The following is a 57,671-nucleotide window of genomic DNA, read 5'->3' as shown; positions in this document are numbered from 1 at the left end:
TGCTCAAACGGATGCCTAGCCTGCCAACGGGAATGCCCATTTTAGCGTGTTCAGACCCTACTCTTAAATCACAGGCAAGCGCAAGTTCCAAACCCGCCCCCATCGCAGGTCCATTGATGACGCCGATCGTCGGGATCGGTAATTTTTCAAAAGCTGAAATCGCTTTCTCCATTAAAAGAAAGCTTGCCTCCGCTTCTTCAATGGACATTTGGTGGAACTCTTTAATATCTGACCCGGCCGTAAACTGTTCCCCGCTTCCGCGAAGAAGCACGACCTTGTTTTTTGGATTATCCAAAATTTTCGGCGCGATTTCAGAAAGCTGGGTCCACATATTGGCTGTTAATGCATTTTTTGATTTCGGTCGATTGATACTTACAATTGCAAGGCCTGCTGTTTCTTGATACGTGATTTTTGCTTCTTCCATTTCCATGCGATGGATCCGTATTCTCATTCTTCATTCCCTTCCTTCTGCTTCTTCTTAAGTTGCCCACTTTAAAATTATGCAACACTCATGCCAACTTTAGTTTTCCTTTTTCAATTAAGAGAAAACTTGCTTGAATTTTAACAGATTCAACGTATTTTGTTCTACGTATATAGAATCAAAACAACGATGATGATTGTTTCTCTAAGAAACAAAATTGTTTCCTTTAGAAACAACTGTTTCTTTTAGAAACATCGATTTCAGAGGACATTATACTTTTTTAACTTTGCATAAAAAGCTTTCCTGCTGATGCCTAAAATTTTAATCGCTTCTGAACGGGTCCGGGTCTTTTTGACAACTTCCATGATTGCCTCGCGTTCCGTTTGTTCAAGTAATTCCTGAAGTCCCTTATCCAAATTGAAACGGGAAGTTGGCTCAAAATTCACAAAGAAATTTTCTTTTTCATTGAATCTTTTTCTCTCTCGAATGCGGGAAGGAATATCCTCTACTTTGAAATAAGAGTCAGTACATACGGCTATCATTTGTTCAATCACATTCGTTAATTCTCGGACATTGCCCGGCCAATCATACCTTTTTAACACGTCAATGACATCGTCATCAATCGCAACATGCTTCATATACTTGACAGAAAGATCCTTTAAAATGTTGTCAATTAAAAACGGAATGTCCGCTTTTCTTTCCCGCAAAGGCGGGATTTCTATCGGGACAACATTAATTCGGTAAAATAAATCTTCGCGAAAATTTCCTCTCTTTATCTCTTCATTTAAGTTTCGGTGTGTTGCACAAATAATACGGACATCAAGAGGCAAAGGCTGTGTTCCGCCTACTTTAAGGTATTCTCTCTCTTGAATGACACGCAATAGCTTCGCTTGCGCATTAAGCGACATTTCCCCGATTTCATCTAAAAATAATGTTCCGCCATGAGCTGCTTCGAGCAAGCCTTTTTTTCCTCCTTTTCTGGAACCTGTAAATGCTCCTTCCACATGCCCAAACAATTCACTTTCAAATAATGAATCAGGAACAGAGGCAATATTTATGGCGACAAAAGGCTTTTCATGGCGTTTGCTTGCTTCATGGATTGCTCTTGCAAATACTTCTTTCCCAACCCCGCTTTCCCCGGTAAGCAAGATCGTTGCAGTCGTTTCAGCCACTTTTTGTGACAATGAAACAGCCGTTTTCATTTTTGGAACCTCGCTTTTCAGGAGGAAAAAGTTCTTTTGATTAAGCTGCTTCCTAAGCTCATTGCTATATTCAATGTATTTATCTAATTCTTTTTCAAGCTTTGTTACTTCGCTTATATCTTTCATTATTGTGACGACGCCAATCATTTCTCCATTGTCAATAAGGGGTGTCATATTTCCACAAACATGCTTCCCTAATGAATGCACATAACTATAGTCATTCAGCAACGGTTTTCCACTTCTTATTACTTCCAAAATTCTTGAGGTTTCCTCAATTTGATCTAATTTTTTACCCTCTATTTTTTCTTTCGGTACAGCAAAATTTTCTGTATAGGCCTTGTTCACATAGATAACCGTGCAATCTTTGGAAACGACAATTACAGCATCATGCAACGACTCTAAGATCGCGAGCAAATGGTTTTCCAGCTTCATCGATTTCACCCCTTTATACAAAAATACCTTGTCTTTAAGCGACAAGGCATTAGGTTTAATCAACCAGTTCAAGCGTTATGAAGTAAGCACATAAAATAAGTCCAATAATAAACCCCGCAATTTCAAACATGCTGTATCCTCCTTATTTATAAAACTCGTATGTAAATTACCCCTATTGTACCACAATAATCATTTTACAAAAATGTATAAGATTCTTTTAAATGTCCAAGCTGTTTTTTAGGCAATGTAAAAAAATGGATAGGAGCGTCGATTCATGAAAAAAATTTTACCGAACGTAGCTATTGCCCTCTTTATTTGCTTCATTGCAGCCTGCAGCCAAGCGCCTGATCGCCAAAATGCAAAGCAAAACAATGAACCTGAGGCAATCGAAACGAGCAGCAAAACAGAATCACTATCAATAAAGGTAACGATGATCAATCAACAAAATGAAAAAATTGGCCATGCCATACTTAAAGAAAATCAAAATGGTGTTAACATTTCAATTGAAGCCGTCAAACTTCCTCCCGGAAAACATGGTTTTCATATCCATGAAACGGGAGAATGCACTCCGAAAGATTTTCAATCAGCAGGCGCCCATTTCAATCCTGCAGGAAAAGAACATGGCTTCCTTAATCCGAACGGGCCCCATGCCGGCGATTTGCCAAACATTGTCGTTACAAAAAACGGGACAGTCTTTGATGAGGTGACTACAAAACTTGTTACACTAAAAAAAGGTGAAAAAAATTCACTTCTTAAGCAGGGCGGCACCGCTCTTATGATTCATTCGGGCTTCGATGACTACATCTCTGATCCCGCCGGCAACGCTGGGGATAGGATTGCATGTGGTGTAATAAATGATTAAGTTCTAGTATGCGCCCTTAAACAAGATCTTACAAAATGCAGGCTTGAAAACGTTCCAAATGATAACCGTTCAAGCCTTGCTTTTTTTGGAAAAAGCTGTTTCGCAATCATTCGTTCACTATATCCTTGCTTATAAAGTTGTACAGCTTGAAACTGCATTTCTTGTAAATATTCCAATTTTTCAATTAAGCTATTACGCCCATTTCTTATTATACCTTGATGCGCACAAAAAACAGTGTCAAAGTCAAGTTGAATGACACGATTTAGTGAGGAAATATAGTGAGCGATGGATTCTGTACGAAGGCTAACTTTAGGATGAGGCGTTATATATAAATCACCCGTAAAAAGCCATCCTTTGTTTGGTTCATATAAGCAAATATGATCGCGCGTATGGCCAGGCGTTTCAATTGGAATAAACGTATGGTGTTCAAGTTCAATCTTATCAGGATATTGTTCCGCCTCACGTGAGAAACGATCGGAAAACAATCGATCGCTTACATGAAAACGCCGGGCAGGGGTTTTGTTAATATAAATCGGTACGTCAAGATTTTTTGAAATCCAGGACGCCATCCCACTATGATCTTTGTGCAAATGTGTAATCGCGACTTTTTCAATATTCAATCTTTGAAACAAACGGGATAATCGCTTTCGTTTGAAACGCGGGCCTGTATCGATTAATAAACCATCAACAAAGTAAATAAAAATTGACATCGACGGTAAAAAACAATGTATCGGAAGTTTGATTACTTCTACTTGCTGAGCGAAATCTTCTTTCAAACCGGCTCCACTCCATCCCTCTGCTGCCTTCTTTCATAAATCATATCGGCAATTGAGCAGGTAATCAAGATAGACGATGCTTGTTTGAAAAATTGTAACAAAAAAATGAGCCCCCATTCAGGGGCTTTGAAAATCCATCATTAAGCTTCCAGCAATTTAACACTTTCTCGATTAAACGCTTCAAGATCACCTGGATGCCTGCTCGTTACGAGTTGATTTTGGCATACAACAACTTCTTTGTCATGCAAATTTGCGCCGGCATTTTTTAAATCAACGTGAATGGATTTGTATCCTGTTACATCACGGCCTTTTAATGTTTCAGCCGTAATTAATAGCTGAGGGCCATGACAGATCGCGAAAACAGGTTTCTTTTCATCCATAAACGATTTGGCAAATTGAACAAACCGATCGTCAGCTCTTAGCAAATCCGGGGAAAAGCCTCCCGGAATAAATAAAGCGTCAAAATCGGATGGTTTCACATCATCAATCGATGCATCGACAGTTACTGTTGCCTCGCCTTGTTTTCCTTTGATTGTCTTTCCTTTTTCTTTTTCAATAACAGTAAGCGAATGACCGGCATTTTCAAATGCTTTTGCCGGATCCGTGTACTCAGAATCCTCAAATTCATTTGTTAAAAGGACAGCAATATTTTTGCCCATGGAACATACCTCCTCTACATCATGATCTATTCCCATTCTCGTTCAAATTAAACATACATTCAAAAAAAGCCTCCCTGAACAGAGAGGCTGAAACGATTTTATTTAGTTCACTGCCGTTTTTCTAAGTGCATTTTTTAAAACTTTTCCTGTTGCATTGCGCGGCAACAACTCAACGATTTCAATCACTTTTGGCATTTTGAAACGGGCGATTTTTCCTTCGCAAAATTTTTCTAAATCATCTACGGTTATTGGTTCGCTATCATTTTTTAATGAAATCACCGCTTTCACCGATTCACCCCATCTTTCATCGGGTACTCCAATAATCGCCACTTCTTTTATATTTGGATGCCGATAAAGAACTTGCTCAATTTCTACAGGGTAAACGTTTTCTCCCCCTGTAATAATCATATCTTTCTTGCGGTCAATGATATATAGGAAGCCTTCCTCATCTTGCTTTGCAAGATCTCCTGTGTAAAACCAGCCATCTTTGATTGATTCCTTCGTTTTTTCTGGCTGATTCCAGTAGCCGACGGTAATGTTTGGCCCTTTTACAAGCAATTCCCCAACTTCCCCGATGGGAACTTCCTGATCATTCGGATCAACGATTTTAACGTACGTATGAACTGGAGGTTTACCGACTGATCCATTTTTTCGTATGCTGTTTTCCGCATCAAGCAATGAAACAAACGGCGCCGTTTCTGTTAGCCCAAAGCCTTCGTAAAAAGGAATGCCTTTCTGTTGGAAAAATTCGATAACCGTAATCGGACAAGGAGCACCGCCTGACACATTGAACCGTACTGAACTTAAATCGTACGAATCAAAATTAGGAACTTGCGTAAGTGCCTGCCACATTGCGGGAACTAAAAATAAGCTTGTTATTCTCTCTTTTTCAATCAACTCCAAAGTAGCCTGCGGATCAAACTTATCGTCCAATACTACAGTTGCGCCAATATACAGAAGCGGTGTCGTAAAGACACTCATTCCACCTATATGAAACATTGGCGCCACTGTAAGTGTAATTTCATCACTTCGAACAGGCAGATAGTTAATCGCATTAATCGCATTCCATTGTGTATTGCCGTGCGATAGCATGGCACCTTTTGGTTTTCCAGTTGTTCCTGATGTGTACATCATCAGATGAACATCATCTAATCCGATCTCAAACCCAGGTTCATGATCATCAGATTTCGCAAGTATATCCTCATATAAAAAGTCATCTTCATGGGGATTTGCACCAACGTGAATAAATACATTAAGTAATGTTTCTCTTTCACGCAATTGGTCGACAAGCGGACGCGTTTTCTCATCATAAATAAAATGATGGGCACTTGAATCACGAATAATGTACTCCACTTCATCAATGCTCAAGCGAAAATTAATCGGAACAAAGATGGCACCAATTTTTGCACAAGCAAACATCGACTCCAGCATTTCATGTGAATTGAACAATAGGCCGTCTACCCGGTCGCCTTTACAGACACCGAGCTTTAATAAACCATTTGCCAAACGGTTAACCCTTTCATTGAATTCACGATACGAAAACCTTTTATCTTTAAAAACGAGCGCCGTTTTATCTGAAAAACGGTCACTATGTTTTACTAGCCAAGAACCAATGCCTTTAACCATCGATAACCCCTCCTATTTTATAAATGAATTTCCCTCTTTTGTTTTTACTCAATTTTTTACTTGCGTATAATGATCCTTATACTGATTCCGCAAAATATGTTTTTGAATTTTCCCGGTAGTTGTCATGGGCAATTCTTCAAGGATGATCACCGATTTTGGAACTTGGAAAGAACCTAAATGCTTTTTGCTATGTTCAATGATCTCTTCTTCATTAATCGATTCACCAGGTTGGGGGACGACGAATGCTGTTACAGCTTCACTCCAATGCTCATGCGGAAGTCCGACGGCAACAGCGTTCGCAACTTTTCCATGTGATAGAATGGCTTCTTCCACTTTTATTGAAGCAACATTTTCACCGCCTGTTTTGATGACATCTTTTTTACGGTCTACGAAGACGAGCTGCCCATCCGGATCCCAATAACCAAGATCACCGGTATGATGCCAGCCATATTCCCGGCTTTCGTTTGTCGCTTCCTCATTCATGAAATAACCACTCATTACATTAGGACCGCGGTGAACAATTTCTCCAATTTGTCCATTAGGCACTATATTCCCTTCATCATCAAGAATAACGGTGTCATTGATTAAGCTTGACACTCCCCAATATGATCCGAATCGCTGCAGCTGTTGATCGGGTTTAAACATCATAGTTGCCGGATACATTTCCGTCTGTCCCGTCCCAAGTGAAAAGTCAGCGTTCAGTTCGTTGATACAGCGTTCCAATGTTGGACGATCCATTGGAGCCATCGCATACGTACATTTTTGAAGAGAAGAAAGATCGTATTTTGAGCGATTTGGATGATCAAGGAGCATTCGATACATCATTGGCAAGCCAAACATGTTTGTAATTTTTTCATCATTGATCGTTTTCATTAGCAGTTCAGGTTCAAACCCTTTAATGATGACTGTTTTTGCCCCAATATTTAATGCTGAAGTTGTAAACGTGTGTTGTGCACAATGGAAATAGGGCATCATCATTAACACAACGTCTGTTGGTTTCGATTCATATTCAATAATATTGCCTAAACTTGCGATATAGACGGCAACATGGCTAATCATTACGCCTTTCGGGTTGCCTGTCGTTCCACTTGTGTACATAATTTGCGCGATGTCCCGATCTTCAATATAGACAGACGGTTCAATTTTCTCTTGCCCTTTAATAACCGACCAAAAAGTATTTCCGCTCTCTCCGACATCACTTCCGATAAATAGAAAATTCGTGCAAAATTCAGATAACTCATTGATGATTCCTTTCACAAGTCCCGCATCTCCGATAAGTAACTTAGGATCAATTTGATTTAATATATAGCGCTTTTCATCAAGGGAAATGCCCGGATTAAGCGGCACCCAAACAAGCCCAGCTTTGGCGATTCCAAATGACAAGATGACGTATTCAAGAGAATTAGTAGAAATCGTAGCTATTCGATCTCCCTTTTTCAAACCGCTGCTCATCAAATAATTGGCAAATTGATTGCTTATTTCGTCTAGTTCTTTAAATGTCAGTTGCTTATCTTGTTCAACAAGCGCAATTTTATTTGGATATCGTCCCGCACTTCGTCTAAGAATGTCTCCAATCGCAATTCGATTGATTACTGAAATTTCATTCATCTCTGAACCTCCTAAGTTAATTTAAAGTATTTTCATAATATCTGGCAGCCCTTATTTATTTTGTGCTTCGGTTCTATTTAGCGAGTTTTACTCCCAATCGTTCGATTGCAATCTCACGAAGTGCTTGTTTATTATATTTTCCTGTTGGTGTAATCGGCCATTCTGTCTTCTCGATGGTTACAACATATTTAGGTATTTTAAATCCGGAGATTTTACCTTTGCAAAAGAACTTAATATCTTCAATTGTTAGATTGCTCCCTGTATGTGGCTCGACGATAGCTGTTACAGCTTCTCCCCATTTCGGATCGGGGACACCTACCACTTGAACCGTTTTGAGAAGCGGGTGACTCTCCAAAAACATTTCTACTTCTCTTTCAGAAACATTCTCGCCTCCCGTTTTGATCATCTGTTTATAACGGCCACGATAATACACGTACCCTTTTTCATCTAACCAACCATAATCACCTGTTCGAAAATAGCCTTCTTCGTCAAAACTTGCCGCTGTTTCTTTTGGCATTTTGTAATAACCTAGGAATAACGTCCAGCCTTTAAGGCATATTTCACCAGGTGTGTTGGCAGGGAGCGGAGTGCCAGTTTCAGGATTGATAATTTTTATTTGTACACCGGGAAAAGGTTTGCCGTTGCTATATTTTCGTATCGTTTCATCCGTTTCACCGGGAGGCATAACAACTCCTGTTCCCTCTGTAAAACCGTAATGATGGACAAGTGAACGATTACGCAATCCCAGTTTTTTAACTTTGTCGTACCATTCAGGTCCGCATGCGAGAGTAACCTTTCGAACGGAGCTTAAAGCGGATTCTTTAAAATTAGGATGACTTGATAATGTTGTAAAATGAGTTTCAAAGCCTCCTATCTTTGTCACTTTTTCTTGTTCGATTATTTTTAATGCTTCGCCCGGTTCGAAATACTCCATTAATGCGATGCTCGTTCCAAATAAAGCGCTGCCTAATGTTGCGTAGATGCAGCCTCCAACATGATAAAAAGGTTGGTAACCTAAAACAATATCGTCTGAATTCGTATCGCCATTCATATAGTAAGCAATCCCTACATTACTTCCATGGGATCGTAATACTGGTTTCGGAAATGCCGTACTCCCGGATGTGAAAAGTATATAAGAAGGATCTTCTGGTTTAACATTTTCAATAAGTCTGTTTATTTCTGTATGGCTATAATTCACTCCTGAACCGATAACATCGCTAAAGTTAAAGCAGCCAGCATATTCTTTTTTGTCTTCGCTTAGCGAAATGACTGTTTTTAATGAAGGACAATTCTTTGATTCTAGGAATCCGGGTGTTGAATCGTCTATTTCAGGTATGACTTCTTTGATTAAGTCGATATAATGAATCCCTCGAAATTTGTCCGTCATGATTAAGGCTTTTGCATCGGAATGGCGTAAAACATAACGTAATTCTTCGTATATAAAGGTTACATTGATAGGAACGATTACAGCCCCGAGCGTTGTAATGGCGTAGGAAATGTAAAACCATTCAGGACATCCCCCAAGCAAAGTCGCTACATGGCCGCCTTTCTTTATTCCTAGATTTTGAAGTCCTTTCGCCAAACTGCAAATTTTATGATATTGTTCACGATAAGTAATCGCCTGTCCTTTGAATTTAATTGCAACTTTATCGGGCCACTTATGTGCAGCTTCTTTTATTACTTGAGGAATCGTTTTCGTTCTAAAACGTTCACTCTCACTCATTGATTTTCCCTACTTTCTGTTAGGAATTTGTGAGTTCATTACCACCTACTCTCTTTTACTAGGCAAAGTTACAACGACTGACCCCGGGCCAACAGAAACCCCCTTTGAATTCTCACACCACATTTCTAACTCTACTAGTGCCTCACTCCCTTTAAGCCATTTACGTTTGACGACACCCTTTGTAATGACGGTATCACCGACTGTATTGAAAATTTTCATCCGGAAGCCTTTTAAACTTTTGAATGTACCCGCAAGCCCGATGTATTCCCGAACTGTTCTTTCCCACATTCCCTGCAAGAAAAAATTATTTGCATACATTTCGGGCGCGCCAGTTGCCTTGGCATATTCGGTATTATGATGAATTGAATTGAAATCCCGATTAGCGCCAGCTTCCATTACTAGCCTGTAAACACTTAACGGAAATTCGATTGCAGGGACTTCATCTCCTTCAGACACATCTTCCCAGCAGCGTTGCTCTAATGCCATGTTATCTCTCTCCTTCATCTTGAGAATGTGGATTGTAGTTGTAAGTACCTATTCGTATTTTTGCGACCAGTTCTGAATTTTGGTTACGGACTTCTGATTCCCATACCATAAAAGCGCCACGTCCCACTTGCGTTTCTTTTGGCACACACGAAAGCAGTACGTTTCCAACTCTGCATAGACGGTCACCAACAACAATCGGCTTAACATAATCGATTTCAATATCAGTTGCAAAAAATCCAGTTGTTTCCGGTGCAAGGTCCGTTTTGACAGCTGCTGTTGGGTTTTGGGCAGGCTGCGCATTTCTTTCTGCACTCGTGAAAGTCTTCGTACCAGGACTCCAATGGGGTGGAAGCGTCCAAGTAAACAGACTGCTATAAGGTGCGATTATGTCGGGATAACCATATTCATTAGCAACCGATTTATCGTAATGAAGGGGGCAATCAAATTCCAATGGCTCTAAAAAACGGCGAATTGCCCCTTTTTCAACTTCGTCAGCTCCCCATCGCTCCTCTCCATTACTAAAGTCAGTGCCAATTGCATCGATCATAGGCTGCCATGCTTTTTTCCAATCTTCCATTTTTCTATCACCCTTATCCTTCTACAAATAAAATATTTTGCGAATTGTTCCCTGAGTTCAATATTTTTCCGGTTGCATTTTGCGATAAAATTTCTAATATTTCGGTAAACTCCGGCGTTTTGAAGCGTGCTATTTTTTACCAGCCATGAACCAACCCCGTTTTCCACCGAAATCAACCTATTTTTCTTCTGTTTACCTGGAAGTCCCTTCTTTCATTTCTTCAAATTCTTTCCTAAGTAAGGATTTTTGGATTTTTCCAGCCGGCGTGAGTGGTACGTCCTCTTTGAATATAAATTGTTTTGGGATTTTGTAATCGGCTAAATGTTGTTTGCAATAGTTTGTAAGTTCCTCATCTGTTGGCTGTTCACCGGGCGTTGGAACGATATAATATCGGCCAACTTCGCCATAAAATTCATCAGGCACTCCGAAGCCTGCGGCCATTAAAACCTTTGGATGTTTTGAAAGAATGTTTTCAATTTCGACCGGGTAAATATTATATCCGCCTTGGATATACATTTCTTTTTTTCGGCCTTTATAATACAAATATCCTTCCGAATCGGTGTAAACCAAGTCCCCTGTATAAAGCCAATTCTCTTCTCCAAATGTTTCTTTTGTTTCTTTTTCCATTCCGTAATACCCTTTTGCGACACAGGCTCCTTTAATAGCCAGCTCCCCTACTTCTCCGATTGGAACGGTCTTTCGTTCTTTATTGACAACTTTCGCTTCAAAATCTCCAATTGGCACACCGATGCTTTTTTGTACTTTTGAAAGATCATCGGTAAGGCGGGATAAGACGCAAGCGCCAGAAGATTCACTCAATCCATAAAGGTTTACCAATTGGCCATTCGGAATTTCTTTATTAATTCGTTGGCAAAGTTCTGGTTCAACATTTGAACCGCCTGCGACACACAATCTTAATGATGTTAAATCGGTTGTTTTTCTTTTTTCGCTGTTTAGCAGCATGACATACATTGTCGGTACGCCCCCAAAGATCGTTGCCCGATGCTTTTCAATTGCCTCTAACACATCAGACGGGTTAAACATCGGTATTAATACAACACTGCTTTGGCTTAGAAGAGCGACCATAATCGAACATGTTATACCGCCTACATGGTTTAATGGAAGATTTCCAATTGAGAGATCACTAGATTTTATTTCAAAATGACCAACGTGAGCTTTAGCAGAGGCTAAAATGCTCCGGTTTGTAATTAAGGTGCCTTTAGGCCGCCCTGTCGTACCTGACGTGTAAATAATAACAGCCGTATCCTCTTCTACAACTTTGTCTTTTGCTTCATTTAACTGTTCAATATCAATTTCCTGTACCATTAAATCCGAAAAATGAAGGCTTCCTTCGAATCCTTCGCCTGTAAATATAAATTTCCTAACTGTCGGAATATTTCCACGGAAATGATCGAAGAAATCTGAATAATTAAAGTCTGCTAAAGAACTGATTGAGACAAGCGCTTTTACATTCGCGTTATTAATCATATATTCAAACTCTGATTCACGATAACGGACATTAAGGGCAACAACCCCTGCCCCAATTTTGGCAGCTGCGAAAAATGTGTAAAGCCATTCAAATTGATTCAGGGCAATGATGCCAATGTTGTCGCCTCTTTTTATTCCTTCCTTCAAAAAAGCATATGCCAACCGATCTGTCCGTTCGTCCAACTCCTTAAATGTAAGCTGTTTATCACCTTCATATAAAAATACTTTATCAGGTGTTTTAGAAACCGCATTGCTCAAAGCTGATTGGATCGTCCATTTTTCCACTTTTGGCCCCTCCTTGGTTATTAAAAAATGGAAAACCTAGTTGACAATGCCAAGCTGTTTCACAAGAATCTCGTTCATAATTTGTGTCGTTCCTCCGCCAATTGATTGAATTCTCGCATCTCTCCAGTATCGCTGAATTGGATATTCCATCATGTAGCCTGCTCCACCATGAATTTGCAAGCCTTCATCTGTTACCCGGTTGACCATTTCGCATGCATAGACTTTCGCCATCGTTGTTTCTTTTACAGCGTTTTCTCCTTTTTGGTAGAGGTAGAGTGCACGGTATGTCATGTTTTTCGCTTTTTCTATATCAAGGGCCATATCTACTAATTTATGGCGAATGACTTGAAATTCAGAGATTGGTTGACCAAATTGTTTTCGTGTTTTCGCATAATTTATCGTTTCTTCGAATGCTTTTTCCGCCAAACCAATCGACCCTAGTGCCATTGAAATCCGTTCCCATTGGAAGTTGCTCATAATATATTTAAAACCTTTATTTTCTTCCCCAATTAAGTTTTCCTTTGGAACTTTCACGTCGTCAAAAAATAATAATCCCGTATCAGATGAACGCCAGCCCAATTTTTTTAAATTTTTTCCAACTGTAAAGCCCTCAAGATCCTTATCCACGATGAAAAGGCTTACATTCCTGTGCACGGGTTCATCTCTTGTTTTGGCTGCAACGACAACATAATCAGAATTGACACCGTTTGTAATAAAGGTTTTGGAACCATTTAAAATATAGTAATCTCCTTCTTTTCTGGCTGTCGTTTGAATGGAAGAGACATCTGATCCTGCATTTGGTTCTGTAATTCCAAGAGCTGCTACTTTTTCGCCTTTTATCCCTGGAACTAAGTATTTTTCCTTCTGCTCTTCATTTCCAAAGTTCAAAATATTTGTCATTGCAATTCCAGTATGGGCTCCAATCGAAGAGCCAACACCGCTTGCCCCGCATTTTGCCATTTCTTCACTGAATACTGCCGCAGAAATTAAATCCATCTCACTGCCGCCGTATTTCTTCGGGTAGCGTATACCGAGATAACCTAATTCACCAAAACGCTTATATAAGCTCCTTGGCACCTCACCATCCCGCTCCCATTTTTCAACATGGGGAGAAACTTCTTTTTCAATAAATCTCCTAACTGTTTTCCGAAACATTTCATGTTCTTCTGTAAAAATCCAGTGCCCCATACGATGAGCCTCCGTTTTCATTTTTCGCCTCATATTCCCAACTCTTTCGCTATGATTTCTTTCATGATCTCGTCTGTTCCGCCGCCAATTCGTGCAAGTCGGCTATCCCGCCATGCACGTTGGACAGGATATTCCATCATGTATCCGTTGCCCCCGTGTATTTGTAAACAACGATCCGCTACCCAATGGCCCATTTGTGCTGCCGCCAACTTGGCCATTGAAATCTCTTTGCTCGGCACTTCTCCAGTTGCAAAACGATGTGCTGTAGCGTATACCAATTCACGGCATACTTCAATTTCTGTTGCCATTTCGGCAAACAAATGCGAAATAACTTGAAAGTTTGCAATCGGCTGGTTAAATTGTTTGCGAGTCTTCGCATAGTTAAGTGTCTCTTCGTAAGTATGTTGGGCAGCTCCAATTGCACCAGCAGCGCCTATTAGTCTTTCACCTTGCAACTGCCACATAATTTGATAGAATCCTTTTCCCTCTTCGCCAAGCAAATTCTCCTCAGGTACTCGAACATTATCAAAAATTAATTCTGCCGTATCCGAAGATCGCATACCGACTTTGTCTAATTTTCTGCCAACCGAAAAACCTTCCCTGTCCGATTCAACAAGAAACAGACTAATCCCCTTATAGCCGGGAGCATTAGATGTTCGGACAACTAACGTTACAAAGTCACAACGCGGCCCATTTGTAATAAACGTTTTCGTACCGTTGATGACCCAATGATCTCCATCTTTCACCGCCCTTGTTTCGATGGATTGAACATCAGAACCGTGGTTTGGCTCAGTTATTCCGATTGCCGCTATCTTTTCGCCTCTTAAAGCTGGTTTTAAAAATCGTTCATGCTGCTCTTTCGTTCCGAACTTATAAATTGGAGGGGTCGCCATATCGGTTTGGACCGCAACTGCCATTGGCACGCCGCCGCAGCCGCATTTATTCATTTCCTCCGCAAACACGAGGTTCATAAAATAGTCTCCGCCCTGGCCTCCAACTTCTTCAGGATATCGGAGACCCAGAAAACCAAGGTCCCCCATTCTTTTAAACAATTCCCGCGGAAATTCCCCTGCTTCCTCCCACTCTTCCACGAAAGGAGTAATTTCATTTTTAACGAATCGTTGAACCGTTTTACGCAATTGTTCATGTTCTTCATTAAAATAAGGTTCATACGTCATCCTATCACCTGCATTCATAATTCATATTTGATTGGAAATTAAATAGACTCTTGCTTCGTGTACAATTCAGTATGTTCTTTTCGCAAAAGGTGTTTTTGAATTTTACCAGTCCCTGTTCTTGGGAAGTCTTCCATAAACACAATTTTCTTCGGTACTTTAAATCCAGCTAACGACTCTTTGCAGTAGGAAATGATCTCTTCCTCATTAACCGATTCGTTCGGCTTTACGATAACGAAGGCTGTAACCGCTTCCCCCCAATAAGGGTGCGGCAGGCCAACAACAGCCGCATCTTGAACGGAATCGTGTCCTAAGAGTGTCCGCTCTACTTCAATGGAAGCAACATTTTCCCCGCCTGTTTTAATCATGTCTTTCTTTCGATCGGTAAACCAAACAACGCCTTCTTCATCCATCCAAGCCATATCTCCGCTGTGAAACCAACCATGCTTAAATACTCGATCTGTTTCTTCTGGCAGATTTAAGTAGCCTGTCATCGCATGCGGTCCACGGTAAACAATCTCTCCGATCTGTCCCCTTGGGAGGATATTTCCGTCTTCGTCCATGATTTCAATGTGAACGCTAGGAGTAGCCGGTCCCCACGAAGCAGCTTTTTCGAATTTATGTTCTTTTCTTTGGAACGTTGTCGGCGGGGTAAACTCCGTCTGTCCAGAGCCTAGTGTTACATCAGCATTAGGGTATAGTTTTTCTAACTTTTTGAGGCTTGACATTGGCATTGGCGCCATTGCATAAGTAGCCTTTTCTAAAGAAGAAAAATCCCTTTGCCACACATCAGGCAATGCGAGTAAAGCATGGTGCATCATCGGTAACAATCCAGTGCTCGTCACTTTCTCTCGTTCAATCAAATCAGCAATATGTTTGGCATCGAACCCATTTGAAATATCTGTAATAACCATCGTTCCACATACGATAAAATTTGGAATAGCCCCCGCATTTAACATGGCTCAGTGGAAAAGTGGCAACACAGCAAGCAAAACACTTTCATGGTGAGATTTGTTTTGAACAGCTGCAGACAGAGCAGTAATATTTACTGCAACGTGACTTGTTAATACACCTTTTGGATTTGAGGTCGTTCCGCTTGTATATAAAAGTTGTACGTTGTCGCGATCGTGAACAATACGTTCGACCTCGGAATCACTTCCTTGATCGAGAAATTCTTCAAATGTCGTAGCAGGTTTTCCTGTTTCAGCTATTTTTTCTTTTCCGAGGCGTGACCAAACAATTTGCTGCAAGTCTTTTGAACGTGAAATAACTTCGGTCATCCCATCCTGATATTTACCATGTGCAATAAGTACTTTTGCTTTTGAATCTTTTAAACAATAAGCAATTTCATTCGGCTTCAACCCTAAATTCACAGGCATTGCAACGAGTCCCGCTTTCGCACATGCAAAATAACAAACAAGCATTTCCCAAGCATTCGGAAACATGATTGCAACACAATCTTGATGTTCTAAACCTAATTGAAGCAACGCATGGCCACAGCGGTTCACCAACTTGTTAAACTCGCGGAATGTTATAATCACATCTCCATCTTTCATTGCTATTTTATTTGGAAAATGATTCTCCGCCCTCGTCGCAATATCTCCAATGCACACGCGTTGAATGAGATTTCTTTCCAGCTCTGAAACTGACATCACGTACACCTCCTAAAAATCAAACAGGAACAACACCAATTTTTCTCCATGGACGTTCCACTTGCTTTCCTCGTGTCCTTTCTAAAGCTGAGGCCAAAATTCGGCGTGTATCGGCAGGGTTAATCACATCATCTACATCTGCGGCGCCTGCGACAAGATCAACAGAAATGCGGTCTTTGTATTCTTGAATCAACTCTTGCCTTCTTGCCTCTGGTTCTTCCGCGTTGGCAATTTCCTTACGATAAACAATGTTTACCGCTCCTTCAGCACCCATTAAGCTGATTTGAGCATGAGGGTACGCCAAGAATAAATCAGGTTCATAGGCTCTTCCATTCATCACATAATACCCTGCTCCGAAAGCTTTTCGGACGACAATCGTAAACTTTGGAACGGTTGCAGATGCTGTTGCATGTAAAAATTTAGCGCCATGCCTAATGATTCCAGCCTTTTCAACGGCAGAGCCAATCATAAATGCAGGTGTATCAACTAAATATAAAATGGGTACGTTAAAGGCGTTGCAAATATTAATAAAGCGTGCAGCCTTATCAGAAGCGTTAACGTCAATCGTTCCGCCCAGCCATTTCGGTTGGTTTGCAACAATCCCAATCGAATGGCCGCCAATACGTGCAAAACCTGTCACCATATTACGCGCCCACCTCGGTTTGATTTCAAAAAACTTTCCGTCATCGACAATTTCTTCAATTAATTTAATGATGTCAAAAGGTGTATTCATCGCTGTCGGAATTAACTCATTAAGTTTGTCACATGAACGGTCAATAGGATCAGAGGTCTTGATAACAGGGGGAAGGTCTTGATTGTTTTGCGGTAAATAACTCAAATACTCACGTACCTTCTCGATACATGCCGCATCGTCTTGCACTTCAAGGTCTCCGACTCCAGAAATTTCACAGTGAATTTTACTCCCTCCAAGTTCTTGTTCAGAAATGTCTTCACCAATTGCCGCCTTTACGAGAGGAGGTCCGCCGAGACCCAAAAAGCTCGTGCCTTTTACCATCGGAGTGAAATCTGCCAAAGCGGGTACGTAGGCAGTCCCTGCAAAGCCCGGGCCCATTACCGCACATACTTGCGGGACGACGCCAGACATAATCACTTGTTCGAAAAATAATCCACCAGTTGCCGCGAAACTTGATCCAGCTGAATTTTGTATTCGTGCACCAGCCGAATCGATCAGCCATATAATTGGGATGCGGTGTTTCAGCGCCCATTCCCGCATACGGGTTACTTTTTTCTCGCCGCTTGGACCCATTGAACCTGCGATAACTGTAAAATCATATGCTGCGACACATGCACCCCGGCCATTTATTTTTCCGTAGCCTGCAATCATGCCGTCAGCCGGCGTTTTTTTCGGATCTGAGCCAAGCTGATAGGCCAACGTGCCCATTTCTTCAAACGTACCTTCATCGAATAATAATTCTACCCGTTCTCTTGCTGTCAATTTTCCTTTTTCATGTTGGCGTTTTACCGCTTTTTCACCCCCCATTTCTTCCCGAATCTTCTGTTTCCGTCTTTCCATTTCTTCAATTATCTCTTGCAATGTCATTTGAACTTGTTCTTTAATATTTTTCATAATGTTCAACTCCTCCATGATGTGGCAATATATTATAATGATTTCGAGTATTCAGCATCTTTTCTTGCTGGGCCAGTCTCAAGAAATTTTGAGATCATGCCATGCAATTGTTCTGTCGTTCCTCCAATAATCGACATTCCCCGGGCGTCACGCCAATACCTTTGGACTGGCGTTTCCATCATATAACCCATGCCACCGTGAATTTGTACGGCTGAATCGGCCACTTGCTTAACCATTTCACCAGCAAATGCTTTCGCCATCGCAGATTCAACGGCAGCATCTTCGCCTTCATTAAGCAAATATAATGCCCGATATGTTAAATTTCTTGATTTTTCAAGCTCTACAGCCATATCAGCCATTTTGTGCTGCAAAACCTGGAAGTGGTTGATTGTTTTGCCAAATTGCTTTCGTTCTTTGCTGTAGCGAATTGTATCTTCTAACGATTTTTCCGCCACCCCTATGCTAAGCAGCGCTTGAATGACTTGGAACCATTGCGTGCTTTTTTCCAAATAGCTGTTTGCCTCATTCACTTCACCAACGACTGCATCTTTCGATACTTTCACATTGTTAAAGGATAAGTCTACGGTTTCGGAAGCACGCCAGCCCAATTTTTTAATTTTTCGGTCTATTGTTACATGACTAGACTCTCTGTCAATGATGAATAAGCTAGTTCCATCTAAACCTTTTGAAGGATCGGTGATCGCCGTCACACAAATAAAATCCGAACTTCCGCCATTTATTACAAATTTTTTCTTTCCGTTTAAAAGATAATCGTCTCCGTCCTGAACAGCTCTTAGTTCGGTATCTTTCAATTCCTTCGAACCAACCGCTAGTTCATGCAAGGCAAGTGTAGCAATCTTTTCCCCGCTTATGGCTTTACTCAAATCGTTCCTTTTTTGTTCTTCACTTCCAAAGGAAGAAAGGAGAGCCAACGACATGAGATGATAGCTAATAGATGCGGCTATGCCACCGGTGCCATATTTTCCCAACTCTTCTAAAAAAACAGCTTCTGTTACTAAATCGGCATGATTGCCTCCGTATTCCTCTGGCGAACTTATTCCGATATAACCCATTTTCGATAACTGCTCATAAAAGGAGCCAGGAATCCTTCCAGCTTTTTCCCATTCCTCAACATAAGGAGACAATTCTTTTTCTAAGTATTTTTGAACGCTTTTTCGAAACATTTTATGCTCTTCTGTAAAAATCCAATGAGACATTATGCAGGACCTCCGGCTTGAATTTTTTAATAAATTAGTCTAAATTTGCTCTTTCGCAAATTTAAACCAATCCGGCTTCTGACCTCTGACTTCCTGAGAAAGAACGTGTTAACGTATTTTCTTATCTATATAACTCCTATTCCTTTTGAAATAATTCCTTTCATAATTTCATCTGTTCCGGCGCCGATTCTTGATAGCCGTGAGTCACGCCATGCACGCTCAACCCCATAATCCATATCGATGCCATTCTCGCCAAATATTTGAATAGCAAAGTCGGCAACTTTATGGCCTAGCTGGGATGCGGCTAATTTAGCCATTGAAATTTCAAGCGCAGGGGCTTCCCTTCTCCAAAATCGATAAGCGGTAGCATAGACTAATTGCCTTACTGCTTCAATTTCTGTTGCGATTTCCGCAAGCTTTTGCAATGTGACATAGTACTGAGGTGTTTCCGGAGAATATGTATCTTTAAAATACTGATAGGCTCTTTCAAACGTATATTGTGCGCCTCCAACGCCCCCGGCTGCACTAATGATTCGTTCGCCTTGCAATTCCCACATAATGTGGTAAAAGCCTTTGCCCTCTTCACCGAGGAGATTTTCTTTAGGCACCCTAACATCTTCGAAAACTAATTCCGCTGTATCGGATGACCGCATTCCGACTTTGTCGAGCTTTTTGGCTACTGTAATGCCGGGGCGGTCCATCTCAACTAAAAATAAACTAATCCCTTTATACCCTGGAGCATCAGATGTCCTTGTTACCAATGTGATAAAATCCGCCCGCGGCCCATTCGTAATATATAATTTACTTCCATTGATAACCCACTCATCGCCGTCTCTTACAGCTCGCGTCTCTATGCTTTGTACGTCAGAACCATGGTTCGGTTCAGTAATCCCTAAGCAGGCAAGCTTATCGCCGCGAATCGCAGGTATTAAAAATCGTTCAATTTGATCTTCAGTACCGAATTCAAGAATCGGCGGAGTTGCCATATCAGTTTGAACCGCGATTCCCATGCCAAATCCTCCCGTTCCGCAGCGCGCCTTTTCCTCCGCCATCACGACACTCATAAAATAATCTCCGCCGCGCCCGCCGATCTCTTTAGGATAGCTGAGCCCAAGATAGCCCAACTCTCCCATTCTTTTTAAAATGGAACGCGGAAAATAGCCTTGTTCTTCCCATTCGTCAGCGAAAGGCCTTACTTCCGTTTCAAAAAAATTCCGAATTTCTTCTCTGAATCGATCGTGTTCTTCCGTGAAATATGGAGCATATGGCATGATATCTTCCACCTCTTTTTAGTTTTTAGCTAAATCTTCTAGTAATTCCTCTTCAACTTCGATGTACATTCTTTGTAAATTTGAACTAAAGGTTTTTCCGAGGCCATCTACCCTTAATGAGGAAGAGCCTCCACCATTTAACGCTTCTTTACAAAGGAAGTTCAACGCAAGAAGATTAGGAGCCTCATAGCGTATCACGTCACCTTCCACAAACTCTGCAAAATGTTCTTTCACCTTTTCTGCAGTCACTTCACGTTTAAAAACGTTGTAAATCTCTTCATTTGGAGCAAACAAAGCAACGTTTACAGAATTCCCTTTGTCTCCGCTGCGGGCTTGAGACAATTCACTTAGTTGAACTTTCCGCAATTTTCTCAACCTCCTTTACTTGGACCTTTACTTCATCTTCAATAAATTCCCTCGGAACGAGACTTGCCCACATACCAAGCAATGTTCGTGGCCTAACGCCATTTAAGCCGCCGCCATATGGAGGGCCGTTCAAGCCTAAAGGCACAACAAGCCTGCGGAATTTTTCGGCGTCCTGATATGATTTTGTTCGAACTGCCATTCGCATGAATACTTCATTTAGGCCATCCTCTTCTGTAGGAGGGGCTGCAGTCGGGCCGTGCAAAGCGTTATGGCCAATGTAGTCGACCATGATTTCTTCGATTTTTATGCCTCTTTGTTCAATTTGCTTACGGATAATACTTTCAGCTTTTTTAACTTTTTTTACGGCGTCAGGCCAGGAATAGCCGATAATCACTTGCCCCCTATAGCCATTCGGGTAGCCCATAACAACTTTTAACGTATCTGGTCTTGGGCTGCCTGTTGTCCCTGTGATGAAAATACGGTTCTTTCCGATTTCTTCAAGTTTCGCGGTCGTGAAATTGGCTACAACATCTGGTGTGATATAAGCTGCCGGATCATGAATTTCGTAAAGCATCTGTTCTTTAATTGTGTCGAAGTTTACCATTCCGCCGCTTGTCTCGGTTTTCGTTAAGATAAAGTCACCGTTCTCCTTTACTTCAGCGATTGGATAGCCGATTCGATCCATATCTTCAACATCCCACCAATTTCCGCTGAAGTTTCCTCCAGTTGACTGTGCCGAGCATTCCATAAGATGGCCCATTAAAATTCCTTGGGCTAACCTGTCCCAGTCATCTTCTTTCCATCCAAATTCATAAACTAACGGTGCTAAAAATTGAGCAGTATCTGTCGTTCTTCCTGTCACAACGATATCGGCTCCTTGATGAAGGGCTTCAACAATTGGCTTCACACCCAAGTAGGCATTCGCAAACAAAAGTTTGTCTTGTACCGTTTCGAACGAATCTCCTGTTTCCATATCCTTAAACGATACGCCTTTATCCCGCAATTCAGAAATTCGCTCAAGAATATTATCCCCCGTGACAACCGCTATCTTTAAACCGGTTATCCCAAGTTCTTTTGCCACACGCACGACCTCTTCATAGGCCCCTTCAGGATTAATCCCCCCTGCGTTCGTAAGCAATTTGATTCCTTTTTCTTTAACATAAGGCAATAACGCTTTCATTGATGTGGTAATATCTTTCGTATAACCCTTTGTCGGATCTTTCAATTTGTCTTTTACTAGAATCGACATCGTCAGTTCCGCAAGACAATCAAAGCTTATGTAATCAACGTTCCCATTTTTAGCAATGTCAACTGCCGGTTCTATCGTATCTCCATAGAAGCCTTGGGCAGCCCCAATTCGAACAGTTTTCATCATAGAACATCTCCTTTGCTTTGTAGAATTTATCACGCCGCAACCGTCCGTAAACCCCCGCTGATGGAAGTCTCGCTTTATTCAAGTGTTAAAATAACATCCCCTTCTTGTACAAAGTCACCTTCAGCAACGGAAACGGCTTTCACTACACCGTCTCCTTCCGACTCAATCGAGATCTCCATTTTCATTGATTCCAGGATTGCGACTTCTTCCCCTTCTGTCACTTCGTCTCCTTCTTTTACAAGCATTTTCCACATATTTCCGCCCATCGGACATATGATCTGCATGTTCATTCTCCCTTCCAATTTGGTGCACGTTTTTCTAGAAAAGCGGATGCACCCTCTTTTAAGTCTTCGCTTCGGAACGAAACGATTCTTAACGTCGAAAGGTAATCAAAAGATTTCATGAAATCCATTTGCTGTGTGTTATAAAATGCATCCAAAGCCAATTCGACGGCAAGCGGACTATGTGATGCAATCGTTTTCGCAACCTTACGTGCTTCCTCCATTAAGTTTTCCGGCTCTACTACTCTATGAACAAGATTGATTTCTTTTGCCTGATCGGCGGAAAGTATTTCAGCAGTCAACATCATTTCCATTACTTTTCGTTCACCAACTGCCCTACGAACCCACGGCAAAATCACATACGGCACCATGCCTAATTTTAATTCTGTTAAACCAAGTTTTGCCTTGCTGGAGGCGATCGCAATATGGCACATCGCCACCAAGCCTGTTCCGCCGCCTAAAGCGGGACCATTGACAGCAGCAATCAATGGTTTTTTTATGGTTGCACCAAGCTTGAATAGCTCAGTGCTTTTTCTTCCTTCCTTATGAAGCTGTGGAACAGGAGTTTCAAAGCTTTTCTTAAATCCATTTAAATTTCCGCCTGCAGAAAATGCCTTCCCTGCGCCGGTCAGAATGATTGCCTTTATTTCTTTGTCTTCGTCCGCTCGTTTCATTGCTTCAACCAGTTCTGCTGTTGAATCACCGGAAAGCGGATTTCTTAAGTCAGGTTGATTTAATGTGATTGTTGCAATATTTTCTTCCACGTCATATAAAATTGTCTCGTATGCCAATGACATCACCTCTTTTTATTTCATCATGATGTTTTTACAATTTCATTTAAATGCAATTCTCATGCCAGCATAAACTCATCATATTTAGTAGGAAATTGAATGAGTATATACAAACAAACCTGTGAACAACTGTCTATTAAAATGCACAATTGTCTTGAAGTTTATACAGAATTTTTTTATAATTCATAATAGAAAGGAAGTGTGTTTATGAAAGTACGCCACCTTTTAACATCCAATTTTGTAAAAGTGACGAGAACAACAACAGCCCGCGAAGTACTTGAGAAGTTTCTTGAGCTTCGCCAAGATCTAGCGTGCGTTATTGAAGGCGGGAAACTAATAGGAATCGTTACGAAATACTCAATTTATCGATTATTATTAAAAGAACAGTCTCTGGATTCCTCAATCGAATCTGTGATTAAGCATGATGTTGTCGTTCTTCATGAAGAAACCAGTTTAACAGAAGCAAAAGATACGCTTTTGAGAAAACAAGTCGGGCATGCGGTCGTTATGAATGAAAAAAATACAGTTATTGGAGTCATGGCCAAATCCGATTTAATCACAGGCCTCATTACCGGTTCGCATAACCTTGGCATCCGCCTTAAATCACTCATGAATAATCTTCAAGAATGCGTCATTTCGGTCGACGAGCATTTACACATTACCTCTATGAATGAAGCAGCGCTGCAATTATTTCAAATAAAGGAAAAACATATGTTAAGCAAGCCCATTGAAGATGCATTTCCTGAGTTGACAGATGATTTACGGAAAGTGATACATACTGGAAGTGTCATTGATGTTAAACGCTTCAATCTGAATAAAACGACCGTATTTTCATCATTCGTTCCGATTAAAGAATGGGGAAAGACGACCGGAGCAATGGCTGTGCTGAAAGACGTCACTGATTTTGAAAAAGTAGCAAACGAACTTGAATCTACGAAACGGATTGAAAAAATACTCGACAGTGCTTTAGAGCTCGCCTACGATGCTGTCGTCATTACAGACAATGACGGGAACATCACAAAAGCAAATCTTGGATTTCTAAATTTATTCAGTATTGAAACCATTGAACATATTCTCGAAAAACCAATCAAAAAAATCGCCCCTGATCTTCCCATTTCAAAAAACGATGCGACCGGCCATCAACCAGAGGCTAAGCTTATCCAAATAAATGGACAGAAAGCAATTTTCAACCAGATGCCAATTATTCAAAGCAACAAAAGGATTGGATACATCTATAAGATTATTTATCAAAAGCTCGACATATGGAAAGATTTATTCCAGCATATGGATAAATTAGAGAACGAACTGACGTATTACCGGGGGGAATTAAGCAGAATTTCCAACAGAAACGACCCGTTTGCTTCTCTTATTTCTAAAAATAAAAAAATGGAACAATTAAAAAAGGAATCTTACATTGCTGCGAAAAGCTTTTCAAATTTACTAATTACGGGAGAAAGCGGGACAGGAAAAGAATTGTTGGCTGATGGCATCCATCGCTCGTCAAACCGGACAGGTTCATTTGTTAAAATAAATTGTGCGGCAATTCCAGAAAACCTGCTCGAATCTGAATTCTTTGGTTATGCAGACGGAGCTTTTACCGGATCCCGAAAAGGCGGGAAACCCGGAAAATTCGAACTTGCCAATGAAGGAACGTTATTTTTGGATGAAATCGGAGATATGCCCCAATCTCTTCAAGCAAAATTATTGCGCGTCCTTCAAGAGAAGGAGTTCGAACGCTTGGGAGATACACAAACAAAAAAAGTAGATGTAAGAATCATCGCTGCAACAAATAAAGATCTCTTCCAGCTTGTGAAAGAAGGATTATTCAGGGAAGACCTGTATTACCGCATACACGTTATTAATTTAAACATCCCTCCACTGAGAGAACGGCTTGACGACATCCCGATACTTGCCGATCATTTAATCAAAAAGTTCAAAACAAAGAAAAACAAAGATGTCATAGGCCTTACCGCCGAAGCAATCGAAAAACTGCAAACGTACGATTGGCCTGGCAACGTGCGCCAATTAGAAAATATATTGGAGCGCGCCTATCACTTTACTGATTCGAAATGGATTGAACCAGAATTTATTCATTTCGACCAAGATCACAAAACTAGTTTATTATTACCGCATTCACCACGATATAGACCCGCAGAAAAAATAAATCGGCAGGAATTGCTTGAAGAAACAGAGAAAAAAGCAATCTTCAAAGCGCTTGAACAAGCACATGGAAACAGGACAAAAGCTGCTAAATTTCTTGGCATCAGCCGGTCAAGCCTTTACCAAAAAATAAATAAATACGACATTCAGAAAGAAATCAAATTTTACTAACATTGAAAAAGCTATTAAAGACAGCCCCGCTGTCTTTAATAGCTTTGTTTTTCTGAAATATCGTCCGCATGCTGGATTAAACTTTTAATCCTTACATTAAAATTCGCAAATCGTTCATCCTGTGTCTGCCCCATTTTGTAACGGTAGTAAATTTGCTGAAGAACCCCTGCTAATTTGAAGTATGCAAAAACGATGTAATAATGCATATCATCAACATCCCGACCCGTTTCTTTTGCATACAATTCAATCATTTCCCTTCTGGAAAGAAACCCTGGCTGGTAGGTTACTGTTGGCAACACGGGACGCATAAACTCAGGATCATCCGCCTGCACCCAATAGCCCAGCGTTACTCCCAAATCAAACAACGGGTCGGCAACCGTAGCCATTTCCCAGTCAAAAACAGCCTTAACCTCTTTAAAATCATAGGACAACAGCATATTATTCAACTTATAATCATTATGGATGACGCTTGTATATTTAGACTTCGGCATATGATCAACAAGCCATTTGGCGATTCGATCAAAAGCAGGATAATCATCCGTCTTTGCCCGCAAATAACGTTTCGTCCAGCCATGAACCTGCCTTTCCAAAAAACCTTCAGGATGGCCAAATGATTCCAAACCCGCTTTTTTATAATCAACATCATGCAATTTGATTAATGTTTTTATGAAAGCCAAAGAAATATCTCTGCGGGTTTGTTCAGTCACTTCAACATCTTCTGGAAAACGATCGTTAAGCACGATGCCATGCTTTCGCTCCATCACATAAAAAGGAGCACCGATGATTGACTCATCTTCAGAAAAAAGATAAGGCTTTGGTACAATATTAAATTCTGGATACAGCTTTGTTAATAGATCAGATTCCCTTTTCATATCATGCGCCTTAGGCGGCAGCGGACCGAATGGCGGCCTTCTTAACACAGCTTCCCAATCGCCAAATCGTATAAGATAAGTTAAATTAGAAGAGCCTGAAGGAAATTGTTTCACTTCCATTGGAGCATCTGGAATATCCAAATGCTTCCGCAAATAACTTTCTACTTTTTTCCTGTCGAAATCTTCTCCTTCTCGAACAGGGATAAGCCCTTCGTCTTTTTTTACAGTCAATTCGTTCCCTCCCGTTTCGTTCGTTCCCGTCTCGTTGTTACTTTTTAAAAATAAGCACAATTTATACATTTGATATAAAAGTTAAAAATCCTTTTTTACTGAGAAATTTTTAAGTGAAAATATTCACAGCCCCACTACGGGAGCTGTGCGAATAATTATTTATTTCGATAAGGCTTTAATTCAATTCTTGCAATGTCGCGGCGGTGAACTTCGTCCGGGCCGTCTACAAATCTGAGCGTTCTGGCGTTTGCCCAATGTTCTGCAAGAGGAAAGTCGTCTGAAACGCCTCCTGCTCCATGGACTTGGATTGCTCTGTCGATGACTTTGAGACAAACTTCAGGGACAGCGACTTTGATCATTGCGATTTCTTTTCTAGCTTCTTTGTTGCCAGCCGTATCCATCATATAGGCTGTTTTCAAAGTTAGAAGACGGGCTTGTTCAATTTCGATTCGGGAGTTTGCGATCCACTCTCGAATGACGCCTTGTTCTGATAGTTTTTTCCCGAATGTCACGCGTGATTCCGCCCGCTTGCACATGAGCTCAAGCGCTCTTTCTGCTGCGCCGATTGCCCTCATGCAATGGTGCACCCTTCCTGGCCCAAGCCTTCCCTGCGCAATTTCGAAGCCCCTTCCTTCGCCAAGCAATATATTTTCAGCGGGTACACGCACATCTTCCAAAATAATTTCTGCGTGTCCGGTTGGCGCATGATCATAACCGAAAACAGACAGTGTGCGCTTTACAGTTACTCCTGGCGTGTCTCTTGGTACGAGAATCATCGATTGCTGTTTATAGCGCTCCGCGTTTGGATCTGTTTTCCCCATGACAATGAATATTTTCGTCCGTGGATCGCCGCCATTCGTTGACCACCATTTTCGCCCGTTAATAACGTATTCATCTCCGTCACGCTCGATTCTGCATTCAATATTGGTTGCATCAGAAGAGGCAACTTCAGGTTCTGTCATGAGAAACGCCGAGCGTATTTCTCCATTCAGTAGTGGATTGAGCCATTTTTCTTTCTGATCTTCCGTGCCATATTTTAAAAACACTTCCATGTTTCCTGTATCAGGTGCGTTGCAGTTAAAAATCTCTGGGCCAATTAACGAACGGCCCATAATCTCGGCGAGCGGTGCGTATTCAAGATTTGTCAAGCCGTCTTCCACTTCATTTTTAGGCAAGAAGAGATTCCAGAGGCCTTCCTCTTTCGCTTTTGCTTTCAATTCTTCCAAGATTGCCGGAATTTTCCACCTGTTCCCGCCTTCATTTAGCTGGTCCTCATATGTTTTTTCATTTGGGTAAACATATTTTTCCATAAACGCATTTAATTTCTCTTGAAGTTGTCTTGTTTTTTCAGAGTAAGTAAAGTTCATTTTAATAGCTCCTTGTTAAATTAAAATTATTTTAGTTGCAGTTTTGAAAAGACTTCTTCATTATGTTCACCGAGTTTTGGCGCTTTTGTACGGATTTCTCCTGGAGTGTCTGATAGTTTAATAGGGAGGCCTATTTGCCTTGTATCTTCAAAATTTACAATCATGTCTCTTGCCTTAATTTGGGGATCATTGATCATTTCTTCTAATGTTAATACCGGGGAGACGCAAGCGTCGGCATTTTCGAAAATGTCCATCCATTCTTTTAATGACCTTTTATAAATAATCTGCTCAATCTCCTTTCTTAATTGCTCTTGAACTTGAATTGGCGATTCAAGCAATGGAATAAAATCAGGGCGCTCGATTCCTTCGCAAAAGACTTTCCAAAATTTTTCTTCAAGAGCGCCAACAGATAGATATCTCCCATCAGCCGTTTCATATACTCCGTAGCATGCTTTGCCGCCTGATAACGTTAGTTCGCCTTTTTGCTTTTCATTTCCTGCTAAAAACTCAGGTAAAATTGATTGAAGCCATGAAACAACGCCATCTGTCATTGAAATATCAACAAATTGCCCCTTTCCTGATTCGTTTCTCCCCATTAAAGCTGTTAAAATGCCTACCGCTCCCATAAGTGCTCCGCCGCCAATATCAGCTATTTGAGTTGCTGGAGGAATTGGCTTTTCACCTTTTCTGCCATTAAAATGCAGAAGTCCAGCATAACTTAAATAATTGATGTCATGGCCTGGCTTGTCTTGGTACGGGCCGTTCTGTCCATAACCTGTAATTGCGCAATACACGAGCTTCGGGTTAATTTCTTTTAAAATATCATAGCCGATTCCAAGCCTGTCCATTACGCCTGGCCGAAATGATTCAATCAGTACATCGGCGGTTTTGACCAATTCCTTGAAAAGATTGCGGTCTTTTTCATCTTTTAAATTCATTGCAACGCTTTTCTTATTCCGGTTTAACGATTCAAACATGGCGCTGTATTCGCCGGCTTTCGGTTCATTCCATCTAGCATAATCTCCCAGATTCGGTTCTTCTACTTTAATTACTTCAGCGCCAAAGTCAGCTAAAAGTTGGCTGCAATAAGGGCCCGGAAGAAGTCTTGTTAAATCCAACACACGAATGTTTTTTAAAGGTAAGCCCATATTCTTTCATCCCCTCTTCTTTGTTGTTTTTATTTTAAATTAATGAATCCCTCTTTCACTCTCTTCCCAGAATGGTTTCCGCAATGCTTTTTTATCTATTTTTCCGTAGGGGGTCAACGGTAATGAATTTATAAAATGAATCTCTTTTGGACATTTATAAGCGGCTAACTTTTCTTTGCAATATTTAATCAGTTCGTCTTTTGTAGCGGAAGATCCTTCTTTTGCTACGACAAAGGCAACAACCGCTTCCCCCCAATCATGATGCGGAACTCCTACGACTGCCACTTGGCTTACATCTTCGTGTTTCTGAATCACATTTTCTACTTCGGTTGAGTAAATATTTAATCCTCCGCTAATTATCATGTCATTTTTTCGATCGAGTAAATGGATGTAGCCATTCTCATCTTTCATGCCGATATCTCCGGTGTGAAGCCATCCGTCTTTTAGTGTTTCAGCCGTTTTCTTAGGCAAGTTTAAGTATTCTAACATGTTGTAAGGCGTTTTTGCGGTGATTTCACCTTGTACACCCGGCGGCACCTCATCGCCATTTTCATCGACAATTTTCACTTCGCTCATCATGACAGGCTTTCCACAGCTTCGAAGTCTTGAAGCGTTCTCAACCGAAACAAGGTGATCCGTTTTGTCAAGACGAGTTATAAAATTTGGCGCCTCTGACTGTCCGTATAGCTGGGTGAATACGGGACCGAATAATTTCAGCCCCTCTTTCAGCCTTTCTTCTGTAATAGGGGCAGCTCCGTATAAAATTGTCCGAAGAGAAGACAAATCTCTATTTTCATCATTTAATTCGTCCATCACCCTGTAGATCATCGTAGGAACCATAAACATAAAGGTCACCTTATCGTGTTCAATCCGGTTAAGAACAAGAGCGGGATCAAATTTTCTTTCAATAAAGAATGTGGCTCCTTTAAGCAAGCCGGCTTGTAATATCATGCCGGCGCTGTGGGGCAAAGGAGACATGATAAGAATTCGCTCATCCCCTTGGATTTCCGCTTCAATGATATGGGAAAAATTATTGATCGACATATTTTTTTGAGAATGGACAACGCCTTTCGGCAACCCAGTTGTTCCCCCCGTATAAATAATCAGGGCGCGATCTTCAGGCTTCACGTCATTGTTAAGCGGATCTTCCGGTTGATTCCCCTGAACCTCTGCCCAAGAAAGCATTCCTTCGTGAGGAACAGCAGAAACGGCTACAATTGTCTTTAATTCCGGAAGCTCTTCTCTTATTTTCTGAATGAGTGGTATGAAATGTTCATCAACGATAAGCACTTTTGCTTTAGAGTCTTTTAATATATGCCTAATTTCTGTTTCCCCTAGCATGTCGTTTAAAGGGACTTTAGCTGCTCCGCAAAAAATGATTCCAAAGTCACTTGCGACATATTCATAACAGTTAGACATTAAGAGCGCCACAGAATCATTTCTTTTGACTCCCTTTTCTTTTAATGCATGAGCGACCCGATTCGCGGACTTATACAACATCTCATAAGTATAGGCTTGATTATTAATTGTTACAGCTGTTCTTTCTCTATATTTAAAAAACGCCTTTTGAAATAACCCGCTCAATGTGTATAAGGAACGATTCATTTCAACCTCCTTATTGTGTACGATTGTTTTTCTCACTTCAGTTTCGCGTTTTCCTGCTCAACGAGCCGCCTTTTCATCAGTTTTCCAGTCGGAGTTTTTGGGATTTCTTCTACAAATTCAACCTCCCTGATTCGTTTATAGGAAGCTAGTTGGCTTTCGGAAAATTTTTTAATTTCTTTCGTAGTGACGGTACTATCTTCTTTTAATACAATAAAAGCTTTCGGAATTTCTCCTAATCTTTCATCCTCTATACCGATAACAGCAGCTTCAAGAACAGCCGGATGCTGGTAAAGGACATTCTCCAGTTCTTTAGGGTAGATGTTATAGCCGCCTGATATGATCATTTCTTTCAGGCGATCGAGCAAATAAACGTAACCGTCTTCATCCATTTTTCCGATATCCCCTGTATAAAGCCAACCATTCTTTACGGTATTTTTCGTCGCTTCTTCGTTCTTCCAGTAGCCCTTCATGACGCAATGTCCACGCGCAATAATTTCCCCAGGCTTTCCAGGAGGCTGCTCATTGCCTTTTTCATCGACAATTTTCACCTCAATATGCGGAAGAGGGAGACCCACGCTTTCAAATCGTCTTTCTTTGGAGATTTGATCCACAGTAATAACCGGAGAGCTTTCTGTTTGTCCATAGGCTTGAATTGTAAATGTCTGGAAACGCTCTTCAAATTTCCTTCTCACTTCAAGAGGCATGTGTGCACCGCTTGTAATGCAAATTTGCAAAGAAGACATGTCATATTTTTCTTCTTCAGGCAATGTTAAAAACATGTAATACATCGCCGGTACACCAATGAAAAAATTGATTTTTTCCTGATGTATTTTTGAAGCCACTTCCTGGGCATTGAATCTTTCAAACAAGTAAAACTTGCCGCCCTTCATAAAAATTAAAATGAGCCCGGCCATTAACACAAGTAAATGTGACAATGGCGTAACAATACATCCGTAATGCCTATCCGTTAATCCAATGCTGTCTGCATAAAACTCTGCGTTCAAGCTTACATTAAAATGCGATAGCTCTACACCTTTTGGCTGTCCCGTTGTACCGGACGTGTATAAGACACAGGCCCCATGATCAGGTGAAAGTTCACAGGCTATTTTATGATTGCTGGCAACTTTCAATTCCTTTTTTAACGAGATAAGGTTCGCATTATCCGAAAACAAATCCTCATTGACCGCGATTTTTTCCAATTTTTGAAGCTCTTCAAGCATTTCGAAAGCAAATTCCAACTTGCCATTATCAGTGACAAGCAGTTTAGCATCTGAATTTTTCAATATATAGAGTGCTTCCGCCTTCTTGAATAAATAATTTATCGGAACAGCTAGTGCGCCAATTTTTAAAATCGCATAGAAAGCGTAAATAAATTCCATTCCATTTGGAAGCCAAATACTGATACAATCGCCCTTTTTAATGCCATATTTTTCAAATAGATTTGCATACCGATTCGTTTCTTGATTAATCTGTTTGTATGTATATGAATGGTTTTTAAAAAGGATAGCTGGTTCATCAGGCTTAATCGCTGCATTTCTCTCTAAAGCATAGGCCAGGTTCATTTAACCTCCCCTTTCTAAAACGCTTTTTACTGTGCAAGCCACCCGCCGTCAATAAACAATGTTTGGCCGGTAATATAAGAAGCTTCATCGGAGCATAAGTAAAGGACACCTGAAGCAACTTCCTTCGTTGATCCTAATCTCCGCATCGGAATTTTGTTCCTAATATGACTGCCAGCTTTCTCATTATCCAGCAATTCTGCATTAATTTCCGTTTTTACATAACCAGGACCAACAGCATTCACTTGAATACCAAAGCGCGACCATTCTAACGCAAGCGCTTTTGTCAACTGGATAACTCCGCCTTTGCTTGCAATGTATGGGGCAGCCAGTTCTTCACCAACAGCCCCCAAAACCGAAGCAATATTAACGATTTTCCCGCCGCCAGTTTCCTTCATTAGCTTGGCAGCGGCCTGACTTGCAAAAAATAGTCCTTTTAAATTCGTGTTAAGTACGTTATCCCAATCTTCTTCTAGAATATCGAAGGCTCTTTTTAAAACAGTCGTTCCTGCGTTGTTAATTAAAAGATCAAGCTTGGAAAAGCGTTCTACTATTTCAGCAAAAAAAGCGTTAATACGTTTCAAATCTCCCATATCTGCTTGTATGGCAGTGGCTGTTCCGCCGAATGATTCAATTTTCTGCTTTACTCCATTAAGTTTTTCAAGATTTCTGCTCGTTACAATAACTTGGGCACCTGCGGAAGCCAATGTCAATGCAATTTCCTTTCCGATTCCGCGGCTCGCTCCTGTTACGACTGCGGTTTTTCCTTTAAGAGAAAACATATTACCCTCCTAAATACAACCGGCGGACATCGTCATTGTTCTTTAAATCTTTTGATTTTCCGCTTAATGCAATCCTACCGTTTTCAAGTACGTACGCATAATCAGAAATCTCCAAAGCCATATGTGCGTTTTGTTCAACAAGCAAAATGGAAGTTCCGTCTTTATTAATGCTTTTAATAATTTCAAAAATTTCTTTTACTAAAAGGGGAGCAATTCCAAGCGATGGTTCATCAAGCAGCAGGACTTTCGGCTTGCCCATTAATGATCTGCCAATTGCAAGCATTTGCTGCTCTCCGCCGCTTAACGTACCTGCCTTTTGGCTCGTTCTTTCTTTTAATCTTGGAAAATAGGCAAATACTTTTTCCATATCGCTTTTCACCTGTTTATCCTTGCGGCTATACGCACCGATGAGTAAATTTTCTTCGACTGTAAGCAGCGGGAAAACTCTTCTATTTTCAGGACAATGGATGATGCCGCTTTTTACGACTTGGCTCGTCGACTTTTTCATCATCGACTCCCCAGCCATTTCATACTTTCCTTTTCTAGGCTGTATGAGCCTTGATATTGTATTTAACGTCGTTGTTTTACCTGCACCATTTGCCCCAAGCAACGAGACGATTGCCCCTTCGGGCACTTTTAAAGTAACCCCCTTCAACGCGTGGACATGGCCATAATATGCATGGATATCAGTTAACTGGAGCAACGTCGTCGACCTCCCCTAAGTAAGCTTCGATAACAACTGGGTTTCTTTGGATTTCTTGAGGAACGCCTTCAGCGATTTTCTGGCCGAAGTTCATGACAGTCACATAATCAGAAACCTTCATAACAAGTGACATATCGTGTTCAATTACAAGTACGGTAAAGCCCATCTCGTCTCTCAAGCGCAAAATAAGATCGCTAATTTTCTCAGTTTCCACTGGGTTCATTCCTGCTACTGGCTCATCTAATAAAATTAATTTTGTATCAGACATCATCGCCCTGCCGATATCGACCATTTTTTGGTAACCGAAAGGCAGATTGTTTACTTTTTCATCTGCAAGCTCTTTAATATCGAGCAGTTCCATGACCTCGTTCGCTCTTGCGACTGCTTCACGTTCTGATTTTTTTATCGCAGGAAAATTCAGCGCGATTGAAAAAATATTTTTGTTTAATGTTGGATGAAGACCTGTCAGCAAATTATCAAGCACCGTCATATTCGCAAATAATTCCACATTCTGAAAACTGCGTGCAATCCCTTCCTTGATGACATGATGAGGTTTAAATTGCAGCAGATTTTTCCCATTAAATTCAATTTCACCGCTAACAGGGGTGTAAAAGCGGCTAATGCAGTTAAAAACCGTTGTTTTGCCTGCGCCATTTGGACCGATGATTGAAAAAATTTTTCCAGCTGGAACATCAAAAGAAAGTTTATTGATAGCAGTTAAACCGGCAAATTGAACAGTAACGTTTTTAAAGGTTAACATTCTTAGCTGCACCTCCATCCCCATCTGGCAAAGGAATTTGATCATTTTCTTCTATTATTTTTACAGGTTGTTTTTTCTTCTTAAACCGATCAACGACAGAAATTAAGCCAGCTGGACGGAACAAAATAATGAGCACAATGGCCGTTCCAATCGCAATGTTTGTTAAGCCAACGAAAGAGCTTGTCAGTTCGGGCAGAATGGTAAAGATAATTGCTCCAATCACTGCACCAGGCAGCGACGCCAATCCTCCTACAACAATCATTCCTAAGAGTAAAAATGACGTAACAACCGTGAAATCATTCGGGCTGACAAATCCGATCCAGTACGCATAAAGCCCGCCTGCTAACCCGGTAAAAAAGGCGCTGACGGTAAACATCATCGTTTTATAAAAAGAGATATTAATTCCTGTCGCCTGTGCCGCTACTTCACTTTCGCGAATCGCAAGAAATGCCCTTCCCAACCGGCTTTTCAAAATGTTATACAAGAGCCATGTAATAAGAATGGCTGACAAAACAATCGCGTAAAAAAATTGCAGATCGCTTGAAAGCCAGGAAGGACGAAATAATCCTAAACCTGAATAGCCTCCTGTCAGACTGTCCCAATTGAGAGCGATTTGCGGAATGGAAAGCCCGAAACCAAGTGTCGCCACAGCGAGAAAATGCCCGCTTAAACGCACCGCCGGAAGGCCGATAACGAGGCCAATCAATCCAGTAATTACGCCAGAAAGAGGAAGTGCAAGCAAGAATGGCAAGCCCAACTTTGAAGCGAGAATCGCTGCTGAATAGCCCCCGATCGCTAAAAACCCTGCATGCCCAACTGAAATCTGTCCTCCATATCCAACCAATAAATTTAAAGACATTGCCGAAATGGCGTAAATCGTTATCATGACAAAAAGCGTCATTAAGTACCCGGACTGTCCCACGACAAATGGATATACAAGCATAAAAAGAACGAGCAAGGCCAGCCAAACTTTTTTATTTCCAATTAAATTATTCATTGTCCATCACACCTTTTTGACTAGTTTAGCCCCACCAAAGATTCCTTGAGGACGAATGTATAACACAATAATGATGAGCAAAAATGTAAAGACGATCTTCATTTCTGGTGAAATATAATAGCTAACCACATTTTCAAAAGCCCCAATGATAAGGCCTCCAATGACCGCACCAGGCAAACTCACAAAACCGCCAAGCACCGCTCCAGCAAAAGCAATAATCATAATTTCCGTCATCATGTTTGGGCTTAAAAACGTAATCGGCGCTGTCATAACTCCGGCAATTCCTCCAAGCACTGTTCCAATCGCCCAAGTCCCCATAAAGACACCTGATACTTTAATCCCCATTAATTCCGATGTCATAATATCTTGAGAAGCTGCCTGCATCGCAAGCCCGATTTTTGTGTAGCGGAATAAAAGGAAAAACAACAGCATTAACAGAACCGTGATCCCCACAATAAACAGTTCGTTTTTCGTTATATACACTCCGCCAACTTTAAACGGATCACCGCCAATCGCTTCGGGAAATGAAGATGGCTGATATCCCCAAATCAAGCCGGCAAGCCCGTTAAATACCATAAATAAGCCTAAGGTTAGTACAATTTGATTTAAATGTGGGGACGATTGCACTCGCTTCATAAAAACAAAATAAACAACAAGTCCAAATATCGCGGCAAACACAAACGCAAATACAAGGGAGACTCCGTATGAAAAACCATACTTTGTCAGAAAGACAAAACTAACAAATGTCGTTACCATTGCCATTTCACCATGGGCGAAATTGACAATCTCAGTCGTTTTAAAAATGAGAACTAATCCTAATGCAACAAGGGCATAAATACACCCAAAAATTAAACCGCTTACAATGATTTGCATCGAATGTTCACCTTCCTTCTTTTATAAAAGAGATGGGCAGACAATGACAAAACGATCTGCCCACTATTTTTATTATTCGTTGTATTTAATTTCACCACTTGAAGGGTCAATTGTGATTGGTTCAGTAATCGGTACAATTTTTCCGTCTTTTGCTTCTGTCATAAACATTGATGTCAATCCATAATGATTGTCTTCAGAAAATGTAACCCCTGCATATAATGAGCCATCCCAGTTATCAAACGTATAGAACGCGTTTAAGAAATTTTCCCATGTTAAGTCGCCTTCCGTTCTTTTAATCGCTTCTACTAACACTTGAGCAACTGCCCAGCCATTTTCAGAGAAGCTTGTCGCAGGATCATTTGGATAATTTTTGCTAAATCGTTCTACAAATAATTTGACATCTTCATCATTTGTAGACGTTTCAGGCATAGGGAATATTCCTCCGCTATATGTGCCTTCCCAAACTTCTTTACCAGCAAGTTCAAATAAGTTTGTATCATTTGCCCCAACAGTCGAAACGATATAATCCGGCTGATCCAATCCAATCTTATGCATTGCTTTTTTCAAATTTGCGGCCGGGTTAGGAGTGGCGAAATTCAAAACCGCGTCAGGATTTGCATTTTCCAACTTCTTCGCTTGAGAACTAAAATCCGTATCAGTTGCTAGAAATGTCACCTCAGTAACAATTTCGGCATCAGGATAATTTCCAATTGCTTCTTTCGCTGATTCAAAAAACTCTTTTCCAAAATCGTCATTTTGATAAGCAAGTGCAATTTTTTTTGCCCCAAGTTTCGTTACGGCATAATCTAAAAATATTTTCGCTTCAGCCTGGTAATTGAACACGGCTGATCCCATATAGGAATCAATTGGTGGATCCACAAATTCTTTTGCTCCTGAGTTTACGAGGACCATCGGTACACCTTTTTGAACGTAATAGTCTTTTGCAGCTGTGTTACAAGGCGTACAAATATTTCCAAGGACTGCAAACACTTTATCTTCGTCCACCAACTTTTTCGCTAATTGCACAGTTTTCGCAGGCTGGTATTGATCATCATAAGCGATCAATTTTAGTTTGCGGCCATTCACCCCACCGTTTTCGTTCACATATTCGAAGTGTGTTTCAATTCCCTTTCTAACTAGGTCATAGATAGCTGTTGGTCCTGTTTGCGGACCTAGATGGCCAATCAATATTTCTTCATCTGTTACTCCTTGTGCGGTTTTTTCGTTCTTCTCGTCTGTTTCGGTATTATTGCCGCCTGTAGTCTTGTCACTACAGGCGGCTAAAACTATACTCATTGCCATTGCTGCGAGGAGAACCAAATAGGTTTTACTTAATTTCACTGAAACGCCTCCCAACGACACCGAAATTTAAAAGATTATGAATATATTTTATTCCGAGTATTTAATTTCACCAGTTGCTGGATCAAATGTCGCTGGTTTCGTAATCGGCTCAATATGTCCATCTTTCGCTTGGGTTAAGAATGTAGATGTTAAGCCGTAATGGTTTTCAGGTGAGAAAGAAACTCCCGCGTATAATGAACCATCCCAGTTATCGAAAGAATTAAATGATTCAAGGAAGTTATCCCAAGTTAGATCGTCCCCTGTTTTTTCTAGAGCTTCTACAAAGACTTGACCCGCTGCCCATCCTACCATAGAAAATCCTTCGGTCGGATCATTTGGATAATCCTTTTTGAATCGGTCTACAAATAGCTGAACATCCTCATCATCTTTGGCAAATTCAGGCTTAGGCAACGTAGCGGCACTGTACGTACCTTCCCAAACTTCCTTTCCAGCCAGTTCAAATAAATTGTTATCGTCGGCACCAACGGAGGATACGAAATAATTGATATCTTTTACACCAATTTTATGCAAAGCTTTTTTCATGTTTGCCGCTGGATTAGGAACCGAAATCATAAAGACTGTATCAGGTTTTGCCTGGTCAATTTTCTGGGCTTGTGAGCTTAAATCCGTATCTGTAGATAGGAATGGTGTTTCTACTACGATTTCTACCCCATCATAATCTTTAACACCTTCTTTAACTGCTTCATAACCTTCTTTCCCATAGTCATCGTTCTGGTAAGCCAATGCAATTTTCTTTGCGCCAAGTTCTTTGACCGCATAATCTAGCATGATTTTTGTTTCAACACGGTAGTTCATAATGCTTGAGCCCATATAATTTTTTAAAGGCGGATCGACAAACTCTTTCGCTCCAGTGCTAATCATGATCATAGGAATGCCCTTTTCAATGTAATAGTCCTTTGCCGCTGTGTTACAAGGCGTACAAACATTTCCGAGCATTGCAAAAACTTTATCTTCATCAACTAGTTTCTTTGCCTGTTGAACCGTTTTTGCAGGTTGGTATTGGTCGTCATAAGCAATAAATTTTATTTGCCTTCCATTGACCCCTCCATTTTCGTTGACATATTTAAAGTAAGAATCTGCTCCTTTTCGAATTAAATCATAGATTGCGGTAGGGCCTGTCTGAGGTCCAAGATGCCCTACTTTAATTTCATCATCTGTCACACCTTGAGCAACTTCTGAAGCCTTTTTATCTCCATCTTCCTTCTTATCTGCCCCGTTGCCGCCTGAATTTGATTTTTCTCCTCCGCAAGCAACTAACCCAATTGCCAAAAGTAAACCGGCAACGAAAAATACGAATCGTTTTCCAAGTTTCATTGAAAATCCTCCTCTGTGTATTTTTTAATTGACCCCAAAATTTCCAGCAATTATCTTTTGATTATCAATCACCCCCTTTAAAGAAAGCGTTTTCGAAAGAATGAAGATATTGAAGCTCATTGATTTGTAAGAATGTTTTTTAATACTTTTCCCCCGGGATTTCTTGGCAACTCTGAAATAAAATCAATTTCTTTAGGGATTTTATAACGTGCAAGGCGTTCAGAGAGAAAAGACTTAAGCTCTTCAGCGCTTACTTCTGTTCCTTCCTTTTTTACGATAAATGCTTTCACTTGTTCCCCGTACACCGGATCAGGTACACCGACGACGGCTGCTTCAAGAACGGATGGGTGGTTGTATAGCGCATTCTCAACCTCGACAGAAAATATCTTCTCCCCTCCTCTGTTAATCATGTCTTTTTTTCGATCCATAATGTAGACGAATCCTTCTTCGTCCATCCGGGCCATGTCACCCGAAATCCAATATCCATCTATGAACGCCGTTCGGTTCGCTTCATCATTATCCCAATAGCCCTCTACAACCATCGGGCCTTTAATTAATAACTCTCCTACTTCATTCGGTCCACATTCTTCCAAATCTTCATTTACAATTTTTAAATCTGCAACAGGGACCGGCAAACCGACTGACTCTATTTTTGAATCCGGATAAGAAGCGGGCATAATTGTTGTCGGAGACGACGTTTCTGTAGCTCCGTAAGCATTTTGCAAGCTGGCGTTAGAAAAAGACTTTCTTAGCTGATAGATTGTTTCATAGGACATCGGCGCTCCGCCATAAGCAATCGTTTTAACGGATGAAAAGTCGTACTGTCTAAATAACTTGTGTGACATCATCATGATATAAATAGTTGGAACGTTAAAAAGGAATGTCACTTTTTCTTCTGCCGCGGTTTGAATATAAGATTCCGTTTGATAACGCGGCATGATAACTGATGTTCCTCCGACAAGAACAATGTGCAGCATTTGTCCTATTAATCCTGTTACGTGAAATAATGGAACGGCTATTAACGTTTTTGTTTCTTCGTTGGTTCCAAGTATTTTTTCATAATTCATCGCACTGTGAATGACACCGATATGACTGCCAATCGCTCCTTTCGGGGTGCCGGTTGTTCCCGATGTGTAAACGATAAAAAGCGGATCTGTTTCATCTACTTGAACACTATTTTTGAATGGGGTGCTCTTTTCTAAAACTGAGAAAGGAAGGTATTTGGTATCTTTTGAATCCTCATGATTTACGAAAAACACCTGCTTTAAATCTGGTAGTTTCGCTTTTGAAAAAATACTATCCACCTTTCCTTTGAAATCGCTTTCACTAACGAGTAATTTTGTGCCTGAATGGAGAAGCATAAATGTCAATTCTTTTTCTTTCAGCTTCGTATTCAGCGGAACAACAATCGCCCCCAATTGTGCGCTTGCGAAAACCATTAAGAAAAACTCTATACAATTATTGAGAAGTAAAGCGATTCGATCGCCTTTTTTCAAATGAAATTGTGTTTGTAAATTAGCTGAAATGGTATCGATTCTCTCTTTTGCTTCTTTATAAGTCATTCGAATTTTATCTGATACGACTGCTTCTTTATCTGGAAATTTAGCAGCAGAATTGTTTAACATTTCAGTTATTGTTTTTGGCCTATCTGCGAACACTTTCACTTCGCGGCCAAAAACTATTTGTTTTTTTACCAAACGCTCTCCCCTCACTCCAACGTTATTTTGCTGTCCAGCCTCCATCGACATTTAATACCTGTCCTGTTACATAATTAGATGCCTCTGACGCAAAAAAGACAACAGGGCCTGCCAAATCTTCCAAATTCCCTACCCGTTTTAGCATTGTATTATTAACGATTTCACTGTAGCGGCTTTCATCTGCAAGCCATTCTTCTGTCATAGGTGTTTTAATGTAAGCCGGTCCAATGGCATTGACTGTAATGCCATGAGGCGCCAGTTCATCTGCCCAGACTTTTGTTAATTGGTTGATTCCGCCTTTGCTTGCTGCATAACTCGTTTGCATCGAAAATCCAATTGAACCCAAAATCGAGGAAATGTTAATGATTTTTCCTGATTTTTGTTTAATCATTTGTTTCGCGGCTGCTTGTCCCATAAGAAAGATCCCTTTTAGATTTGTTGTAATCACTTGATCCCAGTCTGCTTCTTCCACCTCAACGAGTGGTTTTCGAATATTCATGCCAGCATTATTTACGAGAATATCAAGCTTGCCGTATTCCTTTACGATATTTTGGACAAGCTCTTCCACTTGTTCCTTTTTTGTTACGTCAACTTGAAAGATTTTCACATCAATTTGCCGACCTTCAAGCTGCTCTTTCGCTTTCTCTAAATCTTGTAATCCTCTACTCGCAATGACAACCTTGGCACCGTATTCTCCTAATGCCACGGCCATGCCAAACCCAATTCCTTTGCTCCCGCCCGTAATTAGGGCAACCTTTTCATTTAAAGCGAAGGTTGGAAAATTCAAAAAAACACCCCCCGGCCATCTTTATTTATGTTCGGTAATATAATAATGCAAAAATCATACCAAAAGATTTATTTAGTAAAAATCGTTGATATTTAGTGAAAATTCAATTGTTTTTATGAATTATAACACATTTACTTAAATGAAAAGCCCCTTTTTTGATTATTTTTAGAATCATTTGATTCCTTTTTGAATCAAATGATAATTTTTAATCTCTGCATCTTTTTAACAAGCGTGGATTGACTGATCCCTAGTTTTGCGGCTGCCTTCCGTGTCGTTTTGTGTTCAAGCATCGCTTCAATAATCGCTTTTCTTTCTACTTCTTCTATCAATTCTTTTAACGTTTTTTCTTTTATTCTATTTTCACTATGTAAATTGAAAATACCCGGTAAGTCGTTTACAGTAATTTCTTCACTATCTGAAGTGACAACGAGCCTTTCAATCAAATTTTCCATTTCCCGAATATTGCCAGGCCACTCGTATGCTTCAAAACGATGAATGACATCGATATGAAAATGCTTGTTCATATCGTATTTTTCGTTTGTTTTATTTAAAAAATAAAAAGCGAGCGGTGGAATGTCCGCCTTTCTTTCACGAAGTGGCGGGATCTTAATCGGTACGATATTTAAACGGTAAAACAAGTCTTTTCGAAACTCTCCCTTTTCAACTAATTCTTCTAAATTTCTGTTTGAAGCGGATATGATTCTTACATTAACTTTTATTGTTTTTGTTCCACCGATTCTCATGACTTCATATTCTTGCAAAACTCTAAGTAATTTTACTTGTAAATCAAGGGGCATTTCACCAATTTCATCAAGAAAAAGTGTTCCTCCTTCCGCTTGTTCGAAGTAGCCGGGTTTGCCTTGCCGATCCGCTCCAGTAAAGGCACCTTTTTCATAACCAAACAACTCGGATTCTAACAACTTTTCTGGGATAGCAGCACAATTCACTTTAATATAAGGTTTATCAGATCGTTTGCTGTTCAAATGGATCATATTGGCAAAGATTTCTTTTCCAACCCCTGATTCACCTTGAAGCAAAACGGTTGAATCGACTTGAGAAACTTTCTTTGCCAAATGCAGCACTTGCATCATTTCTTTGCTTTGCGCGATGACGCCGTCAAGCAATAACCTAGCTCCTTCTTTTTGTTTAAAATCCTCAATTTCATCCAAATATTTTTTGGTTAGAACCTTCGTTTCGTACAGCTCTGACTTTAATCTGTTAAGATCAGAAATATCACGCAAATTTGAAACGACGTGGGTAATTTTTCCATTTTCATCATAAATTGGACTTCCTGTTACTAGTAATTCTGTTCCCTTCACATTTTGTACAATCGTTACTAATCGTTTTTCTTTTAAGACTTTTAACGTAACCGATTCTGATATGATTCCTTGATCAACGAGCTCCTGCATATTCTTTCCAATTAATTCTTCGGGCGTAACGCCTGTTATTCTTGTATACGCTTCGTTCATAATAATCCCTACAGCATTTTCGTCCGCCACAAAAATTGCGTCGTAACTTGAATCAATAATCAATCTTAGAATTTTATTTAACTGTCGGGTTTCTTCTAAAGATTTTTGATTTACACTTCTTAAAAAAATGGATTCACTATTTCCCATTGTTCTCCCCTCTTAGCAAATGATGTTCGATAATTATTTCGATATAAAGTTTCGAAACCCTTTAAATTTGATGAAATTTTTCATCAATTAAAAATAATAGGCAGATTGCCTTTTTAAAAAAGCAATCTGCTAACTCTTATATCATATATTTTTTCCGTCTATTTCATTTCTGCTATAACTGTTTTAATCATCATATGTTACTTTTTCTGTCTTTAAATCATAATGCATTTTATGCAATACCTTTCGTTCACCATCTTCTGCCTCAAATAAAAACAAGGTCGTATTGCCATATCTATGCTCAGGTGTATATGTCACAGCAGGATATAACGAGCCATCCCAGTTGTCGAATGTTTCCAACTGTTTGATTAAGTTTTCCCACGTTAAATCTTCTCCTGCTCGTTTTACTGCTTCAACAAAAATTTGTCCAACAGCCCACCCCGTTTCGGAAAGATCTCCTATATCTTGCTCGCCAAAGTCTTTCTTGATCTGATTGGCATACTCTTCGTAACCAGATAAAGAGGCCGTATCAAGCGAGATATTCGTCGAACTAATCGTTCCTTCCCAAACATCTTTGCCCGCGATCTCAAATTGGTTTGGATCCGACCCTCCAGTAGCAGAAACTAAGAAAGGAATTTCTGTTGCTTCGATTTTATGCATTTCCTTTCTGAAGTTCGCAGCTGGAGCAGGAGTTGTAAACATAACAATGACATCAGGTGTAGATTGAACAGTTTTCTGAGCCTGGCTTGAAAAGTCAGTATCCGATGCTAAAAACGGGATTTCAGCCACAATTTCAAGGTTGCCATATTGCGCGATTGCTTCTTTCGCCCCCTCAATGCTTTGCTTTCCAAAATCGTCATTTTGGTAAACAATCGCAACCTTTTTCGCATCTAGCTTGTTTGCAATGTAATCTACGAACATTTTCGCTTCAATTTTATAGTTAAATGTAGAAATAAAAAAGTTTTCGATAGGAGGATTTGCGAACTTGTCAGCTCCAGTTCCTATTCCAACGACGGGTATTCCCGATTCAGTTAAAAAAGATTGTGCTGCGCCGATGTTTGCTGTGCCAATGGGATACAACAATGAAAAGACTTTATTATCGTTTACTAGTTTCTGTACGCCTTTTAGGGTTTGGGCAGGCTGGTATTGATCATCATAAGCAATCAGTTTAATTTCTCTTCCATCAACTCCACCGTTGTCATTCACATAATTAAAGTAGGATTGGAGCCCTTTTCTTACTTTATCGTATACAGCAACAGGCCCTGTTTGGGGGCCGAGATGTCCGACGAGAATTTCTTTTTCTGTAATCCCTTGCGCAATTTTAGCTTCTTTTTTGTCATTTGTTTTTTTATCCTCTTGCGTTTTGTTTGTTGTTTCCTTTCCGCCACATGCAGCTAGACCAACCATTAGCATCAAAACCAGCAAAAAAAGAAGCGTTTGTCTTTTTTCCATTGTTCGCATTCGGCTACCTCCTGAATATTTATTTTTTTATTATATTTTATATTTTCAAAAAACACAAATTATATTTCTAAGCAGTCCCTAAAATAGATCAGGTAGAGAAAAACAATTTGTTATTTTCCACTTAATTTACGTGAAGTTAGTATGTATCTTTGTAAAAAACAAGGAAGCTGTCTCAAAACGTCATGAATGACTTTCTGGACAGCCCTGTCAATTTTTTAAGGGATGGTACACCCATTAAGTCTTTCACCGATGTTTTTTCAAATAGAGGCTTCTTTTACTTAACTTCTCCTCCAAAAATTCTGCTTGGATTTCCTACTAAAATCGTATTGATTTGCTCGTCTGTCACTCCACCATTTTTCAAAGATGGTATAATATTTTCAAAGATATGTGTTACATGCCAATTTTCAATTAATTCGGCTAATTCCGCAGGAAATTGAGGCGCCTTTCCTAGCCATACATTTACTGTATCATGTGACATCATCAACTGTTCTTCATAGCCGCTTCCTATCAAGCCAATTAATAAACCGACTCGATCTTCATCCATTGGTGCACCAACAAAGCCTTGAATGCCAAAACGATCAAAACCAACGAATACCCCTGTATCTAGTGTGCGTTTGTGATATTTTATATCTGTATTTCCATCCATATGCCCGATTAAAATTCTGCCAGGATCTGCTCCTTCTGATACAAGCAGTTCTGCTTGTTCAGGACCCATCGTACCTTCTTGCGTATGGGTAATCATTGAAATTCCCGTTTCTTTTTGTATTTTTGCAGCCGCCTTAAAGAACATTTCCTCGTAAGGTGTAATTTGATCTTTACTTGATGCTAATTTAATCACACCAGGTTTGATTCCGGTTTTTCCAATGCCATTAGTAATTTCGCCCATTAACAGTTCGTAAATTTCTTCTTCGGCTTGTCCGATTCCTTGTTTGAACTTAAAGTAAGCTGGGGCACCTTCTCCTTCATAGTAGTAGCCTGTCGAACAAATGATGTTCAACTCTGAACGTTCTGCAATTTCTTTCAAAAGCTCCGGGTCTCTTCCGCAATCATTTGGTGTCGCATCAACAACGGTTTGCACACCATGTGCCTTCACTTTTGCTGCGACTTCCAATCCCTTTTTTAATACGTCCTCACGATCATTCACATAAAGCGTATTTCCATAATAACCTGGGTATCCAAAAAAGAAATGCTCGTGCATTAATGTTTTGCCAAGCTGATCGGCGGCAACAGGACCTAACACTGTATTTACCATTTTTGTCATTACCTTGTTCCCCCTCTATTTCTATTTTTGTTTATTTGCTTGTTCAGGGATGTAACGTAACTCGGTCTTAATTACTTTTCCGTTGGGATTCCTAGGCAACGTGTCAAGAAATTCGACATACGCCGGTACTTTATATTTTGCTAGCCGATCAGCAACCCATTTCTTTACATCCTCTTCTGTAGCTGTCTGTTCCGGCTTCAGCACAACACAAGCTTTGACTACCTCACCGTATGTTGGATCATCGATGCCTACTATTGCAGCTTCCAAAATTTTTGGATTTGAATAAAGGACATCTTCTACTTCGACTGAAAAGATTTTTTCACCACCACGGTTAATCATGTCTTTCAAACGATCCATAATTGTCACAAAGCCTTCCTCATCGATCATTGCAAGATCACCGGTCGACAACCAACCTTCTTGAATTGTCTTTTCTGTAGCTTCTGAGTTATTCCAATATTTTTCAATGACCATAGGGCCTTTGAAAAGCAATTCACCAATTTCATTTGAACCAAGTTCTTCTCTTGTTACCGGATCAACGATTTTCGCTTCTGTAACTGGACTTACTACACCGACAGAGCTGATTTTTCTTAACTGATGTTCATCTGGCATAATGATTGCTGGTGAAGTCGTTTCCGTTAACCCATATGTGTTGTGCAATTCAATCGAAGGGATCCACTTTTTAAGTGCCTTTAACGTTTCCCCAGGCATTGGTGCACCGCCGAAAGCACCTACTCGAATACTGGAAACATCGTAATTCATATAATCAGGTTCCATTAGGGTCATGACATATACGGTTGGCGATGCAATGACATGCGTAATTTTTTCCCCTTCAAGCAATTCTAAAAATTGTTTTGGCTGAAACATCGGCATAAGGACAATTTTTCCGCCAAGATAAATAAATGTTGTAAGCTGTGCTGCCAACCCGGTAATGTGAAAAACTGGAACGGCAATCACTGTTGAATCATCACTCGTTAACCGGTAGCAATACGTATAGTTCAAACATGTATGGATAATATTTCGATGTGAGATTAATGCGCCTTTCGGTCTCCCCGTTGTTCCAGAAGTATACATGATAAAGGCGCCATCACCTTCGCAAACATCTTCCTGAATAACTTCATTTGTTATCTCTTCTACAAGAAAATGGTATGGTATTGTCCCTTGAGGAACGTGTTCACTCGTTATAAAAATTTTCTCTGCAGGGATCGTATCTTTAATTGACGCAATATGCTCCCACCACTCCAAATTAGAGATCAGTATCTTTGCACCAGAGTTTTGAAGCATAAATTCAAGTTCTCTTGTTTTTAACTTGGTGTTTAAAGGAACGGCGATTGCCCCAATTTGCATTGCGGCGTAAACACACACAACAAACGGTATGCCGTTCATTAACAAAAGTGCAACACGATCGCCTTTTTGAACACCGTACGTTTTCCTCAGTTGATATGCTGCATGATTTACTTGCTTTTTCAATTCTCGATACGTCACTTGCTCGTCCCCATGAACGAGTGCGATCTTTTCCGGAAAACGTTCCACACTGTAATCGAGGGTTTCACTTAACGTTTTCGGCCGATCAGAATATGTTTTCATTGTTACACCGTTTATTACTTCTTTAGAAACAAAAGGTTCGATATCGGACCAAAATGTTGTCACATGTTTGTACCTCCTTAAAATCATTTAATACAGCTTATGCGAAAGCGCATTCCCTTTATAACAAAAATTGAGAAAAGCATTACAAAAAAATACACCGCCTTTTGACGGTGTTAATAAAGCGCGAACAGAATATAACCCTCTGTTCACAGTCTCGGTAAAATGAGACTTATTAGAATTAGCGCCGTTGTCCCCCACTTAGAGTTCTTCGAAGCCTCTAAGTCTAGAAGCGGGGGGTCTTACGGACGGTTGCAGTGTGAAAAATCGATTATTTTACTTCCTTCTACTCTCCGTCATTTGCTGCCACACGGAACCGGCAGCCTCTTCGCCGCTTTCAATTCTTTCTCTTGCCATTCGGGCTTGTAAGCTAACTTCGAATTCTGGATCGGATTCGGCTTCTTTTAATGCAGGAATGGCTGTTTCATCACCTACTTCATACAGAAACATAGCAGCTCGCCAGCGGACAAGTTTGTTATTGTCTTTCAATGCTTCGATCATTGCAGGGATTGCCTTTGTACTTCCAATGTCTGATAAGCAGTCGCCAGCAGTTCTTCTTACTGAAACTGCTTTATCTTTCAGAGCCTTATATAGGTAAGGAAGTACTTCTTCATCTTCAATCATACCAAGATAGACTGTAGCGAGCCTGCGAATCGAGGATTTGTCATCGTCTAATGCTTGTGCAAGCAATGGAATATCTTCTTTTTTAGGATTCATTTTTTCAAGCGCCGCAAAGCGCATTTTCCAGTCATCGCTTTTCATCGCTTCTCGGACTTCGGCCGAAGTAATGCTTGGCCTAATAAATATTTCTTTCGGATCCTCTTCATAAGCAGCCTTCACTAATTGCTGCAGCCGTTCTTCATCGTAAGTAGCTGAAAGTTCATCGGATACAGCTTTTCCAATTTCATCAAAATCGCCGTAGCGAATGCCTTGTTCTTTCCATTGCCGCTCCATCACGATGTTAGGAGACGAGTCTTGAGCTTTCATAATGGCTTTTTGAAACGTTTCAGGAAGTCCGACTCTTCTTTCCTCATCTCCTGCCACAAGTTTAATTTGCATTGGAATATATCGGAAAAATTGCACAAAAACTTGGACCTCTCCGTATGAGGAATCGACGGCATCCTTTTCTTTTAAATCAATGGATTTATCAACATTTTCACCAAAAACTTCCCTTACTTTTGGCAAAATTTGTTCCCAACTGACTTTCGGATAACGATCGAGCGCAATAAAATCGGCGACATGGTATAAGCTTTTCACCCCTTCAATCGAAAGCAATGCTTTCATGAGCGGGGGCGCCTGGTCGATGTCCTCCTCTTTATAATGATAATATTTTCGATCAGGCAGCTTTTCATCTACAACGATTTTCATCGAATTTGGACTAGGAGTTGGTTCAATCGTATGTATTTTCAATGCAATCACCCTTCTTCAATTCTGCTTACAATAATTTTACCATGTAGCAGAAATTGAAGCGAATAATGTGAAAAACTCTACGCAACGACAAAGAGTTCGCGAATTATGGGCTTGTATCATTTTCACACATAAGAAAAGCTACTTTTATCCGATCACTGCTGCAAGAAATATTCACAGAAAAAAGCTGGCATGTATGCCTCGGCTGAAAATGCTTCTCATGCCGCAACCGTCCGTAAAATCCCCGCCCCAAAAATTAGAGGATTCGAAGAAGCCTAAGTGGGGACTACGGACGCTAATCCCCTGATAAGTCCCGTTTATCGAGAACTAAGCAGTTTGCGCGCTAGCCATCAGTGGGGGTTGAAGGAACCCCCAACCGATGGAAGTCTCGCTTTATCGAACAAGTTGTTTGTATTGTTCAGACAAGGTATAAAACGATTCGCGATCACCATTCATCAGCGCTTTATCGATATCTGACTGTAACCGTTCTTTCTTCCAATTCAAAATCGTCTCATCAATTGTCAATTTGGCGTAAAACGATAGGAAAAACGCATGCTCCTGTCTTGCTTTCGCTCTGGCTAATGATCTCACCTTTGCATCATATGAATTTTTCTGAGGGTCCAATTCGTTCGCCTCCCTTAAAGTCTGGGCCGTAAATTATTTTGATGAAAAGCTAAAGCAAACTCAATCTTGTTTGCTATATTCTATTCAGGTTTACAGAACTTTTAACCAAAAATGGTTGAATGCCTAAATAAAAAGGCAAATGACTTAACTGAAGTCAGGGATCAGAAGCCGGAAGCCAGAGGCAAATCAATTTGAAATCAACAAAAAAATCGATTGTAATTCCTTATAAAAAGGATTTTCTAAAGATTAGTCGAATAAAAGAATCATGATTTCTTTTTAATATTGAGAGGAGTAATTCAAATGAAAACAGTGAAAACTGGGTTGCTTAAACCACCCGTCTTTTCTTCAGTTGAAGAAGAAAGGCAGCATTTAAAAGAAAGGCTCGCTGGTGCATTCAGACTTTTTTCAAAATTCGGATTTGACGAAGGCGTTGCAGGCCATATCACTGCACGAGATCCTGAAAAACCTGATCATTTTTGGGTGAATCCTTTCGGCACCCATTTCAGCCAAATCAAAGCTTCAGACCTCTTGCTTGTGAATCATGACGGGGACGTTGTTGAAGGCGATCGCCCGGTAAACCGGGCAGCTTTTGCCATCCATTCGCAGATCCATCAAGCAAGGCCAGATGTTATTGCAGCTGCCCACTCTCATTCCGTTTATGGAAAAACGTGGTCAACACTCGGCAGGTTGCTTGATCCGATCACTCAGGATGCCTGTGCTTTTTATCATGATCATTCTCTTTTTGATGACTATACGGGGGTAGTCAATGACGTTGAGGAAGGAAGAAGGATTGGAGAGGCTTTAGGAAACCGTAAAGCTTGTATCTTACGAAATCACGGACTTTTGACGGTTGGGCACTCTGTTGATGAAGCCGCTTGGTGGTTTATTACGATGGAACGTTCCTGCCAAGCTCAATTGATGGCAGAGTCTGTAGGAAAACCAGTTCTTATTGATGAAGAACATGCTGAAAAAACAAGCAAATATGTCGGAAACCATCATGCCGGCTGGTTTAGCTTCCAACCGCTTTGGGACCGCATTGTGAAGGAACAGCCGGATTTGTTGGATTGATAAAGAGCATAATGCATAAAAAACTCAGATTTTCCTTCATTTCAAAAAAGGAAAAACTGAGTTTTTTTATCAACTGACTGTATAGTACGGGAAAGCATGATCGCTATGAACGATTTACTTGTTACTTCGTAATATCTTAAATGATCCAATCGCTTTGGCAATTAACTCGCCGTTTTCATTTAGAAGGGTTCCCTCCGCGGTTACGATGTTATATCCCATTTGAACGATGGTAGCACTCGCCGTAAGCCAGTTATTTTTCACCGCCGGCCTGCCATAAAAAATGTTCAAATTCACTGTCGAGATCGGGCATTCTGCTTCTTGGGCAACTGTCTGCCCAATGACGGAGTCCAAAATCGTTGCATGAACGCCACCGTGCAACGTATTATTTAAGTTCAATACGTTGTCATCGACATATAGTTTCATAAAAATTTTTCCGTATTCATCAACCTCTGTTTCCACACCTAGAAAATTTAAAAAATTGCTCCCACTTAATCTTTTCTTCACATCAACTTCAAAAGCCATATTCTTTTTCTCCTATCCCTATCTCATGATCTAAAAAAGTATTTTGTATGTAGCCAGCCTTTTCAAAATAATAAAAGAACGGAAGATTCCGCTTTCGCTTCCTCTTCCAATTCTTCCATCAAGACTATTTTTTATATTTTAATTGAACCTAAGATTTTTGTAAAGAAGGGGTAATTCATTGTTTAGACGAGCAATGTCAAGCTCCTATATAGGCTTTTCGGATATCATCGTTTTCAAAGAGCTCTTGCCTGCTTCCTTCGATTACGATTCTCCCATTTTCGATGACATAGCCGCGATCAGCGATTTTAAGAGCGGCATTTGCATTCTGTTCAGCCAACAGCACCGTTGTGCCCTGTTTGTTAATTTCTTGAATGATCCCAAACATCTGCTCTACAATGAGCGGCGCAAGCCCCATGGAAGGTTCATCCATCATAACGAGCCGTGGTTTGGACATTAATGCCCGCCCTATAGCAAGCATTTGCTGCTGGCCCCCGCTTAACGAGCCCGCCGGGTCATCTTTTTTATCTCTTAAAATAGGAAACAGTTCATATACTTCTTCAAGCGACTCCTTTAATTGGCTTTTCTTCCTGCGGTGAATGTATCCACCCATTCTTAAATTTTCTTGAACGGACATTTCCGGAAACAGTTTCCTGCCCTCTGCGCATTGGACAATTCCGTTTTTCACCATTTTATCCGGAGAGGTTCCGCCGACATTTTTTCCGAGAAATTGAATCTCTCCTTTTGAAGGTTTATTCAATCCGCTAATCGTATTAAATATTGTACTTTTTCCTGCACCATTCGCACCGAGCAAGACGACAAGCTCACCTTCTTCTACTTCAAAATTTATATTGCTTAAAGCTTCGAAGGCTCCAAAACGAACGGTAACATCAATTAACTTCAGCAACGCTTTCCCCTCCCAGATAAGCTTCAATGACAACCGGATCATTCTGTATTTCTTCTGGCGTTCCTTCCGCTATTTTCATACCCTGATTAAGTACCATAATCTTGTCGGCAATGCTCATAATCATAGCCATTTTATGTTCAATCGTGCAAACCGTAATTCCATTATCCTTCATTTTATTCATCAATTCTGCCAAGCCGTCTGTTTCTTCCGGATTAATGCCGGCTGCCGGTTCATCAAGAAAGACAATTTTTGGCTCAGTAGCCAAAGCAAGGGCAAATGCGACCCGTTTTTTCGCTTCCTGAGAAATTAATGCCACTTGGCGATTGGCTAAATGAGTCAGCCCTACAAAATCAAGGACTTCAATTGCTTTTTCCAATGCTTCCTTTTCCTCACGCTTTTCACGGGGAGTCCGAAAGACGGCATCGAAAAGCCTCGATTTTGTGCGCAGCCGATAACCGACGATAACATTATCCAGAACAGTAGAGGTCTCAAATAAGTTTGTTGTTTGAAACGTCCGTGCCATGCCTAATTTTGCGATATTATAAGAAGGCACTTTCGTAATATCTTGTCCGTCAAAAATAACCGTACCAGAAGTCGGCGGATAAAACCCGCTGATTAAATTAAAAAATGTTGATTTGCCTGCACCGTTCGGTCCAATAATTGCTGTGATTTGCCCTTTTTCAATTTTGAAATCTACATTATTGACTGCCGTTAAACCGCCAAATTTTTTCGTCAGTTTTTTCGTTTCTACAAATGCCACCTAGCCTCACCCCTCCTTGATTTGGCTTTGCTCATGATTTGTATTCGACACTTTCTTATCAACTGGGTTATTGTTGTCCAAATCTTTTTTATGCTTTAATTTCATTTTAATCGTTCGATAAGCACCGACAATTCCAGCTGGATAGAAGATAACAATCAGCGTCAAGATCGGGCCAAATAGTAACATCCGGTATTCTTGCAAACCTTGCAAAAATTGTGAAAGCCAAACGATTAATAACGTTCCAACGATGGGGCCTGAAAGGGTTCCAAGCCCTCCGACAATGAGATACATTAAAAAGTCAAACACCATAGGCAGGTTGGCAATATCAGGTCCGAGGAAACGGACAAAAGAAGCGTAAAGCGCTCCAGCCAAAGCAGCAAAAAAGATAGAAATAATAAATGAAACCAGTTTATTTGTCATCGTATTGATGCCAATGGTCTGTGCTAACTCTTCACTGTTTCGAATGGCGATGAATGTCCTTCCGGTTAATGAGTGGACAATTCTCGTTATTAATAAAGTGGAAAGCAAAAGAAAGAATAAAATCAAATAATACATGGATAACCCAGACTTAAATTCAATCGGGCCAATTGCTGTAGGAACGGGAATGCCGATCAACCCGCGAACACCGCCTGTCATGACATCCCATTTATCAATGAGAAGATAGATGAGATAGCCAACAATTAGTGTGTAGATTGCAAAAAAGTGTTCTTTCGTACGCAGTGCAATGAGGCCGATAATGGCTCCAACAACCGTAGTAAAAACGATGGCAGCAACAAAAGATACCCAAAACGTCATTTCGTATTTTGTCGTAAACACACCAAGTGAATAAGCTCCTATAGCGAAGAAGCCGGCATGCGCAAGAGAAAGATACCCGGTAAACCCCGCCAGAAGATTCATTCCATAAATTGCAATAATATAGATAAAGGCTAACGACATGACATGTATGATATATTTGTTATCGAAAAGAAGTGGAAATATAATAGAAAGAATCACTAATACGGCAATGCCAATTCGCTTATCCATGATTTTATTCATTAGTGAGCCCCCTTAGCGAACAATCCTGTAGGCTTCCAAGTCATAATGACTACGAGCAAGAAAAACGCAATTAAATCTTTGTAGTCACTAGAAATGTAAGTTGCACCCAAACTTTCGGTAATGCCAAGGAGAAAACCACCGAAAATGGCACCAGGTATGCTTCCCATGCCGCCTATAATGACGATAATAAATGCTTTCATAATGACAAGATGGCCCATTGCCGGAAATACGAGATTAATAGGCGATGCCAATCCAGCGGCTATTGCTGCCAGCGCGCCGGAAATGAAAAATGTCATCATGGCAACCATATTCGCGTTGATTCCGACTAAATAAGCGCCTTCACGGTTTTGGGCCATGGCAATGATGGATGCGCCAATCATTGTCTTTTTCAAAAACCAGTAAAGCAAAGCTACGACGATGATTGAAACGGCAATAATCAAAATTCTTTGAGCCGTAATCGTAATGGCATCTATTTTGATTGAATTACCGTAGGGTGTCGGCATTCTTTGGTATTCGGTACCCCAAACGAGCAGAACAAATGCCTCAAAAAAAAGCATCATTCCAATCGCAGCAATTTTGTCATGGATCGGGGGTGCTTTTCTTAAAGGGTGAAACACCGCTCGTTCCATTAATACCGCTATGAACCCTACAACAAAAATGGATACAACTAATGCAATTAAATAATGTACACCAACTGATGTCATCATCATAAGCGTCACATACCCTCCGAGCATATACAATGCACCGTGAGCAAAATTGGGAATATGTAAAATTCCAAATACAAGGGTTAATCCGATCCCCATAAGAATGTACACGCTTCCCAGTGTAATGCCGTTAACTAGCTGTTGAATAAAATGCTCCATAGGATTTCCTTCCTCCTTTAATAACAACCATCATGTACTTGATTCTTCTTGCAATTTTCTTTTTAGAATTTTCCCTACAGCTGATTTTGGCAATTCTTCTCGAAATTCAATCATTTTCGGAACCTTATACGCTGCTAACCGTTCGGAACAGAAAGAGGTGATCTCTTCTTCGGAAATTGATTCGCCATTTCTAGGTACAATGACGGCTTTCACCGTTTCGCCGCGATATGGATGCGGGACGCCGATTACAGCTGCTTCAAGCACTTTAGGATGTTCATAAAGGACGTCTTCGATTTCAACAGGATAGATGTTATATCCGCTTGCGATAATCATTTCTTTTTTCCGTCCAACAATATAGAAATAACCGTCTTCATCCATTTTGGCCAAATCACCTGTAAACAACCAGCCGTCACGGAGAGCCTGCTTCGTTTCTTCAGGCATTTTCCAATACCCTTTCATAACTTGCGGCCCTTTAATAGCCAACTCTCCGACTTCACCGATTCCAAGCTCATTCTTTCCATTCTCCGAATCAAAAATTTTCGCGTCCGTATTTGGAAATGGTATGCCGATACTCCCAACTTTTTGAAGGCCAATCACAGGATTCCGATGGGTCGTCGGTGATGCCTCTGAAAGACCGTATCCTTCAGCGATGGGCGCTCCTGTGATTTCTTTCATTTGTTCTAGCACTTCCACAGGCAATGGAGCCGAACCGCTTGAGCACGTTTTAAAGCTATCTAATTTCATTGGGTGCTGTTTCACATAGTTTAACAGTGCAATATACATCGTTGGGACACCTGGAAAGCTCGTCGGCTTTAGTTCCATTATCGTTTTCACGGCTTGTTCAACATCAAATTTAGGCAATAGGATCATATTTCCGCCGTTGTAAAATGTTAAATTCATACCGCTCGTCATTCCGTATACGTGAAATAGCGGTGAAGCCGTTAAGACTTTCTCTTTTCCCTTCTCTGTGACAGCCGCTGTGAAAGCTGCGCTTTGAAGGGTATTCGCTACAAGATTATAGTGAGTTAACATGGCACCTTTTGAGCGCCCCGTCGTTCCCCCTGTATATTGAAGAACTGCAACATCTTCCTTGGGATCAATCGATACATTGGGTACAGCGTCTGCTTCATCCTGCAACAATTGATCGAACGGGGATGGCTCATCAGGTGACGCTAGATAAACTTGCTTCAACTTTGTATTTTCTTTCACGGCATCGATAACTGGAGCCAGTGGCAAGTGTGCTACGATAAATGCCGCACCTGAATCATTGAGTATATAGCCCAGTTCTTCCGGTTTATACATCGGATTGATTTGTACAACTGTAGCTCCGCAAAACAGGGCAGCATAGTAGCTAATTGGATAATAGGGATTATTAGGCAGCATTAACGCTATCCTATCTCCTTTTTTCAGCCCCTGCTTGCAAAAAGCGCTTGCAACGGAAAGAATTTTTTTGAAAAGTTCTCCGTAGGTAAGTTCTTGATCAAAATAAGTAATGGCTACATGATTGCGATAATTTTCGACAGATTGCCGGAATAGCTCAGGCAATGACATGTGAGGGATGTCAATTTCCTCCATCATTCCATTCGTGTAATGTTTTCTCCAAGGCCTCTCTACCATAAATAACAAATCCTTCCTGCATCTCCACAGTTTTTCTCTTTATTTAAAAATTCGGCGATGTTATTTAAATTTTGAAAAAAATAGAGCGCAATGTTTCGCGCTCCGCGTTATCTTTCGATAAAAATTAAGAACACATTATTTTTTCTCAGGATCGACTTGTTTCACTTCTCCGTCTTCAACTACTCCCATACGAAGCGGTAATTCATTCGCTCCTTTCTCTGTTACACCTGAAATTTGGTACACTTGTTTGTCTTCAGGTATATTTTTAACGCCTTCATCAAGCGCTTTTCTAATGGCTGCTGCATCATCAACTGTACCAGCGACTTTCATTGCTTCAACGAGTGCGTATAGTGCTATATAATTTAGACCTGCTTCAGAGCCAGGATCTTTTTTGTGAGCTTCACGATATTTTTCAACAAAGGCAGCTGTTCCTGGATAATCGGTATTAACAAGCGGAAGAACACCTACAGAGCCTTCCAGCAGCTCCATCTTGCCATCCATCACAGCAGCCATTTCATCCATTTTGGCTTGGTCCATGATAAGGAACCCGCCTTCAAAGCCCAAGTCACGTGCTTGTTTTGCAACAAGTGCGGTTGGTTCAGATGGCCCACCGATAAATAAGACATCAGGTTTTTCTTTTAATGCATTTGTTACGACTGTATAAAAGTCAGTGTCTTTGCTGAAATCAATGTCAGCTTCAAATACGACTTCTCCACCTTTTTTCTCCCATACAGGCTTCAAATTTTCTGCCCAGTCTTTTCCATACTGGCTGGCAGTCGGAAGAAAAGCAATCTTTTTCCCAAAACGCTCCATTTCATAATCTGAAAATGGCTCTATGTACGTGTCATAGCCAGGAGGGATTCTCCAAGTTAATTCGTTTCCTTGTTCAATGATGTCCGGTTCACTCGTATATGCCGCGATTAGAAATTCTTCTTGTTCGTTAAACACTTGCATTGCTTTAATACCCCCGCTATGCGGGTTAAAAATAACCTTTGCATCATTTTCTTGGATTAAACGTTTTGCATTTGAAGCTGTTTCGTTCGGTAAGTATTTATCATCAAGTGTCACAAGTTTAAGTTTGTATTTCTGTCCATCTACTTCAAAACCGCCAGCTTCATTAATCTCTTCTGCTGCCATTTTTAAACCGTTTACTGTATTCTCTCCATAGTAAGCAGCAGCTCCGCTAAGTGGTCCGCTATAACCAATTGGAACTTCTTTCACATCTCCTGAAGAGCCTTTTGAAGCGCTTTCAGAATTTTTGCCGCTATCCGAACTTGATGAGCTGGAGCCGCTACAGGCTGCGAGTGCCAACATGAGTAAAAGGATAAAGCTGACAAATAGGCTTTTTTTGCTTATCATGATATGAACCCCCTTATTTAATCTTACTTATTAACTCAACTTTCGCACCTAGTAAAAATTAAAATATTCAAGTTCCTGTAAAGTTCATATCCGTTTAAG

General features: G+C 40.6%; 50 protein-coding genes and 1 pseudogene (1 of these 51 running past the window's edge). 3 read left to right on the top strand and 48 right to left on the bottom strand.

What is annotated here, in order from left to right; translation table 11 throughout:
- A protein-coding gene (locus tag DCC39_RS03980) for an enoyl-CoA hydratase/isomerase family protein (RefSeq protein ID WP_116553594.1) crosses the window boundary here: on the bottom strand, window positions 1-451 show its 5' portion. 350 nt of this gene lie to the left of the window's left edge; only the first 451 of its 801 coding nucleotides appear in the window; the start codon lies at window positions 449-451; its stop codon lies beyond the left edge, outside the window.
- Between the two features lie 230 nt (window positions 452-681).
- A complete protein-coding gene (locus DCC39_RS03975; RefSeq protein ID WP_116553593.1) occupies window positions 682-2,055 on the bottom strand; it encodes a sigma-54 interaction domain-containing protein in 1,374 nt (457 codons plus the stop codon).
- A 274-nt stretch (window positions 2,056-2,329) separates the two neighbouring features.
- Between DCC39_RS03975 and DCC39_RS03970 the strand changes: the two genes are divergently transcribed.
- On the top strand, window positions 2,330-2,917 hold the full coding sequence (locus DCC39_RS03970; protein ID WP_116553592.1) for a superoxide dismutase family protein: 588 nt from the start codon (window positions 2,330-2,332) through the stop codon (window positions 2,915-2,917).
- Here DCC39_RS03970 and DCC39_RS03965 read toward each other — a convergent pair.
- From DCC39_RS03965 to DCC39_RS03875, 19 genes and pseudogenes are all read right to left on the bottom strand, one after another.
- A complete protein-coding gene (locus DCC39_RS03965; protein ID WP_116553591.1) occupies window positions 2,914-3,693 on the bottom strand; it encodes an MBL fold metallo-hydrolase in 780 nt (259 codons plus the stop codon). The genes DCC39_RS03970 and DCC39_RS03965 overlap by 4 nt on opposite strands.
- A 140-nt stretch (window positions 3,694-3,833) precedes the next feature.
- Entirely contained in the window at window positions 3,834-4,352 is a 519-nt protein-coding gene (locus DCC39_RS03960) for a type 1 glutamine amidotransferase domain-containing protein (RefSeq protein WP_116553590.1), read from the bottom strand.
- Between the two features lie 102 nt (window positions 4,353-4,454).
- Entirely contained in the window at window positions 4,455-5,978 is a 1,524-nt protein-coding gene (locus tag DCC39_RS03955; RefSeq protein ID WP_116553589.1) for an acyl-CoA synthetase, read from the bottom strand.
- Between the two features lie 48 nt (window positions 5,979-6,026).
- The gene (locus DCC39_RS03950) at window positions 6,027-7,586 is read right to left on the bottom strand and encodes an AMP-binding protein (RefSeq protein ID WP_116553588.1); all 1,560 of its coding nucleotides are present in this window, start codon (window positions 7,584-7,586) and stop codon (window positions 6,027-6,029) included.
- 73 nt (window positions 7,587-7,659) lie between these two features.
- Complete coding sequence (locus DCC39_RS03945; protein ID WP_116553587.1) at window positions 7,660-9,309, bottom strand: AMP-binding protein; 1,650 nt, start codon at window positions 9,307-9,309, stop codon at window positions 7,660-7,662.
- A gap of 45 nt (window positions 9,310-9,354) precedes the next feature.
- Complete coding sequence (locus tag DCC39_RS03940) at window positions 9,355-9,795, bottom strand: hotdog family protein (protein WP_116553586.1); 441 nt, start codon at window positions 9,793-9,795, stop codon at window positions 9,355-9,357.
- 1 nt (window position 9,796) lies between these two features.
- Entirely contained in the window at window positions 9,797-10,372 is a 576-nt protein-coding gene (locus DCC39_RS03935) for an FAS1-like dehydratase domain-containing protein (protein WP_116553585.1), read from the bottom strand.
- Window positions 10,373-10,564: 192 nt separating this feature from the next.
- Complete coding sequence (locus DCC39_RS03925; protein WP_116553583.1) at window positions 10,565-12,145, bottom strand: class I adenylate-forming enzyme family protein; 1,581 nt, start codon at window positions 12,143-12,145, stop codon at window positions 10,565-10,567.
- A gap of 36 nt (window positions 12,146-12,181) precedes the next feature.
- Window positions 12,182-13,354, bottom strand: a complete 1,173-nt coding sequence (locus DCC39_RS03920) for an acyl-CoA dehydrogenase family protein (RefSeq protein ID WP_240613525.1) — start codon at window positions 13,352-13,354, stop codon at window positions 12,182-12,184.
- 8 nt (window positions 13,355-13,362) lie between these two features.
- Window positions 13,363-14,511, bottom strand: coding sequence for an acyl-CoA dehydrogenase family protein (locus tag DCC39_RS03915; RefSeq protein ID WP_116553582.1), 1,149 nt, complete (start codon window positions 14,509-14,511; stop codon window positions 13,363-13,365).
- Between the two features lie 38 nt (window positions 14,512-14,549).
- On the bottom strand, window positions 14,550-14,876 hold the full coding sequence (locus DCC39_RS19345; RefSeq protein ID WP_240613529.1) for a class I adenylate-forming enzyme family protein: 327 nt from the start codon (window positions 14,874-14,876) through the stop codon (window positions 14,550-14,552).
- Between the two features lie 123 nt (window positions 14,877-14,999).
- Window positions 15,000-16,160, bottom strand: a pseudogene (locus DCC39_RS19340) (AMP-binding protein); the annotation flags it as partial.
- 19 nt (window positions 16,161-16,179) lie between these two features.
- Window positions 16,180-17,766, bottom strand: coding sequence for an acyl-CoA carboxylase subunit beta (locus DCC39_RS03905; protein WP_407071831.1), 1,587 nt, complete (start codon window positions 17,764-17,766; stop codon window positions 16,180-16,182).
- 14 nt (window positions 17,767-17,780) lie between these two features.
- A complete protein-coding gene (locus DCC39_RS03900) occupies window positions 17,781-18,965 on the bottom strand; it encodes an acyl-CoA dehydrogenase family protein (RefSeq protein ID WP_116553581.1) in 1,185 nt (394 codons plus the stop codon).
- Between the two features lie 125 nt (window positions 18,966-19,090).
- Window positions 19,091-20,236 carry an acyl-CoA dehydrogenase family protein gene (locus tag DCC39_RS03895; protein ID WP_116553580.1) on the bottom strand — a complete coding sequence of 382 codons (1,146 nt, stop codon included), beginning with the start codon at window positions 20,234-20,236 and terminating at the stop codon, window positions 19,091-19,093.
- An 18-nt stretch (window positions 20,237-20,254) separates the two neighbouring features.
- Window positions 20,255-20,602 carry an AtuA-related protein gene (locus DCC39_RS03890; RefSeq protein WP_116553579.1) on the bottom strand — a complete coding sequence of 116 codons (348 nt, stop codon included), beginning with the start codon at window positions 20,600-20,602 and terminating at the stop codon, window positions 20,255-20,257.
- Window positions 20,580-21,977, bottom strand: coding sequence for an acyclic terpene utilization AtuA family protein (locus DCC39_RS03885; protein ID WP_240613524.1), 1,398 nt, complete (start codon window positions 21,975-21,977; stop codon window positions 20,580-20,582). Before DCC39_RS03885 ends, DCC39_RS03890 begins: the two co-directional genes overlap by 23 nt.
- Window positions 21,978-22,051: 74 nt before the next feature.
- Complete coding sequence (locus DCC39_RS03880) at window positions 22,052-22,261, bottom strand: acetyl-CoA carboxylase biotin carboxyl carrier protein subunit (RefSeq protein WP_116553578.1); 210 nt, start codon at window positions 22,259-22,261, stop codon at window positions 22,052-22,054.
- A gap of 2 nt (window positions 22,262-22,263) precedes the next feature.
- Window positions 22,264-23,049 carry an enoyl-CoA hydratase/isomerase family protein gene (locus tag DCC39_RS03875; RefSeq protein ID WP_165820769.1) on the bottom strand — a complete coding sequence of 262 codons (786 nt, stop codon included), beginning with the start codon at window positions 23,047-23,049 and terminating at the stop codon, window positions 22,264-22,266.
- 207 nt (window positions 23,050-23,256) lie between these two features.
- Here DCC39_RS03875 and DCC39_RS03870 point away from each other — a divergent pair, with 207 nt between their 5' ends.
- Window positions 23,257-25,380, top strand: coding sequence for a sigma 54-interacting transcriptional regulator (locus DCC39_RS03870; protein ID WP_116553576.1), 2,124 nt, complete (start codon window positions 23,257-23,259; stop codon window positions 25,378-25,380).
- Window positions 25,381-25,415: 35 nt separating this feature from the next.
- Here DCC39_RS03870 and DCC39_RS03865 read toward each other — a convergent pair whose 3' ends face one another.
- From DCC39_RS03865 to DCC39_RS03770, 20 genes are all read right to left on the bottom strand, one after another.
- Entirely contained in the window at window positions 25,416-26,483 is a 1,068-nt protein-coding gene (locus DCC39_RS03865) for a phosphotransferase family protein (protein WP_240613523.1), read from the bottom strand.
- A gap of 155 nt (window positions 26,484-26,638) precedes the next feature.
- The gene (locus tag DCC39_RS03860; protein WP_116553574.1) at window positions 26,639-27,850 is read right to left on the bottom strand and encodes an acyl-CoA dehydrogenase family protein; all 1,212 of its coding nucleotides are present in this window, start codon (window positions 27,848-27,850) and stop codon (window positions 26,639-26,641) included.
- A 26-nt stretch (window positions 27,851-27,876) separates the two neighbouring features.
- Window positions 27,877-28,998 carry a CaiB/BaiF CoA transferase family protein gene (locus tag DCC39_RS03855; protein ID WP_116553573.1) on the bottom strand — a complete coding sequence of 374 codons (1,122 nt, stop codon included), beginning with the start codon at window positions 28,996-28,998 and terminating at the stop codon, window positions 27,877-27,879.
- A 39-nt stretch (window positions 28,999-29,037) separates the two neighbouring features.
- Window positions 29,038-30,603 (bottom strand): class I adenylate-forming enzyme family protein, encoded by a 1,566-nt coding sequence (locus tag DCC39_RS03850; protein WP_116553572.1) that lies wholly within the window; start codon window positions 30,601-30,603, stop codon window positions 29,038-29,040.
- 32 nt (window positions 30,604-30,635) lie between these two features.
- Window positions 30,636-32,165 (bottom strand): class I adenylate-forming enzyme family protein, encoded by a 1,530-nt coding sequence (locus DCC39_RS03845; protein WP_116553571.1) that lies wholly within the window; start codon window positions 32,163-32,165, stop codon window positions 30,636-30,638.
- A gap of 26 nt (window positions 32,166-32,191) precedes the next feature.
- Complete coding sequence (locus DCC39_RS03840; protein WP_116553570.1) at window positions 32,192-32,944, bottom strand: SDR family NAD(P)-dependent oxidoreductase; 753 nt, start codon at window positions 32,942-32,944, stop codon at window positions 32,192-32,194.
- A 1-nt stretch (window position 32,945) separates the two neighbouring features.
- A complete protein-coding gene (locus DCC39_RS03835) occupies window positions 32,946-33,647 on the bottom strand; it encodes an ABC transporter ATP-binding protein (protein ID WP_116553569.1) in 702 nt (233 codons plus the stop codon).
- Window positions 33,631-34,407, bottom strand: coding sequence for an ABC transporter ATP-binding protein (locus DCC39_RS03830; RefSeq protein WP_116553568.1), 777 nt, complete (start codon window positions 34,405-34,407; stop codon window positions 33,631-33,633). The genes DCC39_RS03835 and DCC39_RS03830 overlap by 17 nt, the downstream gene beginning before the upstream one ends.
- The gene (locus DCC39_RS03825; protein ID WP_116553567.1) at window positions 34,394-35,404 is read right to left on the bottom strand and encodes a branched-chain amino acid ABC transporter permease; all 1,011 of its coding nucleotides are present in this window, start codon (window positions 35,402-35,404) and stop codon (window positions 34,394-34,396) included. The genes DCC39_RS03830 and DCC39_RS03825 overlap by 14 nt, the downstream gene beginning before the upstream one ends.
- A 6-nt stretch (window positions 35,405-35,410) precedes the next feature.
- A complete protein-coding gene (locus DCC39_RS03820; protein ID WP_116553566.1) occupies window positions 35,411-36,277 on the bottom strand; it encodes a branched-chain amino acid ABC transporter permease in 867 nt (288 codons plus the stop codon).
- Between the two features lie 72 nt (window positions 36,278-36,349).
- Window positions 36,350-37,618 carry an ABC transporter substrate-binding protein gene (locus DCC39_RS03815; RefSeq protein WP_116553565.1) on the bottom strand — a complete coding sequence of 423 codons (1,269 nt, stop codon included), beginning with the start codon at window positions 37,616-37,618 and terminating at the stop codon, window positions 36,350-36,352.
- Window positions 37,619-37,666: 48 nt separating this feature from the next.
- Window positions 37,667-38,953: an ABC transporter substrate-binding protein gene (locus DCC39_RS03810; RefSeq protein ID WP_116553564.1), complete on the bottom strand. Its 1,287-nt coding sequence runs from the start codon at window positions 38,951-38,953 to the stop codon at window positions 37,667-37,669.
- 116 nt (window positions 38,954-39,069) lie between these two features.
- Window positions 39,070-40,650 (bottom strand): class I adenylate-forming enzyme family protein, encoded by a 1,581-nt coding sequence (locus DCC39_RS03805; RefSeq protein ID WP_240613522.1) that lies wholly within the window; start codon window positions 40,648-40,650, stop codon window positions 39,070-39,072.
- A gap of 22 nt (window positions 40,651-40,672) precedes the next feature.
- Window positions 40,673-41,437: an SDR family NAD(P)-dependent oxidoreductase gene (locus DCC39_RS03800; RefSeq protein WP_116553562.1), complete on the bottom strand. Its 765-nt coding sequence runs from the start codon at window positions 41,435-41,437 to the stop codon at window positions 40,673-40,675.
- A 191-nt stretch (window positions 41,438-41,628) separates the two neighbouring features.
- Window positions 41,629-43,053 carry a sigma-54 interaction domain-containing protein gene (locus DCC39_RS03795; protein WP_116553561.1) on the bottom strand — a complete coding sequence of 475 codons (1,425 nt, stop codon included), beginning with the start codon at window positions 43,051-43,053 and terminating at the stop codon, window positions 41,629-41,631.
- Between the two features lie 183 nt (window positions 43,054-43,236).
- On the bottom strand, window positions 43,237-44,511 hold the full coding sequence (locus tag DCC39_RS03790) for an ABC transporter substrate-binding protein (RefSeq protein ID WP_116553560.1): 1,275 nt from the start codon (window positions 44,509-44,511) through the stop codon (window positions 43,237-43,239).
- 274 nt (window positions 44,512-44,785) lie between these two features.
- Window positions 44,786-45,772 carry a phosphotriesterase family protein gene (locus DCC39_RS03785; RefSeq protein ID WP_116553559.1) on the bottom strand — a complete coding sequence of 329 codons (987 nt, stop codon included), beginning with the start codon at window positions 45,770-45,772 and terminating at the stop codon, window positions 44,786-44,788.
- 21 nt (window positions 45,773-45,793) lie between these two features.
- Window positions 45,794-47,419 carry a class I adenylate-forming enzyme family protein gene (locus tag DCC39_RS03780; protein ID WP_165820768.1) on the bottom strand — a complete coding sequence of 542 codons (1,626 nt, stop codon included), beginning with the start codon at window positions 47,417-47,419 and terminating at the stop codon, window positions 45,794-45,796.
- Between the two features lie 270 nt (window positions 47,420-47,689).
- Complete coding sequence (locus DCC39_RS03775) at window positions 47,690-48,823, bottom strand: conserved virulence factor C family protein (RefSeq protein WP_116553557.1); 1,134 nt, start codon at window positions 48,821-48,823, stop codon at window positions 47,690-47,692.
- Between the two features lie 390 nt (window positions 48,824-49,213).
- Window positions 49,214-49,444: an IDEAL domain-containing protein gene (locus DCC39_RS03770; RefSeq protein WP_116553556.1), complete on the bottom strand. Its 231-nt coding sequence runs from the start codon at window positions 49,442-49,444 to the stop codon at window positions 49,214-49,216.
- Between the two features lie 300 nt (window positions 49,445-49,744).
- Between DCC39_RS03770 and DCC39_RS03765 the strand changes: the two genes are divergently transcribed.
- Entirely contained in the window at window positions 49,745-50,512 is a 768-nt protein-coding gene (locus tag DCC39_RS03765; protein WP_116553555.1) for a class II aldolase/adducin family protein, read from the top strand.
- A 114-nt stretch (window positions 50,513-50,626) separates the two neighbouring features.
- Here DCC39_RS03765 and DCC39_RS03760 read toward each other — a convergent pair whose 3' ends face one another.
- The 7 genes from DCC39_RS03760 to DCC39_RS03730 form a co-directional block, all read right to left on the bottom strand.
- Window positions 50,627-51,034: a PaaI family thioesterase gene (locus DCC39_RS03760; protein WP_116553554.1), complete on the bottom strand. Its 408-nt coding sequence runs from the start codon at window positions 51,032-51,034 to the stop codon at window positions 50,627-50,629.
- Between the two features lie 196 nt (window positions 51,035-51,230).
- Window positions 51,231-51,938 (bottom strand): ABC transporter ATP-binding protein, encoded by a 708-nt coding sequence (locus tag DCC39_RS03755; RefSeq protein ID WP_116553553.1) that lies wholly within the window; start codon window positions 51,936-51,938, stop codon window positions 51,231-51,233.
- A complete protein-coding gene (locus tag DCC39_RS03750) occupies window positions 51,922-52,698 on the bottom strand; it encodes an ABC transporter ATP-binding protein (RefSeq protein ID WP_116553552.1) in 777 nt (258 codons plus the stop codon). The genes DCC39_RS03755 and DCC39_RS03750 overlap by 17 nt, the downstream gene beginning before the upstream one ends.
- A gap of 6 nt (window positions 52,699-52,704) precedes the next feature.
- Window positions 52,705-53,733 carry a branched-chain amino acid ABC transporter permease gene (locus tag DCC39_RS03745; RefSeq protein WP_116553551.1) on the bottom strand — a complete coding sequence of 343 codons (1,029 nt, stop codon included), beginning with the start codon at window positions 53,731-53,733 and terminating at the stop codon, window positions 52,705-52,707.
- Window positions 53,733-54,596, bottom strand: a complete 864-nt coding sequence (locus DCC39_RS03740; RefSeq protein ID WP_116553550.1) for a branched-chain amino acid ABC transporter permease — start codon at window positions 54,594-54,596, stop codon at window positions 53,733-53,735. Before DCC39_RS03740 ends, DCC39_RS03745 begins: the two co-directional genes overlap by 1 nt.
- 30 nt (window positions 54,597-54,626) lie before the next feature.
- The gene (locus DCC39_RS03735; protein ID WP_116553549.1) at window positions 54,627-56,213 is read right to left on the bottom strand and encodes a long-chain-fatty-acid--CoA ligase; all 1,587 of its coding nucleotides are present in this window, start codon (window positions 56,211-56,213) and stop codon (window positions 54,627-54,629) included.
- A 135-nt stretch (window positions 56,214-56,348) separates the two neighbouring features.
- On the bottom strand, window positions 56,349-57,572 hold the full coding sequence (locus DCC39_RS03730) for an ABC transporter substrate-binding protein (protein ID WP_116553548.1): 1,224 nt from the start codon (window positions 57,570-57,572) through the stop codon (window positions 56,349-56,351).
- Between the last annotated feature and the right edge of the window lie 99 nt (window positions 57,573-57,671).

Source organism: Pueribacillus theae (assembly GCF_003097615.1).
GTDB classification, from domain to species: domain Bacteria; phylum Bacillota; class Bacilli; order Bacillales; family UBA6769; genus Pueribacillus; species Pueribacillus theae.
The sequence above is the reverse complement of the archived record's forward strand: the minus strand, read 5'-3'. Positions and strand labels throughout refer to the sequence as shown.

Coding starts and splice junctions, on each gene's coding strand:
- DCC39_RS03895 (WP_116553580.1), bottom strand. CDS start 20,236: ATGCCATATGCTCCATATTTCACGGAAGAACACGATCGATTCAGAGAA.
- DCC39_RS03860 (WP_116553574.1), bottom strand. CDS start 27,850: ATGAACTTTACTTACTCTGAAAAAACAAGACAACTTCAAGAGAAATTA.
- DCC39_RS03740 (WP_116553550.1), bottom strand. CDS start 54,596: ATGGAGCATTTTATTCAACAGCTAGTTAACGGCATTACACTGGGAAGC.
- DCC39_RS03915 (WP_116553582.1), bottom strand. CDS start 14,511: ATGACGTATGAACCTTATTTTAATGAAGAACATGAACAATTGCGTAAA.
- DCC39_RS03920 (WP_240613525.1), bottom strand. CDS start 13,354: ATGAAAACGGAGGCTCATCGTATGGGGCACTGGATTTTTACAGAAGAA.
- DCC39_RS03745 (WP_116553551.1), bottom strand. CDS start 53,733: ATGAATAAAATCATGGATAAGCGAATTGGCATTGCCGTATTAGTGATT.
- DCC39_RS03840 (WP_116553570.1), bottom strand. CDS start 32,944: ATGTTTTCTCTTAAAGGAAAAACCGCAGTCGTAACAGGAGCGAGCCGC.
- DCC39_RS03730 (WP_116553548.1), bottom strand. CDS start 57,572: ATGATAAGCAAAAAAAGCCTATTTGTCAGCTTTATCCTTTTACTCATG.
- DCC39_RS03880 (WP_116553578.1), bottom strand. CDS start 22,261: ATGCAGATCATATGTCCGATGGGCGGAAATATGTGGAAAATGCTTGTA.
- DCC39_RS03735 (WP_116553549.1), bottom strand. CDS start 56,213: ATGGTAGAGAGGCCTTGGAGAAAACATTACACGAATGGAATGATGGAG.
- DCC39_RS03785 (WP_116553559.1), bottom strand. CDS start 45,772: ATGACAAAAATGGTAAATACAGTGTTAGGTCCTGTTGCCGCCGATCAG.
- DCC39_RS03795 (WP_116553561.1), bottom strand. CDS start 43,053: ATGGGAAATAGTGAATCCATTTTTTTAAGAAGTGTAAATCAAAAATCT.
- DCC39_RS03960 (WP_116553590.1), bottom strand. CDS start 4,352: ATGGGCAAAAATATTGCTGTCCTTTTAACAAATGAATTTGAGGATTCT.
- DCC39_RS03945 (WP_116553587.1), bottom strand. CDS start 9,309: ATGAGTGAGAGTGAACGTTTTAGAACGAAAACGATTCCTCAAGTAATA.
- DCC39_RS03905 (WP_407071831.1), bottom strand. CDS start 17,766: ATGGAGGAGTTGAACATTATGAAAAATATTAAAGAACAAGTTCAAATG.
- DCC39_RS03955 (WP_116553589.1), bottom strand. CDS start 5,978: ATGGTTAAAGGCATTGGTTCTTGGCTAGTAAAACATAGTGACCGTTTT.
- DCC39_RS03830 (WP_116553568.1), bottom strand. CDS start 34,407: ATGTTAACCTTTAAAAACGTTACTGTTCAATTTGCCGGTTTAACTGCT.
- DCC39_RS19345 (WP_240613529.1), bottom strand. CDS start 14,876: ATGATTAAAACAGGCGGGGAAAATGTTGCTTCCATTGAAGTAGAGCGG.
- DCC39_RS03790 (WP_116553560.1), bottom strand. CDS start 44,511: ATGCGAACAATGGAAAAAAGACAAACGCTTCTTTTTTTGCTGGTTTTG.
- DCC39_RS03855 (WP_116553573.1), bottom strand. CDS start 28,998: ATGGGCTTACCTTTAAAAAACATTCGTGTGTTGGATTTAACAAGACTT.
- DCC39_RS03950 (WP_116553588.1), bottom strand. CDS start 7,586: ATGAATGAAATTTCAGTAATCAATCGAATTGCGATTGGAGACATTCTT.
- DCC39_RS03850 (WP_116553572.1), bottom strand. CDS start 30,603: ATGAATCGTTCCTTATACACATTGAGCGGGTTATTTCAAAAGGCGTTT.
- DCC39_RS03845 (WP_116553571.1), bottom strand. CDS start 32,165: ATGAACCTGGCCTATGCTTTAGAGAGAAATGCAGCGATTAAGCCTGAT.
- DCC39_RS03765 (WP_116553555.1), top strand. CDS start 49,745: ATGAAAACAGTGAAAACTGGGTTGCTTAAACCACCCGTCTTTTCTTCA.
- DCC39_RS03935 (WP_116553585.1), bottom strand. CDS start 10,372: ATGGAAGATTGGAAAAAAGCATGGCAGCCTATGATCGATGCAATTGGC.
- DCC39_RS03820 (WP_116553566.1), bottom strand. CDS start 36,277: ATGCAAATCATTGTAAGCGGTTTAATTTTTGGGTGTATTTATGCCCTT.
- DCC39_RS03870 (WP_116553576.1), top strand. CDS start 23,257: ATGAAAGTACGCCACCTTTTAACATCCAATTTTGTAAAAGTGACGAGA.
- DCC39_RS03885 (WP_240613524.1), bottom strand. CDS start 21,977: ATGATGAAAACTGTTCGAATTGGGGCTGCCCAAGGCTTCTATGGAGAT.
- DCC39_RS03825 (WP_116553567.1), bottom strand. CDS start 35,404: ATGAATAATTTAATTGGAAATAAAAAAGTTTGGCTGGCCTTGCTCGTT.
- DCC39_RS03760 (WP_116553554.1), bottom strand. CDS start 51,034: ATGGCTTTTGAAGTTGATGTGAAGAAAAGATTAAGTGGGAGCAATTTT.
- DCC39_RS03900 (WP_116553581.1), bottom strand. CDS start 18,965: ATGTCTCATTGGATTTTTACAGAAGAGCATAAAATGTTTCGAAAAAGC.
- DCC39_RS03810 (WP_116553564.1), bottom strand. CDS start 38,953: ATGAAACTTGGAAAACGATTCGTATTTTTCGTTGCCGGTTTACTTTTG.
- DCC39_RS03975 (WP_116553593.1), bottom strand. CDS start 2,055: ATGAAGCTGGAAAACCATTTGCTCGCGATCTTAGAGTCGTTGCATGAT.
- DCC39_RS03970 (WP_116553592.1), top strand. CDS start 2,330: ATGAAAAAAATTTTACCGAACGTAGCTATTGCCCTCTTTATTTGCTTC.
- DCC39_RS03940 (WP_116553586.1), bottom strand. CDS start 9,795: ATGGCATTAGAGCAACGCTGCTGGGAAGATGTGTCTGAAGGAGATGAA.